Consider the following 57,671-nt stretch of genomic DNA (forward strand, 5'->3'; position numbering starts at 1 on the left):
CGCGCCGAAGTCAGATCCTCGACGGCGCGCGCCGCTGTTTCGCCGAATACGGTTACGAGGGCGCCACGGTGCGGCGACTCGAGGAGGCCACCTCGCTCTCGCGAGGAGCGATCTTCCACCACTTCAAGGACAAGGACGGGCTGTTCCTCGCGCTCGCCCGCGACGACGCGCGCCGCATGGCGGACGTCGCCGCCGAGCAGGGGCTCGTCCAGGTGATGCGGGACATGCTGGCCGCTCCCGACCAGTTCGACTGGCTCGGTACACGTCTGGAGATCGCCCGACGGCTCAAGACCGACGCCGAGTTCCGGGCCGGGTGGTCGGAGCGCTCGGTCGAGCTGCAGGACGCCGTCCTGTCACGTCTCGAGCGTCAGAAGTCTGCGGGCCGACTGCGGGACGACGTGCCCACCGCGGTACTGCTGGGATACCTCGACCTCGTCATGGACGGTCTCGTGACCCGCATCGCGTCGGGCCAGGGCACCGAGAACCTGTCGGCCGTCCTCGACCTGGTCGAGGAGTCGGTCCGTCGCGATCGGCCGTGAGCCGACTCAGGCGAGCGTGATCAGGTCGAGGTAGTCCTGCGACCAGTGGTCCTCGTTGCCGTCCGGCAGGAGGATCACTCGTTCGGGAGACAGTGCCTCGGCCGCACCCGGATCGTGCGTCACCAGCACGACGGCGCCCTTGTAGCTCCGCAGCGCCTCGAGGACCTGCTCACGCGAGATCGGGTCGAGGTTGTTGGTCGGCTCGTCGAGCAGCAGCACGTTGGCCGCCGACGAGACCAGGCCGGCGAGCGCGAGTCGCGTCTTCTCACCGCCGGAGAGAGTGCCGGCCGGCTGTTCGAGCTGCGGGCCGGTGAACATGAACGCACCGAGCAGCGACCGCAGCTCCTGCTCCGGGGTGTCCGGTGCCGCGTGCCGCACGTTCTCCCAGACCGACGCCATGTCGTCGAGGGTGTCGTGTTCCTGGGCGAAGTAGCCGATGCGTAGACCGTGACCGGGCTCGATCTGGCCCGAGTCGCTCTTCTCCGTGCCGGCGAGGATGCGGAGCAGCGTCGTCTTGCCGGCGCCGTTGAGGCCGAGCACCACGACGCGGGAACCGCGGTCGATGGCCAGATCCACACCCGCGAAGATCTCCAGGGACCCGTACATCTTGGTGAGGTTCGACGCCATGAGCGGCGTCTTGCCGCACGGTGCGGGCTCGGGGAAGCGGATGTGTGCCACCCGGTCGGACACGCGTTCCTCGTCGAGGTTCGCCATCAGCTTGTCGGCACGCTTGGCCATGTTCTGGGCGGCCACGGCCTTGGTGGCCTTCGCACCCATCTTGGCGGCCTGCGCGCGCAGAGCGCCGGCCTTCTTCTCCGCGTTGGCACGCTCGCGGCGACGACGCTGCTCGTCCGTCGAGCGCGCGTCGAGGTACTTCTTCCAGTTCATGTTGTAGACGTCCGGCTCGCCGCGGACGGCATCGAGGAACCACACGCGGTTCACGACGTCGTTCAGCAGCTCCACGTCGTGACTGATGACGATGAGCCCACCCTCGTGGCTCTGCAGGAAGCCGCGGAGCCAGGTGATGGAATCGGCGTCGAGGTGGTTGGTGGGCTCGTCGAGCAGCAGCGTGGTGGCCGAGCGACCACCACTGCCGTCGGACGCCGCGAACAGGATGCGTGCCAGCTCGACGCGGCGGCGCTGACCGCCGGAGAGGGTGCGTAGGGGCTGCGCCAGGACACGGTCGGGAAGTCCGAGGCTGTTGCAGATGCGCGCCGCTTCGCTCTCGGCCACGTAGCCGCCGAGCGAGGCGAAACGCTCCTCGAGCTCGCCGTATCGGCGGACGGCCTTGTCGAGGCGATCCTCGTCGGCCACCTCGGCCATGAGCGCCTGCTGCTTCTCCATGTCGTGGAGCAAGGTGTCGAGTCCGCGGGCGGACAGGACGCGGTCCTTGGCCAGCAGGTCGAGGTCGCCCTCCTTGGGGTCCTGCGGCAGGTAACCGATGTCCCCGGTGCGGGTGACCGAGCCGGCGTAGGGCTCGCCCTCTCCTGCCAGAATGCGGAGAGTGGTGGTCTTCCCGGCGCCGTTGCGGCCCACGAGGCCGATGCGGTCGCCGGCCTGCACGCGCAGGGCGGGCCCGGGAGCGGACAGAAGAGTACGCACGCCGGCACGAACCTCCAGGTCGGTGGCGGTGATCACGGTGCGAACTCCTCGATCGTCGTAGTTGTCCGGTGGCAGACCGGGCGCAGCGCGAAGTCGACTGCGCAGCAATCCCTCATTTTAACGCCTCCGCGGGCTCCCACGGTCCACGCAGACGTGACTCCGCTAACGTTCGACGCATGGAGAAGGAACAGGATCTGCAGGGGCGTGTCGCCGTGGTCACCGGCGCGAGCCGCGGAATCGGTCGGGCCATCGCGGCCGACCTCCTCGCTCGCGGCGCCGCCGTGACGGTGACCGCCCGCAAGAAGGAGCAGCTCGACGCCACCGCCGAGGAGTTGCGCGCCGCGGTACCGGGGGCCATCGTGCTCGCCATCGCCGGCAACGCCGGGGACGAGGAGTCCCGCCGCGAGACGGTCGACCGCACGGTCGCCGAGCTCGGCTCACTCGACATTCTGATCAACAACACCGGCATCAATCCGGTGTACGGATCGCTGATGGAGGCCGATCTGGCCGGCGTCCGCAAGATCTTCGAGGTCAACGTCGTCGCGACACTCGGCTTCATCCAGGAGGCGCACCGAGCGTGGATGGGCGAGCACGGCGGCTCGGTCGTGAACCTCGCCAGCGTGGCGGGAATCCGATCCACCGGAGTCATCGCCGCGTACGGCTCGTCCAAGGCGGCGCTCATCCGGCTGACCGAGGAGCTCGCGTGGCAGCTCGGACCCTCGATCCGTGTGAACGCGGTGGCCCCGGGCGTCGTCAAGACCAAGTTCGCCGAGGCACTCGTCGCCAATGGTGAGGAGGCGGCGGCCGCCGGCTACCCGATGAAGCGGCTGGGAACGCCCGAGGACGTGGCCTCGCTCGTCGGGTTCCTCGTGTCCGACGCCGCGTCGTGGATCACCGGTGAGACGGTGCGCGTCGACGGCGGACTGCTGGCGACGGGAACGTTCTGACCGACGTCCTCGTCGTCGGCGCCGGCCCGTCCGGCCGCGCGGCGGCACATCGCTGCGTGGCCGCGGGGGCATCGGTGACTCTCGTCGACCCCCGTCCGGATCGTCGATGGATCAACACGTACGGGATGTGGACCGACGAGATTCCGGACTGGGTGCCGGAGTCGACGCGCGCGTCCACGTCCCGCTCCCCCGTCGTGGTCGGCACACGCCGACACGTGGTGGACCGGGGGTACTCGGTGCTCGACACCGGACGACTGCAGGACGACCTCACGCTCGACGGAGTGTCGGTGGTCGCGGAGTCCGCGGCGGAGGTCACGCCCACGTCGGTGACCCTGCGGAACGGCACCTCCCTGTCCGGCGGCACGGTGATCGACGCCCGCGGCTCGGCGGTCGGACCCGGCGTCCCCGAGCAGACGGCCCACGGGGTCGTGGTCGACGAGGAGACTGCTGCACGTGCCTGCGGCGGCGAGTCCGCGGTGATCATGGACTGGCGGCGGGACAACGGTGCGGACGCGGACGCAGTGCCGTCCTTCCTGTACGTCGTGCCGCTGGGCGGCGGCGCGGTGTTGCTCGAGGAAACCTGCCTGGTCGGCCGGCCCGGCCTCACCTCACCCGAGCTCGCGCGTCGGCTGCTCGCACGACTGGCTGCGCGGGGTGTGACTCTGCGCGGCGACGAGCCCGTCGAGCGGGTGCGCTTCGCGATGCGTCCGCCGACCCGTCCGACGCGCGGGGTCGTCACCACCGGGACGCGGAGTCCGGCTCTGCACACCGCCACCGGGTACAGCGTCGCTGCCTCCCTGCGCCGAGCGGACGTCATCGCGTCGGCCGTGCTGGACGGCGGCGGCGTCGACTCGGCGGGATCGCGGGCGGTCACACGGCTGCGGTCGGTGGGCGCGGACGCTCTGCTGTCCTTCCCGCCCGATGCCCTCGCGCCGTTCTTCGACCGATTCTTCGAGATGCCGTCGACGCTGCAACGCGCCTATCTGTCGTCGGACGACGACGTCGCCGGCATGTCCCGGGCGATGCTGACGCTGTTCTCGCGGATCGGTTCGTCCGACCGCCGCGTGATCCTCGGAGCGGTCCGTCGGGCGATGTTCTCCGCAGCGGTGGGGACGCGTTCGTGACGGGTGGTGGAAATGTGACCGGGCGTGCCCCAAGATTGGACACATGCGATCGATCTGGAAAGGCTCCATCGCCTTCGGCCTGGTGAACGTCCCGGTCAAGGTGTACACGGCCACCGAGGACCACGACATCAAGTTCCATCAGGTCCACGGCAAGGACGGCGGTCGCATCAAGTACGACCGGAAGTGCTCCGTGTGCGGTGAGTCGGTGCAGTTCGCCGACATCGACAAGGCCTACGAGACCCCCGACGGCGACCGGGTGATCCTGACCGATCAGGACTTCTCGTCGCTGCCCGCCGCCGAGAAGCACGAGATCCCGGTTCTCGAGTTCGTGCCGACCGACCAGATCGATCCGATCCTGTTCGACAAGAGCTACTACCTGGAGCCGGACTCGACGTCCCCGAAGGCGTACGTGCTCCTCCGGGAGACCTTGTCCACGACCGATCGCACCGCACTGGTGCACTTCACGCTGCGACAGAAGACGCGCCTCGCGGCCCTCCGCGTGCACGACGACGTGCTGATGATCCAGACGCTGCTGTGGCCCGACGAGGTGCGGGCCGCCGAGTTCTCCTCGCTCGACGACGTCACCGCGCCCCGCCCCAACGAACTGAAGATGGCGGGGGCACTCGTCGAGAGCATGTCGGGCGACTTCGACCCGTCCGAGTACACCGACGACTACCAGATCGAACTCCGCAAGGTCCTCGACGAGATGATCGAGAACGGCGGCGAGAAGGTGGTGCACGCCGAACCGGAGGACACCGACTCGGGAGAGGACGCCGAGGTCGTCGACCTGGTCGCGGCACTCCAACGCAGCGTCGAGGCGGCGGGCCGGTCCGGCCGTGGTCGTCGCGGCGACACCGACTCGGCATCGACAAAGGACGAGTCGGGGAACGAAGAGTCCGCGACGAAGGCTCCGGCGAAGAAGGCAGCCGCGAAGAAGGCACCGGCCAAGAAGGCGGCGGCGAAGAAAGCGCCCGCCAAGAAGACGGCCGCGAAGAAGGCGGCGGCGAAGAAGGCCGGGAGCGGCACGTCGTCGGGCGACGAGGACCAGCAGCGCAAGGGGGCGTGAGGTCTCACGACCACGGCGTGCGCGTCCGCACGGGCCTCACAATCAAGTGCCCACGGAACCGTATGTCTCACAACGCCAAACGTGGTTGATCACCCCAAGGATGCTTTTACTCTCTCTGGAGAGACACAGCGAGTCGTCCCGGTCACACCGGCGACGGGCGCCGCATCCATCGGGGGAGATCACATGTTCGACGAGTACACGTTCAGCACTGTCGCCAACGACGGGCACCTGGTCAGTCCGGTCGTCGCTCTGACGGGCGACGCGCCGTCGCTGTTGTTCTCGCGAAAGTATGCGGACGTCGCGGCGCTGTCCGCCGGCGACCACGAGCTGCTGCGACCGATCGTCGATCCGAGCACCGCCGAGCAGGTGCGCTCCATGGCGCCGCCCGCCGACGAGATCGCGCTGGTGTTCGGTGCCAACGGCTTCGTCGGAGCGCATCTCGTCGCGGAACTGTCTCTGCGCCCCGGAATCACGACGGTCTACGCCGGTGTCCGATCCGCCGGCGACTCCTCCGCCGCCGAGCGTTTCGAGGAGACCGTCGCCCAGTACTCGATCACCGGGATCGATCTCGCGAAGATCGTCGTCATCGAGGCGGTTCCGACCCGGACGAACTTCGGTCTGGACGAGGACACCTACCTGCGGCTCCGCGGCACCGTCGACCAGGTGTTCAACTCGGCCAGTTCCACCGACTACGACTCCAGCTACCTCGAGTTGCGACAGGACTGGTTCGTCTCCCTGCTGCGCGTCGTCCAGTTCACCCTGGAGGACCGTCGCAAGCACCTCACCTACATGGGGTCGATCGGCGCCTTCATCTACACCAGCCCGGAGGACTTCCTGCGTCCCGATTCCTGGTGGTACTCGGGCTACTGTCAGATGAAGTGGATCAACGGTCAGCTCCTCGGATGGCTCGCACGGGACGGCGTCGCCTCCGTCACCCTGGTCGAGTCGCCGTACGTGCTCGGCAGCACCACCGTCGGCAAGGACCCGGGTCGCGTCTACAGCTTCTGGCGCGCGATCGAGCTGGCGAACAGTGTCGGTGCGATGTGGGACGGTCCGGGCATGAACTACGCGCCCGTCGACGTGCTCGCGCGCGTGCTGGCGGACAACGCTCTCGGCGACGGCACGCTCCCCCACCTCGTGCCGTCCAATCCGGTGCCCTACAGCAACGCCGTCCTGGCATCGGCTCTCGGCCTGGACCTCGTGCCGTGGGCGGAGTTCAAAGCGATCGTCGACAGCAAGATCCCGGCGGAGAAGACGGCGTCCCTGCTCGGGTCCGACGTCAACGACCTCATCCGCCGTTCCAACGCACCGTCGCTCATGCCGTCGTCCTTCGACGGATCCTCGTGGGATCACGATGCGCTCTTCGCGCTGTACCTGTCGGTCATCCAGTTCCGCGACGCGACGGCGTGCCGACCCCGACTGGTCACCGCGTGAGCAGAAGCGCACAGACCCGCGACGTCCTCGGTCGTGCACGATGAGTCGCGTCCCGCCGCAACCGATGTTCCTGGAAACCGGCGCGAGGTACCGGGTCCGGGTGTTCCTCGGCGATTTCGTGAACTTCACCCTCGGGCTCGTCTACTACGTCGCCTGCGCGACCCTCGGAGTGCTCGCCGTCGCGATCGACGCCGTGCTGCGCACCCATCTCTACGACGCGTTCATCGCACTGGTCGAGCGCATCGACCACGGTAAGGAGACGGCGGTGGAGCCGTCGTGACCAGAGCAGCCACCACCGCTGGAACCGTGGCTCTCGCTGCGCTCGTCGGCGGGTACTCGTACTGGCGCAGCGCCGCCTTCCTCCGTGATCCGGAGCGGTCGGTGCCCCCGGACCCGTCGTCCATCGTGTCGGCGGCCGACGGGTACATCACCTACGTCAAGCGTGTCGAGTCGGGCCAGATGCCGGTCGCCGTGAAGAAGCGGCGCACCATCCGGCTGTCCGAGTACGCCGGGATCGACTCCGACGCCAGCGGGTGGCTCGTCGGCACCTACATGACCGAGCACTCGGTCCACCGCAATCGCGCACCGATCGAGGGGGCGGTGGTGGTGCGTGAACACCGCGGCGCGGCGCCGTTCAACAGGTCGATGGCTCGCATGACGGCGAACCTGTTCCTGCACCGCACGCCCTACGACGAGGGGTGCGAGTACCTCCTGACCAACGAGCGGCTCACCATCGGTGTCCGGCACGCCGACGGTCCCACCGTCTTCGTCACGCAGATCGCCGATCTGTGGGTGGACCGGATCGTCGCCCACGTCGAGGTCGGTGAGAATCTCGCTCGCGGCGAGCAGTACGGCCTGATCCGCTTCGGGTCACAGTGCGACGTGTTCCTTCCCGACGCTCTGCTCGACGGCGACGTCCTGGTACGGCCGGGGCAGTACGTGTGGGCCGGTGAGTCGGTGCTCGCCCGGTCCGTCGTGCGGCCGGCACCGACGACCCGGAGCACGATGCAGGACGACCTCGAGGAGGCCCTCTCATGACCTCACGTACGGTCGGTCGGCCGGTCACGACCGCGGCCGTGACCATCACAGCGGTACGCACCCGTCGCGACTGGTCGGCCTTCGCGAAGGTCCCGTTCGCGGTCTATCGGAACGACCCGAACTGGATCCCCGGCGACATCGCGGACGTGGGCTCGATGCTGCGTCGGCCCTCTGAGGAGACGCAGAGCCGGATGACGAGTCAGGCGTTCCTCGCGTATCGCGGTCGGCGGCTCGTGGGGCGGATCGCGGCCATCGCCGACCTGGTCTTCATCTCGCACTACGAGGAGCAGACCGCGTACTTCGGCTACTTCGAGTGCCTCGACGACCGGGAGGCCGCGCACGCTCTGCTCGACGCCGTGGCCGCCTGGGCTCGGGGGCGGTCGCTGAGCACCGTGGTGGGTCCGATGAGCCCGTCATTGCTGTGGAGCGCGGGAGTGCTGGTGCACGGCAACGACATTCCGCCGCTGGTCGGGATGCCCCACAATCCCCCGTATTACGCCGATCTCCTCGAGTCGTGGGGTATGACCAGCATCAAGGAGTTCCACAGCTTCTATCACGACGACCCGCACACGCTCGTCCAGTCGCCGCCGTTCGCACGCAAGTACGCGATGGGCCAGAGGTGGAAGGCGCGGTCGTCCGTCGTCGTCCGGCCGATGAATCCGGCGACGTTCGACGAGGACGTGGCCAAGCTGCGCGTGCTCTACAACACCGCATTCGCGTCGTTCTGGGGATTCACGCCCGTGGAACCCGACGAACTCGATGCGCTCGTGGCGACCATTCGTCCGATCCTCGATCCCGAGATCGTGCTGTTCGCCGAACTCGACGGCGAGGTCGTCGGCTTCGTCATGGGGATCCCGGACGTGAACAAGGCGGCCCTCGGAGCGGTGCGCTCACGGTTCGGCATCGTGCGCGATCTCCACACGATCGCGCGGTGGCGGGGGCCCGGCGGACGCAGACACCGCACGCACGTGCGGCTCGACATGATGTTCGTGGACCCGAGCTGCCCCGACAAGGGCACCTCGGCACTGCTGATCTTCGAACTGTTCCAGCGCCTCCACGACGGCGGGTACGCCTCCGTGGAGGCAGCCCCCGTGCTGGCGGACGGGGGCTGGTTCCACTCGGTGCGTTCGTCCTACCCGGTGGACCCGAGCAGGACGTACCGCATCTTCTCGCGTGAGATCGGGTGAGCCGGCTCTAGACGGTGAAGCCGAGCGCGCGCAGCTGCTCGCGGCCGTCGTCGGTGATCTTGTCCGGTCCCCACGGCGGCATCCAGACCCAGTTGATCTTGAGGTCCTCGGCCAGACCACTGCGCACCAGGGCGGTGCGGCTCTGGTCCTCGATGACGTCGGTCAACGGGCACGCCGCGGACGTCAGCGTCATGTCGAGGGTGACCACGGCCTCGTCGTCGATGGTGATTCCGTAGACCAGTCCGAGGTCGACGACGTTGATGCCGAGCTCGGGGTCGACGACGTCACGCATGGCCTCCTCGAGGTCTTCGATGACGGAATCGGGCGCCACTGCGCCGTTGTCGGTATCGGTCATGATCGTCCTCCACTGTTCGCGTGCTCGTCCTGCGTCTCCACAGTACGAACAACGGCGTCCTTGAATGCCATCCATCCGAGCAGCGCGCACTTCACGCGTGCCGGGTACTTCGCCACACCCGCGAAGGCGATGCCGTCGCCGATGACGTCCTCGTCCCCCTCGACGGTGCCGCGGCTGCCGACCATCGCCGAGAAGGCGTCCACCGTGAGAAGCGCGTCCTCGACGGAGAGTCCGACGACCTGGTCGGTCAGGACCGAGGTGGCCGCCTGACTGATGGAGCACCCCTGCCCGTCGTAGGACACGTCGGCCACGACACCGTCGGCGACGTTCACGCGCAACGTGACCTCGTCACCGCACGTGGGGTTGACGTGGTGCACCTCGGCGCCGAACGGCTCGCGGAGCCCACGACCGTGCGGGTGCTTGTAGTGATCGAGGATCACTTCCTGGTACATCTGTTCCATTCTCACGCGGCACCGCCGACGCCGAAGAACGACTGTGCCGTGCGGATCGCGTCGCGCAGCGCGTGCACTTCCTCCACCGTGTTGTAGACGGCGAACGAGGCACGGGCCGTCGCGGCCACGCCGAAACGACGGTGCAGCGGCCACGCGCAGTGATGCCCGACGCGGATGGCGACGCCCTCGTCGTCGAGGATCTGCCCCAGATCGTGCGCATGGATGCCGTCGACGACGAACGACACGGCTCCCCCGCGGTCCTGCGTGTCCGTGGGTCCGATGATGCGGAGCCCGTCGATGGTGGCGAGCTCCGACAGTGCGGCAGCAGTGAGCGTCTGTTCGTGCGCGGCGACGGCGTCCATCCCCAGCGCGTTCAGGTACTCCACGGCGGCACCGAGACCGACGACCTGCGACGTCATGGGCACACCGGCCTCGAACCGCTGCGGGGGCGGTGCGTAGGTGGTCTGCTCCATCGTGACGGTCTCGATCATCGACCCGCCGGTGATGAAGGGAGGCATCTCGGCCAGGAGCGCCGACTTGCCGTACAGGACACCGACCCCGGACGGTCCGAGCATCTTGTGCCCGGAGAACGCCGCGAAGTCGACGTCGAGCGCGGAGACGTCCACCGGCATGTGCGGCACCGACTGGCAGGCGTCGAGGACGACCAGTGCGTCGACCGCCCGTGCACGACGGACGAGTTCCTCGGTGGGAGCCACCGCGCCCGTCACGTTGGACTGGTGGGTGAACGCGACCACGCGCGTGCGGTCGGTGAGCTCGAGCGAGTCGAGGTCGATCCGGCCGTCGTCGGTGACCCCGTACCACCGGAGCGTCGCACCGGTGCGACGTGAGAGCTCCTGCCACGGAACCAGATTCGCGTGGTGTTCGAGCTCGGTGATGACGATCTCGTCACCGGGACGCAGTGACCGCGCGAAGCGGTCGTCGCCGAGGACGTGCGTCACGAGGTTCAGCGACTCGGTGGCGTTCTTGGTGAACACGATCTCGTCCGCGCGGGCACCCACGAAGGCCGCGATGCCCGCGCGGGCACCCTCGTAGGCGTCCGTGGCCTCCTCGGCCAGCTGGTGGGCCCCGCGGTGCACGGCGGCGTTGCAGGTGGTGAGGAAGTGCCGCTCGGCATCGAGCACCTGCACCGGACGTTGAGACGTGGCGCCGGAGTCGAGGTACACGAGAGGCTTGTCGTCGCGCACGGTACGACCGAGGATCGGGAAGTCCTCCCGAAGCCTCGCGACGTCCAGGGTGCCGACCGACGCGACGGCCGTCATGCGCCCGCGGTGGTCTTCGTGAAGCGCTCGTATCCGTTGGCCTCGAGCTCGTCGGCCAGCTCGGGTCCACCGGACTCGACGATGCGGCCCGCGGAGAACACGTGCACGTGATCGGGCGTGATGTAGCGCAGGATGCGGGTGTAGTGCGTGATCAGGAGAATGCCGCCGTTCTCCCGCTCCTTGTAGCGGTTGACACCCTCCGACACGACCCGCAGGGCGTCGACGTCGAGGCCCGAGTCGGTCTCGTCGAGGATGGCGATCTTCGGCTTGAGCAGACCCAGCTGCAGGATCTCGTGGCGCTTCTTCTCGCCGCCGGAGAAGCCTTCGTTGACGCTGCGCTCGGCGAAGGCCGGATCGATGTCGAGCTCGGTCATCGCCTCCTTGGCCTCCTTCACCCAGTGCCGCAGCTTCGGGGCCTCGCCGCGCACGGCGGTGGCCGCGGTGCGGAGGAAGTTGGACATGGAGACACCGGGAACCTCGACGGGGTACTGCATCGCGAGGAACAGGCCGGCGCGAGCACGCTCGTCCACGGACATCTCCTGCACGTCCTCACCGTCGAGCAGGATGGTGCCCGAGGTGACGCGGTACTTGGGATGACCGGCGATCGCGTAGGAGAGCGTCGACTTGCCCGAGCCGTTGGGGCCCATGATGGCGTGCGTCTCGCCCGACGAGACCGTCAGATCGACGCCCTTCAGGATCTCGATCGGCTGCGCGGCGTCGTCGGTGTTCGCGACGTCGACGTGCAGATCGCGGATTTCGAGAGTGGACATGATGTTCCTTGCCTGTCTGTGAATCGGGAGAAGGTGGTCGCGCGAGGGGTCAGACGCCGGTGATGGCGAGTTCCGCCTCGACCGCGTCGGAGAGACGCTCACGGATGGACGCGACCGGGATCTTCGCGATGATGTCGTGGAAGAAACCGCGCACGACGAGCTTGCGTGCCTGGTCCTCCGGGATGCCGCGAGCACGGAGGTAGAACAGCTGCTCGTCGTCGAAGCGACCCGTGGCACTCGCGTGACCGGCCCCGACGATCTCGCCGGTCTCGATCTCGAGGTTCGGGACGGAGTCCGCGCGCGCGCCGTCGGTGAGAATCAGGTTGCGGTTGAGCTCGAACGTGTCCGTGCCCTCCGCCTTCGCACCGATGACGACGTCGCCGACCCATACGGTGTGGGTGTCGGGCCTCTTCGACGCCGGGTCGCCCTGCAGGGCGCCCTTGTAGACCACGTTGGACTTGCAGTGCGGCGCGGTGTGGTTGACCAGCAGGCGCTGCTCGAGATGCTGACCGTCGTCCGCGAAGTACAGGCCCAGGAGCTCGGCGTCGCCACCCGGACCGGTGAAGTTCACCGTCGGGGTCAGGCGCACCAGGTCGCCGCCGAGGCTGACCGACACGTAACGCAGGACGCTGTCGCGGCCCACCTTCGCGTGATGCGACGCGACGTGCACCGCGTCGTCGTCCCACTCCTGCAGCGCGACGACCGTGAGGTGTGCGCTGTCCGCGACGACGAACTCGACATTCTCGGCGTAGGTTCCGCTGCCGCGCTGCTCGAGCACGACGGTCGCCTTGGCGAACGCCTCGACGCGGATCTGGACGTGGCCGTAGGCGACGACGTCCGCTCCCGGACCGTCGACCGTCACGATCAGCGGATCCGCGAGCTCTGCCTCGGAGGCCACCGTGACGACGGTGGCCGAGTCGAAGGACGAGTACGCCTGGGCAGCGACCCGATCGGCCGGCGCACCCGCGGTGCCGAGCCGCGCGTCGTCACGACCGACGGTCTCGACGCGCACGGAGTCGGGTGCGTCGGTGACCGTCACGGTCGCGGAGCCCGTGGCCACGGCGGTGCCGTCGTGGAGACCGCGCAGGCGCCGCAGCGGTGTGAAGCGCCAGATCTCGTCGCGGCCGGACGGCACCTCGAACGCGGCGACGTCGTAGGACGAGAACTGCGCGCCCTTGTTCGCGACGATCGCGCGCTTGTTCTCGGTGGCGGGGTTCTCGCCGGTGACGGCAGTCTTCACCCCGGTGTCGGTGTGGGGCAGGGTCATCCGACCGATCCCTCCATCTGCAGCTCGATCAGGCGGTTGAGCTCGAGGGCGTACTCCATCGGGAGTTCCTTCGCGATGGGCTCGACGAAGCCGCGCACCACCATGGCCATGGCCTCGTCCTCGGTCATGCCGCGGCTCATCAGGTAGAACAACTGATCGTCGCTGACCTTCGAGACGGTGGCCTCGTGGCCCATCGTCACGTCGTCCTCGCGGATGTCGACGTACGGGTAGGTGTCGCTGCGGCTGATCTGATCGACCAGGAGTGCGTCGCACTTGACGGTCGACTTCGACCCGTGCGCGCCCTTGTTGATCTGGATCAGGCCGCGATACGACGCCCGGCCGCCGCCGCGAGCGACGGACTTGCTCACGATGTTGGACGACGTGTTCGGCGCGAGGTGGAGCATCTTCGAGCCGGTGTCCTGGTGCTGGCCCTCGCCGGCGAACGCCACGGACAGAACCTCGCCCTTGGCGTGCTCACCGGTCATCCACACGGCCGGGTACTTCATCGTGACCTTCGAGCCGATGTTGCCGTCGATCCACTCCATCGTCGCGCCGGCCTCGGCCTTCGCGCGCTTGGTGACGAGGTTGTAGACGTTGTTCGACCAGTTCTGGATGGTGGTGTAGCGGCATCGACCACCCTTCTTCACGATGATCTCGACGACCGCCGAGTGCAGCGAGTCGGACTTGTAGATCGGCGCGGTGCATCCCTCGACGTAGTGCACGTAGGCACCCTCGTCGACGATGATGAGCGTCCGCTCGAACTGACCCATGTTCTCGGTGTTGATGCGGAAGTACGCCTGCAGCGGGATGTCGACGTGGACGCCCGGCGGCACGTAGATGAAGGACCCACCGGACCACACCGCGGTGTTCAGCGCGGAAAACTTGTTGTCACCGGCCGGGATCACCGAGCCGAAGTACTCCTGGAACAGCTCCGGGTGCTCACGCAGACCCGAGTCGGTGTCCAGGAAGATGACGCCCTGCTCCTCGAGATCCTCGCGGATCGAGTGGTAGACGACCTCGGACTCGTACTGAGCGGCGACACCCGACACGAGGCGCTGCTTCTCCGCCTCCGGGATGCCGAGGCGGTCGTACGTGTTCTTGATGTCGGCGGGCAGATCGTCCCACGTGGCGGCCTGCTTCTCGCTGGACCGCACGAAGTACTTGATGTTGTCGAAGTCGATGCCGTCGAGGTTCGAGCCCCAGTTCGGCATGGGCTTGCGCTCGAACGTGCGCAACGCCTTGAGGCGTGCCTCGAGCATCCACTCGGGCTCGCTCTTCTTGTCGGAGATGTCGCGGACGACGGCGTCGCTGATGCCGCGCTTGGCGCTCGCACCGGCGACGTCGGAGTCGGACCAGCCGTATCCGTAGGTCCCGAGAGACGCGATGGTCTCGTCCTGCGTGAGTGTCGCGGGCACCGTGGGGGTCACCTGGTCTGGTGTGACGGTCATGCGGGCTCCTTCCGGAGACGATCGAGCGGGCTGTTCGGGCTGGAGCTGGTGGTACGGGCCGAATCGAGAGCTGTGCGGTCGTGGTGGACCGTGCCGCTGTCGGCAGCATCACTCGGTGCAACGCCGACATCGTCGTCGGTATTGCCTGATTCGGGAGTCGAGAGTGTGCGAAGGGGCACATGGGTGGTGCACGCGCAGTCGCCGTTGGCGATGGTGGCGAGGCGCTGCACGTGCGTTCCGAGCAGATCGGCGAACGCTTCGCGCTCGGCGGTGCACAGCTCGGGGAACTCGGCCGCGACGTGCGAGACCGGGCAGTGGTGCTGGCAGATCTGCACCCCGTTGCCGACCGGGCGGGTGGAGGCGGCGAAGCCGGACTCGGTCAGCGCCTCGGCGATGGCGTCGGCCGTCTCGGAGACGGACTGCTGCGAGGACGTGTCGGCAGGCTCGACGTCGCCCACGATGGACTGGATGCGTCGGCGGGCGAACGTGCGCACCGCGTCGTCGCCGCCGATCTCCCGTAGGTGCCGCATGGCCGCACCCGCGAGATCGTCGTACGAGTGGCCGAGTCGAGAGCGTCCGTGCGCGGTCAGGGAGAACAGCTTCGCGGGGCGACCGCGGGTACGTGCGCCGGGACGCGAGGTCATCGTGACGCGCGCGTCGCCCGCGTCGATGAGAGCATCGAGGTGGCGCCGCACGCCGGCGGCGCTGATGCCCAGACGGGACCCGACCTGGGTGGCGCTGATCGGACCCTCCTCGAGCAGGAGCGTCACGACGGACGACCGCGTGCGACCCTCCGACGTTGCCGAGCCCGACGTTGCCGAGCCCGACGTCGCTGAACCAGATCCCGAAGCCGGGGTGACGGTGACCGACGCGACGTCGGCGCGGGCGCTGACGCGCTCGCCGGAACGTTCGGTAGTCGTTTTCACAACACCAGTGTGACCGAATTACCGGAGAGGTTCCAGCAAGGGCACCCTGGGTAGCAGGGCCGATGCTGCGGCGACGTTCGTGATCGGCGCCGGTGTCGATACGCTCCGTTCTGTGCCCGCACCTGCCGACGACTCCGTGCCCTCCGCGACGGTGACACCGACCGACGCCTCGGCGTCCCTCGCGGGCGGCACCGACGACGTGGTCACGGCGGGTGCGACGGAGCCGAGCCGCTCCGGTACCGCCGCGCGGATGCGGGCGACGGCCCGTCGAGCGACGCGCCGGGTGCTGGGGATCGAAGGGTCTCCGCGCAGCGACCGCGTCGCGTTTCTGCACGACAACGAGCCCGAGCGCCCCGAACTGAATGCCGCAGAGGTGCGCGATCTCACACGGATCCGCCGCTTCGGTGCCATCGGCGCCGCGATGATGGCCCTCGGTGCACTGGGCGCCGGCGCACAACCGGTTCTCCAGAACCCGGTGCAGGGTGTCCGCGTGCTCGGGCTCTTCGCTCGCGCGCTCCCCGCCGCACTCACCATCACGATGATCGGCACCGCCGTCGTGGTGCTCGCATGGCTGCTCCTCGGCCGCCTCGCCGTGGGATCTTTCGGCGCGCACTCGTCGCCGCGCCGGATGTCTCGCTCCCAGCTGGACCGCACGCTCGCGCTGTGGATCGTGCCGCTGTGCGTCGCGCCACCGATGTTCAGCAAGGACGTCTACTCGTACCTGGCGCAGAGCGAGATCACGGCCCGCGGACTCGATCCGTACGCCATCGGTCCGCAGGCGGCACTCGGCGTCGACCATGTGCTCACCAGGACCGTGCCGACCATCTGGCGCGACACCCCGGCGCCCTACGGACCGTTCTTCCTGTGGATCGGTCGGGGCATCACCGCGCTCACCGGTGACGACATCGTCGCCGGGATCTTCCTGCATCGCATCGTCGCGCTGATCGGCGTCGCGCTCATCGTGTGGGCTCTCCCCCGCCTCGCCGCCCGGTGCGGAGTGTCCAGCGTGGCGGCGCTGTGGCTCGGTGCCGCCAATCCGCTCCTGCTCTTCCACCTCGTCGCCGGGATCCACAACGAGGCCGCAATGCTGGGCCTGATGCTCGCGGGGCTCGAACTCTCGTTCCGTGCGGTCGAGTCCGCGGCACCACTGCGGGGCCGTACCGGCGTGCTGCTGCTCGCCGGCGCGGCGGTCATCGCCCTGTCCGCGACGATCAAGATCCCGTCGGTGCTCGCGCTCGGATTCGTGGGCATGGCCCTGGCCCGTCGATGGGGTGGTCGGCCCCGCGACGTCGCCGCCGCCGCCGCCCTGCTCGGCGCGGTGACCGTCGCCGTGATCCTGGGCGTCAGCGCCGCGAGCGGGCTCGGATTCGGCTGGCTGGACACCCTGGGCACGGCCAACGCCGTGCGCAGCTGGATGTCGTTGCCCACACTGCTCGGCCTCGCCACGGGAGGCGCCGGCGTCCTCCTCGGCATCGGCGACCACACCACTGCCGTGCTGTCCCTCACCCGCCCGATCGCCTCCCTGGTGGCCGCGCTGATCATCGTGCGGATGCTGGTGTCGGTCCTGCTGGGTCGGCTCCACCCCATCGGAGCCCTCGGCGTGTCGCTCGGGGCACTCGTGCTGCTCTTCCCCGTGGTCCAGCCCTGGTACCTGCTGTGGGCCGTCACCCCGCTGGCCGCCTGGGCCACCCGACCGGCGTTCCGGGTGCCGGTGATCGTCTTCTCCGCGTTCGTCTCGCTGATCGTCATGCCGACCGGCGGTGAGGTCCAGCCCTTCGTCATCGTCCAGGCGGCGGTGGCGACAGTCCTGACGATCGCCGTGCTGTACGCCTCGACGAGGCGACTGCTGCCCTGGCGGGCACGCGACGGGGCGGCGGCGCCGGACCGTCCGTCGGGCGCCTACGCTGGATCATCGTGACCGCCCGACCTGTCCCTCCGCCCACGGCGTCCGATGCCGGGACGCCGACGGACTCTCCGGCGGTGTCGCTCCGCGGTGTGGTCAAGCACTTCGGTGACGTCGCGGCCGTCGACGGACTCGACATCGAGCTGCAGCGCGGCCGGGTGCTCGCACTCCTCGGTCCCAACGGGGCCGGCAAGACCACCACCGTCGAGATGTGCGAGGGCTTCCACACGCCCGACTCCGGTGAGGTCCGCGTCCTGGGGCTCGATCCCATCGTCGACTCCGACCGTCTCAAGCCGCGGATCGGGGTCATGCTGCAGGGCGGCGGCGCCTACCCCGGCTCGCGTGCGGGCGAGATGCTCGACCTCGTCGCCGCGTACTCGGCCGACCCGCTCGATCCCGCGTGGCTCCTCGGACAGTTGGGGCTCACCGATGCCGTCCGCACGCCGTACCGACGACTCTCCGGCGGTCAGCAACAACGCCTCTCGCTGGCCTGTGCTCTGGTCGGCCGCCCCGAGCTCGTGTTCCTCGACGAGCCGACCGCCGGGCTCGACGCACAGGCCCGGCTCCTCGTGTGGGACCTCGTCGAGGCGCTGCGGCGCGACGGCGTGAGCATCCTGCTGACCACCCACCTGATGGACGAGGCCGAGCACCTCGCGGACGACCTGGTGATCATCGACCACGGCCAGGTCGTCGCCTCGGGGACGCCCACCGAGCTCACCCGACGGGGCGCCGAGGGCCAGTTGCGCTTCTCCGCGCCCTCCGGCCTCGACCTGTCGTTGCTGCAGATGGTGCTGCCCGAGGGGTTCGATCCGGTCGAGAGTTCGCCGGGCTCGTATCTGCTCGAGGGGACCATCGACCCCCAGGTGCTCGCGACGGTGACCTCGTGGTGTGCTCGACTGAACGTGCTGGCCACCGATCTCCGTGTGGAGCAGCGCAGCCTCGAGGACGTCTTCCTCGACCTCACGGGGCGGGAACTGAGAGGGTGAGCGTGACATCACGGTCCGAACGTGCGTCCGACCGATTCGCACCGGGGACGTTCACACCGGATCCGCGGCCCGCACCGCGCCGCCGCATGCTGCTGGCGCAGAGCCGCCTCGAACTGCTTCTGCTGCTGCGCAACGGTGAGCAGCTGCTGCTGACGATGTTCATCCCGGTGACGTTGCTCATCGGCCTCACGCTGCTGCCGTTCGGCGACTTCGGCACCGAGCGCGTCGGCACCGTCGTACCCGCCGTGATGACCGTCGCGGTGATGTCGACCGCGTTCACCGGCCAGGCCATCGCCGTCGGCTTCGACCGGCGCTACGGCGCTCTCAAGAGACTCGGCGCCACCGCTCTGCCGAAGTGGGGCGCGATCGCCGGGAAGTCGATCGCCGTCCTCCTCGTGGTCGTGCTGCAGTCGGTACTGCTCGGCGCCATCGGCCTCGCCCTCGGGTGGCGTCCGACTCCCGGCGGACTCGTGCTGGGCGCGCTGGTGATCGCTCTGGGCACCGTCACCTTCGCCACGATGGGCCTCCTGCTCGGCGGGACGCTGCGGGCCGAGATCGTGCTCGCCCTCGCCAACATCGCGTGGTTCGTGATGCTAGGAATCGGCAGCGTGGTGTTCGCGAACGAGGCACTTCCCGGCGGCGTCCGCATGATCGCGCGACTGATCCCGTCGGGCGCGATGGCGGAGACGCTCGAGCAGGCCGTCGTGGGACGAGCCGATCTGTTCGGCATCCTGGTCCTCGTCGTGTGGGCGGCGATCTGCGGCTTCTGGGCGACCCGCAAGTTCTCGTTCACCTGACACCGAAGCCGCAGTCCGACCACCCGAAGCCGCAGGCCGACTACCCCAGGCCGCAGGCCAACTACGCAGCGTAGGAGATGCCGTCTACCATCGACGTGTGCTCTCCCGTGCGTACTTCTCCGTGGTCGACCGCCTCCCGGTCCCCTCCGTTCGCGTCCAGCGAATCATCGCGTTCGTCGTGATCCTGACGCAGGGCGGTATCTCGGTGACGGGCGCCGTGGTCCGGGTGACGGGCTCCGGGCTCGGGTGCCCCACGTGGCCGCAGTGTTTCCCCGGCAGCTTCACGCCCGTCGGCGTGTCCGAGGTGCCCGTCCTGCACCAGGCGGTCGAGTTCGGCAACCGCATGCTCACCTTCGCCGTGGTCCTCACCGCGGCTGCCATCGTCCTGGCGGTGACACGGGCACGGCGCCGCCGCGAGGTGGTCGTCTACGCGTGGCTCATGCCTGCGGGCACGGTGCTGCAGGCCGGCGTCGGCGGCATCACGGTGCTCACCGGGCTGCTGTGGTGGACCGTGGCGGTGCACCTCGTGATCTCGATGCTGATGGTCTGGCTCGCGACGTTGCTGTTCCACAAGATCGGTGAGAAGGACGAGGGCGTCTCGGTACCCGCCGTGCCCGCGCCGCTGCGGTGGTTGACCGTGCTGTCTGCGGTCCTTCTCGCCGGAGTTCTGGTGGCGGGCACCATGGTCACCGGCGCGGGACCGCACGCCGGTGACGCGGACGTGGCTCGGCTCGAGGTGGAGATCGTCACGCTGGTGCACCTGCACGCCGAACTTCTGGTGGGGTACCTGGCGCTGCTGGTGGGGCTCACGTTCGCCGTCTACGCCGTCAGTCCGTCCGGAGCCTCGGCCATCAAGAAGCGTCTGCAGGTGGTCATCGCGATCGTCGTCGCCCAGGCGTGCGTCGGCATCGTCCAGTACTTCACCGACGTCCCTGCGGCCCTCGTGGCCGTCCACGTCGCCGGTGCTGCCGCGGCCACGGCCGCCACGGCCGCTCTCTGGGTGTCTCTGCGGGAGCGGGAGACCGTGCCGGCAGCCGGGGACACCGACGTGACCTCGCCGCGGCTGGCCCGCGCGGACTGATCGGACGCGGTCAGAGACCGTTGCGCGCCTTCGGGAAACGCGACTGACGCGCCACCCATCCCGCCATCTGCGCGAAGTGACCCTTGCGCGGGGTGACGATGCTCGTCAGCTCGCGGTCCCAGTCACCGAGGGTCACGGAGTCGAGCGAGTCCACCACCGCGTGCGCGATGCGGAGATTGCCGGCGACCCGGTCCCCCAGGATCCCGTCGGCACCGACCAGGGTCATGCGGACACCGGCGCGGCCGAGCGGCTGCAACACCACCGTCGCGGACCCGCCGTGCGCTGCGACGAACGACTCGATCGAGGACACCAGGTTCGACGGCGGCGCCGCCGTCTCGGTGCTCTGCCCGGAGTCACCCTTGGGTGCGTTCTCGATGCTCTCGGTGCTCATGATCGTGAGAATACCCGGTCCGTCCCACGCGTCCCTACTGGCCGGTAACTCAGCGGTGGGTCCGTCCCGCCCCCGCTGTCGCGGGCGCGGTGGCAGACTTTTCCCATGCGCGCTGTACTCGTGACCAGAACCGGCGGACCCGACGTCCTCGACGTGACCGACGTCCCCGATCCGGTACCCGGCCCGGCCGATCTCCTGGTCCGGGTCCAGGCCTCCGGGATCAACTACATCGACACGTACTTCCGCAGCGGGTCCTACCCGCGGGAGCTGCCGTACGTCCCGGGCGACGAGGGCACCGGCGTCGTCGAGCAGGTGGGCTCGGAGGTGTCCGGGTTCTCGGTCGGCGACCGCGTCGCATGGGCCGCAGCGCCCGGGAGCTACGCCGAACTCGTGCGGGTCCCGGCCGCCTCTGCCATCGCGGTGCCGGCGGGTGTGGATCCCCCTCAGGCGGCATCCGTGCTGCTCCAGGGCATGACGGCGCACTATCTGATCGAGTCGACGTACCCCGTGCGGTCCGGCGACGTGGTGCTGGTGCATGCCGGCGCGGGCGGAGTCGGGCTGATTCTCACGCAGCTCGTCACGGCGAAGGGCGCGACGGTGATCACCACCGTGTCCACCGACGAGAAGGAGGCGTTGTCGCGCGAAGCAGGCGCGACTCACGTTCTCCGCTACGACGACGACATCCCGTCACGCGTGCGCGACATCACCGACGGTGTCGGCGTCGCGGCGGTGTACGACGGCGTCGGTGCCTCGACGTTCGACGCGAGCCTCGAGAGCGTGCGCATCCGCGGGACAGTGGCCCTCTTCGGTGCCGCGAGCGGGCCGGTACCGCCGGTGGACCCGCAACGCCTCAACAAGGCCGGCTCGGTGTTCCTGACCCGCCCCACCCTCGCGCATCACATCCGCGACCGGGCAGAGCTGGAATGGCGCGGCGGAGACGTGGTGCGCGCGCTGGCGGACGGAACCCTGACGGTCCGAGTCGAGCATCGCTATCCGCTCGAGCAGGCCCGGCAGGCGCACATCGACCTGGAGAGCCGGCGGACGGCGGGATCGATCGTGCTGGAACCCTGACGCGGAGCGGGTGTCAGGAGAAGAAGTCGGAGACCGTGGACATCCCGAGCACGGAGTCGACGGCGAGACCGATGAAGACGACCGCGAGGTAGTTGTTCGACTGCAGGAACAGGCGCAGCGGCTTCACGGCCTCGCCGCGTCGCACGCCCGAGTAGAGCTGGTGCGCCATGAGGAGGAACCAGGCACCCGCCGCCAGGGCGACCGCGGCGTAGACGACACCGGCCGCCGGGATCAACGCAGCCGTGGCCGCAACCGTGGCCCAGGTGTAGAGGACGATCTGCCGGGTGACGACCTGTTCGGTGGCGACGACGGGCAGCATGGGCACACCCGCCGCCTTGTAGTCGTCCTTGTAGCGCATGGCCAGGGCCCATGTGTGGGGCGGAGTCCAGAAGAAGATGACGAGGAACAGGACGATCGCCTGCCACCCGACGGTCCCGGTCACGGCGGACCATCCGACGAGTGCGGGCATGCATCCCGCGGCACCGCCCCAGACCACGTTCTGCGAGGTCCGGCGCTTGAGCACCATCGTGTAGACGAGGACGTAGAACAGAATCGTCGCGACGACCAGGATCCCACTGAGGAGGTTCGCCGCCCACCAGAGCCAGAGGAAGGATCCGACTCCGAGGAGCGCGCCGAAGACGAAGGCGTGCGACGTCGGCACGGCCTCGCGGGCCAGGGGCCGCCGCGCGGTGCGCTTCATGACCTTGTCGATGTCCGCGTCGACGACGCAGTTCAGCGTGTTGGCGCTGGCGGCACCCATCCACCCGCCGAACAGCGTGGCGAACAGCAGCGGGAGGTTCACCGTGCCGCGGTCCGCGAGGAGCATCGTGGGGATGGTCGCGACCAGGAGGAGCTCGATCACGCGCGGTTTCGTCAGCGCGATGTAGGCGGCGGGTTTGGCCGTCAGCCGGCCGAGTCTCGACGTGGGAGCGGTCGACACGTCCCGGGTCGGACTGTCGGTGAACCCGTGTCCGCTCGGGCTCTGCCGCATACCCACTCGAATCTCCCTCTCGCACCGTCCGCTCCACCACCCGGCCCAGTTACCGAGCGGAATGGTGCTACTACAAGCGATGGTAGACGCCGCCTGTGTCATCACCCCAATCGGCGGGTAGTCGGATGGTTCGGGCGTCGTGTGACGGATCGGCGGCGGACCACCCGTCGCGGAACCAGCGAGGCGTCCCGGACGGAACTAGGCTCGACCGTGAACCGGGTATCCCCGACCGACCCGCCGGGGAACTAGGCTCATCACGCGCGGAGCGGCGACGAGTGCGCCGCGTCCGTGCACTACTGGCCACCCCCACCCCGACAGTGTCAGGAGATCTCCACCCGTGTCGATCACAGACGACATCACCGTTCTCACCAGCGCTCACCATCCGAGCGACTGGACCGATCTGGACACACGGGCGGTGGACACTGTGCGTGTTCTCGCTGCCGACGCGGTGCAGAAGGTCGGCAACGGCCACCCCGGAACCGCCATGAGCCTCGCTCCCCTGGCGTACTCGCTCTTCCAGCGCACGATGCGCCACGATCCCACGGACACCACGTGGATCGGCCGCGATCGCTTCGTGCTCTCGTGCGGTCACTCGAGCCTCACGCTGTACATCCAGCTCTACCTGGGCGGCTTCGGCCTCGAGCTCGCCGATCTCGAGGCGCTGCGCACGTTCAAGTCGAAGACTCCCGGCCACCCGGAGTTCCGCCACACCAAGGGCGTCGAGATCACCACCGGCCCGCTCGGTCAGGGCCTGGCCTCGGCCGTCGGCATGGCCATGGCGTCGCGCCGTGAGCGTGGACTCTTCGATCCCGAGCCCGCATGGGGCGACAGCCCGTTCGATCACTACGTCTACGTCATCGCGTCCGACGGCGACATCGAGGAGGGCATCACCTCCGAGGCGTCCTCACTCGCCGGCACGCAGCAGCTCGGCAACCTGATCCTGTTCTACGACGACAACAAGATCTCCATCGAGCACTCCACCGATATCGCGCTGTCCGAGGACACCGCCAAGCGCTACGAGGCGTACGGCTGGCACGTGCAGGTCGTGGAGGGCGGCGAGAACGTCACCGCCATCGAGGAGGCGGTCGAGGCGGCCAAGGCCGTCACCGACAAGCCCTCGATCATCGTGCTGCGCACCATCATCGGCTTCCCGGCCCCCACGATGATGAACACCGGTGCCGTCCACGGTGCCGCTCTGGGTGACGACGAGGTCGCCGCCGTGAAGAAGGCGCTCGGCTTCGATCCCGAGAAGACGTTCGAGGTCACCGACGAGGTCATCGAGCACACCCGCGGCCTGCAGGCGCGTGGCCGCGCGGCGCACGAGGCGTGGAGCAAGGACTTCGACGCGTGGAGCGAGCGCGAGCCCGACCGTCGCCGCCTGCTGGACCGTCTGACCGAGGGCACGCTGCCCGACGGATGGACCGACGTCCTCCCCACCTGGGAGCCGGGCGGCAAGGCCATCGCGACGCGCGCCGCGTCCGGTGAGGTCCTCAGTGCCGTCGGCCCGGTCCTGCCGGAGCTGTGGGGCGGCTCCGCCGACCTCGCCGGCAGCAACAACACCACCATGAAGGGCGCCAAGTCCTTCGGCCCGACGTCGATCTCCACCGACGACTGGGACGCCGAGCCCTACGGCCGCACGCTGCACTTCGGTATCCGCGAGCACGCGATGGGCGCGATCCTGTCCGGCATCGTCATGCACGGACCGACGCGTGCGTACGGCGGCACCTTCATGCAGTTCAGTGACTACATGCGTCCCGCGGTGCGCCTCGCGTCCCTCATGGACATCGATCCCATCTACGTCTGGACCCACGACTCCGTCGGTCTCGGCGAGGACGGCCCGACGCACCAGCCGGTCGAACACCTCGCGGCGCTGCGCGCGATCCCGAACCTCTCGGTCGTGCGCCCCGGCGATGCGAACGAGACCGCCCACGCCTGGCGCGCGGTGCTCGCGCGCTCGTCGAGCAGCGGACCCGTCGGCCTCGCGCTCACCCGTCAGGGCATCCCGATTCTCGACGGCACCAGCTACGAGGGTGTCTCCAAGGGCGGGTACGTCCTGGTCGAGTCGTCCAAGGCCGCACCCGACGTGATCATCGTCGCGACCGGTTCCGAGGTGCAGTACGCCGTGGAGGCACAGAAGCTTCTCGAGGCTCAGGACATCGCGGCGCGCGTCGTCTCGATGCCGTGTGTCGAGTGGTTCGAGAGCCAGGACCAGAACTACCGCGACCAGGTCCTTCCGCCCACCGTGAAGGCCCGTGTCTCCATCGAGGCCGGCATCGCGATGCCCTGGTACAAGATCGTCGGCGGCTTCGGCGAGATCATCTCGCTCGAGCACTTCGGCGAGTCCGCGGACGCGGCGACGCTCTTCCGCGAGTACGGCTTCACGGCCGAGGCCGTCGTGGCCGCAGCTCAGCGCTCCATCACCAACGTGAAGGGATGACAGCATGACTCAGAACCAGAATCTCGCAGACCTGTCCGCCGCCGGAGTCTCGGTCTGGCTGGACGACCTCTCCCGTGACCGGATCTCCTCAGGCAACCTGAAGGACCTGATCGACTCCAAGTCGGTCGTCGGCGTCACCACGAACCCGTCGATCTTCCAGGCCGCCCTGTCGAAGGGCACCTCGTACGACGAGCAGGTGAACGAGCTCGCCGCTCGCGGTGCCGACGTCGATTCCGTCATCCGCACGGTCACCACCGACGACGTCCGCAATGCGTGCGACGTACTCGCACCGGTGTACGAGGCGACCAACGGAGTCGACGGACGGGTGTCCATCGAGGTCGATCCCCGCCTGGCCCACGACACCGACAAGACGGTCGCGCAGGCGATCGAGCTGTGGAAGATCGTCGACCGGCCCAACGTCCTGATCAAGATCCCCGCCACCGAGGCCGGCATCCCCGCCATCGCCAAGGTCATCGGCGAGGGCATCAGCGTCAACGTCACGCTCATCTTCTCGGTCGAGCGCTACGAGGCCGTCATGAACGCCTACCTCGAGGGACTCGAGTCGGCGAAGGCCGCGGGCCACGACCTGTCGTCGATCCACTCGGTCGCGTCGTTCTTCGTCTCGCGCGTCGACACCGAGATCGACAAGCGTCTCGACGCCATCGGAACACCGGAGGCGACCGACCTGAAGGGCAAGGCCGCACTGGCCAACGCACGCCTCGCGTACGTCGCCTACCAGCAGGTGTTCGAGATCGGGTCGCGTTTCCAGGGCATGCTGACCGACAACGCCCGGCCGCAGCGCCCGCTCTGGGCCTCCACCGGAGTGAAGGACCCGACCCTGCCCGACACGCTGTACGTGTCCGAGCTGGTCGCCCCGAACACCGTCAACACCATGCCCGAGAAGACGATGGACGCCTTCGCCGACCACGGCGAGGTCACCGGCGACACCATCACGGGCAAGGGTCAGGAGTCGCAGGCCGTCTTCGACGCCATCAGTGCACTGGGTATCGACCTGACCGACGTCTTCCTCGTGCTCGAGAACGAGGGCGTCCAGAAGTTCGAGGCGTCGTGGGGCGAACTGCTCGACGCCACCTCCGAGCAACTCTCCGCCGCGTCGAAGAGCTGAACCGTGGCGACGGAGTCAGCCACACCCTGGGTGAATCCGCTCCGTGACAGCAGAGACAAGCGTCTCCCGAGGATCGCCGGGCCCTGCAGCCTGGTGATCTTCGGTGTCACCGGCGACCTGGCGCGCAAGAAGTTGATGCCGGCGGTGTACGACCTCGCGAACCGTGGGCTCCTGCCGCCCGGATTCGCGCTGGTCGGGTTCGCCCGGCGTGAATGGTCGGACCAGGACTTCGGCACCATCGTCCACGACGCGGTCCGGGAGCACTCCCGGACGCCGTTCCGTGAGGACGTGTGGGAACGGTTGTCGGAAGGCATCCGCTTCGTACAGGGGTCGTTCGACGACGCCGCGGCGTTCGATCAGCTCACGAGAACGCTTGCGGAACTCGATGTCGAGCGCGGAACCGGTGGGAACCACGCGTTCTACCTGTCCATCCCGCCGGGCGCGTTCCCCACGGTGCTCGAGCAGTTGTCGGCGTCCGGTCTCGCCACCGGGCCGGAGACCGAGGACGAGGCGCCGCGGCACTGGCGTCGAGTGGTGATCGAGAAGCCGTTCGGCCACGATCTCGCGAGCGCGAAGGAGCTCAACGCGATCGTCAACCGGGTGTTCCCGGAGGATCGCGTCTTCCGCATCGACCACTACCTCGGCAAGGAGACGGTCCAGAACATCCTGGCGCTGCGCTTCGCCAACCAGCTGTTCGACCCGATCTGGAACGCCCATTACGTGGACCACGTGCAGATCACGATGGCCGAGGACATCGGCCTGGGGGGTCGAGCCGGGTACTACGACGGCATCGGCGCTGCGCGCGACGTGATCCAGAACCACCTGCTGCAGTTGCTCGCCATCACCGCGATGGAGGAGCCGGTCAGCTTCAGCCCCAGTGAGCTGCAGAGCGAGAAGATCAAGGTCCTCTCGTCGACGCGTCTGGCGGAGCCGTTCGCGCAGACCGCTGCCCGGGGGCAGTACACCTCGGGGTGGCAGGGCAGTCAGAAGGTGAAGGGGCTCAAGGAGGAGGAGGGGTTCGACGCGGAGTCGAACACCGAGACCTACGCGGCCATCACCCTCGAGGTGGACACTCGGCGGTGGGGCGGCGTGCCGTTCTACCTCCGCACGGGAAAGTCGCTCGGGCGGCGCGTGACCGAGATCGCGATGATCTTCAAACGCGCACCGCACCTGCCGTTCGACGCCACGATGACCGAGGAACTGGGCCAGAACGCACTCGTCATCCGCGTGCAGCCCGACGAGGGCGTCACGCTGCGCTTCGGATCGAAGGTGCCGGGGTCCAGCATGCAGGTGCGGGACGTCAGCATGGACTTCAGTTACGGCCAGGCCTTCACCGAGTCGTCGCCCGAGGCGTACGAGCGGCTCATCCTCGACGTGCTGCTCGGTGAGCCGTCGCTCTTCCCGGTCAATGCCGAGGTCGAGCTGTCGTGGAAGATCCTCGACCCCATCCTCGAGTACTGGGCGTCCGGAGGTGCGGCCGATCCGTACGAGGCCGGCACGTGGGGCCCCGATTCGGCCAACGAGATGATGCAGCGCACCGGACGCGAATGGAGAAGGCCGTGATCGTCGATCTGCCCGCCACCACCACCGGTGCCGTCTCGAAGAAGCTGGTGGAGCTCCGCGAATCGGGCGGCGCCGTCACGCTCGGTCGGGTGCTCACCCTGGTGGTCGTCATCCGTGATCCCGCGAAGTTCGAAGCCGCGATCGAGGCGGCCAACGAGGCCAGCCGGGAGCACCCGTGTCGTGTGATCGTGTTGGCCCGCGGTGATCGCGACGACGACGACGTGCTGGACGCGCAGATCCGCGTCGGCGGCGACGCGGGCGCGTCCGAGGTGGTCTTCCTGCGACTACGGGGCGAGCTGTCGGAACACGAGCAGAGCGTCGTCCTCCCCTTCCTGCTGCCCGACACCCCCGTGGTGGCCTGGTGGCCGAGCGGAGCACCGGCGGTCCCGAAGGAGGACCCGGTGGGCCGACTCGCCATCCGCCGGATCACCGACGCGACCAACTCACCCGACCCGCGCGCCGCCATCTCGTCGCGACTCGAGTCGTACGCCGAGGGCGATTCCGACCTCGCCTGGTCGCGCATCACCTATTGGCGTGCGCTGCTCACCACGGCACTCGACCAGCAGGCCGAGCCGGTGCGATCGGTGACCGTGTCGGGTCTGCGCGAGGAGCCCGCACTGGACATCCTCGCCGGGTGGTTCGCCGCCCGCCTCGACGTCCCCGTGGTGCGCAAGGTCGGCGAACTGCGCGTGGAGATGGAGCTGGCCGACAGCACCGTGTCCATCAGCAGGCCGCAGACCGGCACCACGGCCACCCTCATCCGCACCGGACAACCGGACACGCTGGTCTCACTCGCCCGGCGAGAGACCCGCGACTGCCTCGCGGAGGAGCTGCGTCGACTCGACCGTGACGAGATCTACGAAGAGGCCCTCGCCGGCCTGACGAAGGTGACCTATGAGTGAGACACGACCGGAGATCCACCGTTCCGACGACACGGCGGCGCTCGCCCGCGCCGCGGCCGAGCGATTCGTCTCGGTGGTCGTCGATGCCCAGCGAGCACGCGGTACCGCCTCCGTGGTGCTGACCGGTGGCGGCACCGGCGTCGCGACCCTGGCCGCTGTCCGCGACCTCGGCGGCGACATCGACTGGTCCGCCGTCGACGTCTTCTTCGGTGACGAACGCTTCCTCCCCGAGGGCGACCCGGAACGCAACTACGTGCAGGCCAGGGACGCCCTGCTCGATCACGTCGGCGTCGATCCCGACCGCGTGCACGTCATGGCCCCGTCCGACTCGCCGCTGGGCGACGACGTCGAGGCCGCGGCGGTGACCTACCTGCAGTCGGTGGCAGCCTTCGCACCGGAGGACGGACCCGCCTTCGACATCCACCTGCTCGGCATGGGCCCGGATTCTCACGTCAACTCCCTCTTCGCCCACGGTGACGCGGTGCAGGAGAAGTCACGCTGGGTCGTGGCCGTGACCGACTCCCCCAAGCCGCCTCCCGTGCGCATCACGCTGACGCTCCCGGCGGTGAACAGGTCTCGGCACGTGTGGTTCCTCGTCTCGGGCGAGGGCAAGGCCGATGCCGTCGCCGCCTGTGTCGGGGGCGCGGACCCGGTCGAGCATCCGGCCGCCGGCGCACACGGCCTCGAGTCGACCGTGTGGTTCCTGGACGCGGGGTCGGCGTCCCGCCTCTGAGCGACGCGGGGTCGGCGTCCCGCCTCTGAGCGACGCGGGGTCGGCGTCCCGCCTCTGAGCGACGGTCAGGCCGGCGGCCGTCCGGGCTGATCGTCCTTCGGTCGGACGGGTGTCGAGGCCTCTGGTCGACGCCGGGGCACTCCCCTGCGCCACGCGGATGCGGTTGCGGTGCAACGGTGTTCGTTCTGCGGAGTCATGACGGAGATCCTCCCGGCGTCGAATGGGTCTGTTCTGTTCGACGCCGGGAGGGTCCGCGCGGTTCCCTCTATCCGCTGTTGCGCAACGCGGTCGCGAGCCCGTTCATGGTCAGCAGGATGCCGCGCTTGACCTGCTCGCGATCGTCTCCCGCCCGCAGCTGTGCGAGTAGTTCCACCTGCAGGTGGTTCAGCGGCTCGAGGTACGGGAAGCGGTTGAACACCGACCGCGCCAGCGCCGGGTTGTCGTCGAGCAGCCCGTCGTGCCCGGTGATCTTCAGGTACATCGACACGGTCTTGGCATGCTCGGTCGAGATCATGTCGAACACGGTCTTGCGGAGCTGCTCGTCCGGCACCAGTTCGGAGTACCGGGCGGCGAGCCCCAGATCCGACTTGGCCATGACCTGCGCCATGTTGGACAGCACCGTCCGGAAGAACGGCCACCGCCGGTACAGATCGGTCAACGTGGCCAGCTTGTCCGCGTCGCCGCCGACCCAGTCCTCGAACGCGGTACCCACCCCGTACCAGCCGGGCAACATCACCCGCGACTGACTCCACGACATCACCCACGGGATCGCCCGCAGGTCGTACACCGAGTTGGTGGGCTTCCGCGACGCCGGCCGGCTGCCGATGTTGAGCTCCCCGATCTCGGCGACCGGTGTGGACATCCGGAAGTACTCGACGAAGCCCGGCGTCTCGTGGACCAGTGCCCCGTACGCGGCCTGGGCGCGTGCCGCCAGATCGTCGAGCAGCGCGTAGGCCGGCTCGGCGTCGTCCCCGAGCCCCTCGACGTCGAGCAACGTGCTCTCGATGGTCGCCGCCAACAGCGTCTCGAGGTTGCGGCGCGCCAGGCGGGGTTCCGCGTACTTCGCCGCGATCACCTCGCCCTGCTCGGTGATCCGCAGCGAGCCGGTGACCGCACCGGTGGGCTGAGCGAGGATGGCGTCGTAGCTCGGGCCACCGCCGCGGCCCACGGTGCCACCGCGGCCGTGGAACAGTCGTAGCCGGATCCCGGCGGCACGTGCAGCCTCGACGAGGTCGAGTTCGGCACGGTAGAGCGCCCAGTTCGCGGCCAGGTACCCGCCGTCCTTGTTGGAGTCGGAGTACCCCAGCATCACTTCCTGGTTGTCCCCGCGGGACGTCACCAGCGCGCGGTAGACGGGGATGGACAACGTCGCGGTGAGGGTCGCCGCGCCCTGCTGAAGATCGTCGATCGTCTCGAACAGCGGCACCACACCGACGGGCGAGGACGGACCCGTCTCGGCGTCTCCGGGATCGAGGATGCCCGCCTCCTTGAGCAGCACCGCGGCCTCGAGCATGTCGCTGACCGAGGTGCACATGCTGATGATGTAGTTCGGCACCGCGCCGCCGCCGAAGGTGCGCACGGCGTCCGCGGCGGACTCGACGATCGCCAGCTCCTTGGCCGTCTGCTCGCTGAACTCCGCGCGGGGCCCGATGAGGGGTCGCCGCGTCTCGAGCTCGGCGGAGAGGATCGCGACGCGCTCGTCCTCGGACAGTGACGCGTAGTCCGCGTGGACGCCCGCCCAGGCCAGCAACTCTGCCACGACCTGTTCGTGGATCTCGGAGTTCTGCCGCATGTCGAGCCCGGACAGGTGGAACCCGAAGGTCTCGAGCGCCTGCCGGAGCGTCGCGAGTCGGTCGTCGGCGATGACGCCGTTGGCCGTGCGCCGCAACGAGCGGTCCAGCAGGTCCAGATCGTCGAGCATCTCCTGCGGGGCGCCGTACGGCTCGAGTTCCGGCGAGTCGAGGGTGTTGTCCGGAACCACGTCCAGCATGCGGCGTGCCGTCGCCGACAGTCGCCCGCGGATACCGCGCACAGCTCGGCGGAAGGGCTCGTCCGCACGGAACGCCGACTCGTCCTTCGACGCATCGGCCAGGGCCTGCAGGTCCGCATCCACGTCGATCAACCGAGCCGACATGGACAGCTCGTGCTCGAGACCGACGAGATCCGCGAGATACCGGGTGAACGCCACCTGCGCGGCACGGTTGGTCGCGCGGTGCACGATCTCCCCGGTGACGAAGGGGTTGCCGTCCCGGTCGCCGCCGATCCACGATCCGGGTCGCAGCATCGGCTGCGTCAGCAGGTCGGCATCCGGCCAGCGGCTGCGCAGCGCTGCCCGCAGCTCGGTGTTGATGCGCGGGATCACGTCGAAGAGCGACATGTCGTAGTAGCGCAGACCCACCTCGATCTCGTCCTGGATCCGCAAGCGGGACAGCCGGATCAGCGCCGTCTGCCACAGTGCGAGGATCTGCCGCTCGATCTTCGCGTCGGTCTCCGCGATCTCCGTGTCGTCCAGTTCCGTGCGCTCACGGAAGCGCATCAGATCGGTGATGCGGCTCTGGATCTCCGACACGGTGCGGCGACGCGTCTCGGTGGGATGCGCGGTGATGACGGGCGACACCAGGGCGTCGCGGAGCAGGTCCTCCACCGTGGCGGCGTCGAGGCGCGCCGCATCGAGCTTGCTGTAGGTGGAGGCGAGACTGCTGTCCTGGGGCGGCTCCCCGGCACGCACGTGCACGGCGCGGCGGCGCTCGCGGTGAATGTCCTCCGCCAGGTTGGCGAGAAGCGAGAAGTGACTGAACGCCCGGATCACCGGGATGGCACGCGTGATGTCGATTCCGTCGAAGAGCCGGGCGAGTTCGCCGCGATCGATCTCCGACCGCCGCACCCGGAACGACTCCACTCGGGCCTGCTCGACGAGGTCGAAGATCTCCTCGCCCTCGTGGTCCCGGACGACGGAACCGAGTATTCCACCGAGGAGCCGAATGTCCTCTCGCAGAGGTTCGGTGGCGGGCAGACCTGGATCCACGACTGTCATGAGGACAGTATCGTCGGCGGACCCCCGGACCGCAGCGCGGGGCTCACGGCAGGGGTCACGTCACCCGATCAGGCGAACTTGATCTCCAGGCCGATACCCAGGATGCAGATGAGCCACACGACACCGGTGAAGACGGTGACACGGTCGAGGTTCTTCTCGACGACGCTGGACCCGGACAGAGACGACTGCACGCCACCACCGAACAGGCTCGACAGGCCGCCGCCCTTGCCGCGGTGCAGCAGGACGAAGACGAGCAGGCCGATGCTGGTGACCACCAGCAGGATGTCCAGGAACGTGCGCATGATGGCCAATGTTACAGGCCGCGCGCCGCCGAACGACGAAGGGCACGTCGCGTGTGCGACGTGCCCTTCGATCGGTGATGCACGGTGGGTCAGGGAAGCGGTCCCCCGGCGGCGATGGCACACAGGGTGGCGAACTCGTCCGCCTTCAGCGACGCTCCGCCCACCAGTGCACCGTCGACGTCGGTCTGCCCGACGATCTCGCCCACGTTCTTCGAGCTGACCGATCCGCCGTACAGCACACGGACCGCCGCCGCGGTGTCGACGTCGGCGAGCGACGCCAGCTCCTGACGGATGGCTCCGCAGACTTCCTGCGCGTCCGCGGCACTGGCCACGCGGCCGGTACCGATGGCCCACACCGGCTCGTAGGCAACGACGATCTTCCCGACCTCCTCGGCACTCAGACCCGCGAGGGACCCGCGGAGCTGCTCGACGTTGAACGCCACGTGCTCGCCGGCCTCCCGCACCTCGAGACCCTCACCGATGCAGACGATCGGCACGAGTCCGTGCTTCAGCGCGGCCTTGGTCTTGGCGAGCACCGCCTCGTCGGTCTCGCCGTGTCCGGCGCGACGCTCCGAGTGCCCGACCACGACGTACGTGCAGCCCAGCTTGGCCAGGAAGGCACCGCTGATGTCGCCGGTGTACGCGCCGGAGTCGTGAGGCGAGAGATCCTGCGCGCCGAACGTGAGCAGGAGCTTGTCGCCCTCGATCAACGTCTGGACACTGCGGATGTCGGTGAACGGCGGGATCACCGCGACGTCGACCTTCTCGAAGTACTTCGCGGGCAACGAGAAGGCGATCTTCTGCACCAGGGCGATGGCCTCGAGGTGGTTCAGATTCATCTTCCAGTTACCGGCGATGAACGGGGTCCTGGCCTTACGGTCGAGCGAAGCTCGTGGAGATGTCATGGTTCAGCCCTCCAGTACCGACAGGCCGGGGAGCTGCTTGCCCTCGAGGTACTCGAGGGAGGCACCGCCACCGGTGGAGATGTGCGAGAAACCGGCGTCCGGGAGACCCAGCGTGCGCACGGCCGCAGCGGAGTCGCCACCGCCCACGACACTGAACGCGCCCTTCGTGGTCGCCGCGATGATCGCCCGAGCGATACCTTCGGTGCCCTTCGAGAACTTCTCGAACTCGAAGACTCCGGCGGGACCGTTCCAGAAGATGGTCTTGGCGTTGCTCAGCACCGCCTCGAAGCGATCCACCGAGTCGGGTCCCACGTCCAGACCCATCCAGCCGTCGGGGATCTCCGACGCCTTCACCGTCTTCGACTCCGCGTCGGCGGAGAAGCTGTCGGCGACGACGAAGTCCGTCGGAAGGTGGATGACGTCACCGAAACGCTCGAGCAGGTCCTTGCACGTCTCGATGCGATCTTCCTGCAGCAGCGACGTGCCCACCGAATACCCTTGCGCCGCAAGGAAGGTGAAGGCCATGCCGCCGCCGATGACCAGCGTGTCGACCTTCGGCGCCAGCGCCTCGATGACACCGATCTTGTCGGACACCTTGGAGCCGCCGAGCACCACGGCGTAGGGACGCTCGGGGGTCTCGGTCAGCTTCGTCAGGACGTCGACCTCGGTCGCGACCAGCGTGCCCGCGTAGTGCGGGAGCAGCGTCGCGACGTCGTAGACCGACGCCTGCTTGCGGTGCACGACACCGAAGCCGTCGGACACGAACGCGGCGTCGTCGCCGGCCAGCGTGGCCAGTTCCTTCGCCAGCGCCAGCCGCTCGGCGTCGTCCTTGCTGGTCTCGCGCGGATCGAAGCGGATGTTCTCGAGCAGGAGAACGTCTCCGTCGGTCAGACCCTCGGCGCGAGCCTCGGCGTCCTGACCGACGACGTCACCGGCGAGCTGGACGTGGCGTCCCAGCAGTTCGCCGAGCTTCGCCGCGACCGGAGCCAATGAGAACGCGGCGTCCGGCTTGCCCTCCGGCCGGCCGAGGTGCGCGGTCACGATGAGCTTGGCACCCGCCTCGAGCAGCGTCTTCAGCGTCGGAAGCGACGCCTCGATACGGCCGGCGTCCGTGATCTGCCCGTCATCGAGCGGAACGTTGAAATCGGCACGGACGAGGACGCCGCGTCCGTCGACGCCCTCGTCGATGAGATCCTGCAGTGTCTTGACGGCCATCGGGTCAGAGCGACTTTCCGACGAGTCCGATGAGGTCGACGAGACGGTTGGAGTAGCCCCACTCGTTGTCGTACCAGGAGACGATCTTGACCTGGTCCTCGATGACCTTGGTCAGGCCCGAGTCGAAGATCGACGACGCCGGGTCGGTGACGATGTCGGAGGAGACGATCGGTGCGTCGGTGTACTTCAGGATGCCCTTCAGCGGGCCCTCGGCCGCAGCCTTCATGGCCGCGTTGATCTCCTCGACCGAGGCGGTCTTGCGCACCTGGGCGGTGAGGTCGGTGACCGAACCCGTGGGGATCGGGACGCGCAGCGCGTAGCCGTCGAGCTTGCCGAGCAGCTGCGGGAGCACCAGGCCGATGGCCTTCGCGGCGCCGGTGCCCGTGGGCACGACGTTGAGCGCGGCGGCGCGGGCGCGACGCAGGTCCGAGTGCGGACCGTCCTGCAGGTTCTGATCCTGCGTGTAGGCGTGGATCGTGGTCATGAGGCCCTTGACGATGCCGAACTCGTCGTCGAGCACCTTGGCGATGGGGCCGAGGCAGTTGGTGGTGCACGAGGCGTTCGAGATGATGTTCTGGCTGCCGTCGTACTTGTCGTCGTTGACGCCCATGACGATGGTGATGTCCTCGCCCTTGGCCGGCGCGGAGATGATGACCTTCTTGGCACCGGCGTCGATGTGGCCCTGAGCCTTCGACGCGTCGGTGAAGATGCCGGTGGACTCGACGACGACGTCGACGCCCAGGTCTCCCCACGGCAGGGCGGAGGGACCCTCGCGCAGCGAGAGAGCCTTGATCTTGCGGTCGCCGACGACGATGGTGTCGTCGCCCTCGAGCGAGACGTCGTGCGGGAGGCGGCCGAGGATGGAGTCGTACTTGAGCAGATGAGCGAGCGTTGCGTTGTCGGTGAGGTCGTTCACCGCAACGATCTCGATGTCGGTGGTGCCGAGCGCCTTCTGCGCATCGACCGCCCGGAAGAAGTTACGTCCGATACGACCGAAGCCGTTCACGCCAACCCGAACCGTCACTGTTCGCTCCTTTGTGTTGAAACTCGTGTTCCTCGTCGATGCACGGGTCGTGCATCGGTTTCCTCCACCGCACGTGATGGTGCGGACGTGTCCGTCACGGGCGACCGAGCCGCTCCGTGACCTGTGATCACCCTAATGGTTCGGGGTGGTGCAGTTCTCGGTCAGGCACCCGCGCTCATGCCTCGTCGAGCAGGTCGGCCGTGACGGCCGACTCCGTGTCCGGGATGCCCGAGTCCTTCGCCTTGCGGTCGGCCATGGACAGCAGTCGGCGGATCCGGCCCGCCACCGCGTCCTTCGTCATGGGCGGATCGGCGAGCTGCCCGAGCTCCTCGAGCGACGCCTGCCGGTGCTGCACGCGCAGGTGACCCGCCGCGGCGAGATGGTCCGGGACGTCCTCGCCGAGAATCGCGAGCGCCCTCTCGACCCGCGCCGCGGCCGCGACGGCCGCCCGCGCGGAGCGTCGCAGGTTGGCGTCGTCGAAGTTCGCGAGACGGTTCGCCGTGGCCCGCACCTCGCGGCGCATCCGGCGCTCCTCCCACGTCAGTCGAGTGTCCTGGGCGCCCATCCTCGTGAGGAGGACACCGATGGCCTCGCCGTCGCGTACGACCACGCGATCGGCGCCGCGCACCTCTCGCGCCTTGGCCGCCACACCGAGCCGGCGGGCGGCGCCGACCAGCGCGAGTGCTGCCTCGGGTCCGGGGCAGCTGACCTCGAGCGCGGACGACCTACCGGGTTCGGTGAGCGAGCCGTGCGCGAGGAACGCACCGCGCCACGCCGCCTCGGAATCGGCGACGGTGCCGCCCACCACCTGGGCGGGGAGTCCGCGCACCGGCCGACCACGCATGTCGAGGAGCCCGGTCTGGCGCGCCAGGGCCTCGCCGTCCTTGGCCACCCGGACGATGTAGCGGGTCGACTTGCGCAACCCGCCCGCGCCGATGGAGTGCACGTCCGCGTTGTAGCCGAACAGATCGAACACCTCGCGCTTGAGCCGCCGGGCGATGGACAGCTGGTCCACCTCCGCCTCGACGACGACGCGACCGGCCACGATGTGCAGCCCCCCGGCGAAGCGCAGCAACGCAGCGACCTCCGCCTTGCGGCAGCTGACCGCCGTGATGGTGAGGCGGCTCAGTTCGTCCTTGACATCGGCTGTCATGGCCACGACGTCGATCCCTTCCTGCTGTCGGTGCTGCTGTCGAGGTCGGCCCGGTCGGCGCCCTCGAGAACAGCGGCGAACACGGCCGCGAGCTTGCTCGGGTCGTGTGCGTGTGGTGTCGCCCCCGCGACGTCGGCGTGGATCACGTCGGCGCCGAACACCGCGGCGGCCCGCGCGAGGTGATCACGCTCGGACCCCGGCGGCACCGACGTCGAGTCGACCACCACGTGATGCACCCGAAAACCCGGCGCGTGTTGGGACAGTACGTGGAGATGACGCTCCGCCGAGAATCCCGTGGTCTCCCCCGGCTCCGGCCCGAGATTGAGCACCAGCACCTTGCGGGCCTCGGTGGCGCGCAGCGCCGAGGCGAGCTCGGGCACGAGGACGTGCGGCAACACGCTGGAGAACCAGGACCCGGGTCCGAGGACGACCAGATCGGCGGCGCCCACAGCGGTGACGGCCTGCTCGGTGGCCGGCGGATCCGACGGGCGCAGTCGGACGCGCCGCACCTTGCCGGGAGTGGTGGCGACGGCGACCTGCCCACGGATGACGCGGCTCACGCGCGGGTCGGACTCGAGTCCCGACACGTCCGCCTCGATGTCCAGGGCGATGGGCGACATCGGCAGCACCCGGCCGTCGACACCGAGCAACCGCGCGGCCTCGTCGAGTGCGGCCACCGGGTCACCGAGCACCTCGGACAGTCCGGCGAGCAGAAGATTGCCCACCGAGTGCCCGGCGAGCGCGCCGCTGCCGCCGAAGCGGTGCTGCAGGATGTCGGCCCAGAGCCTGCCCTGCGGAGAGTCTGCGGCCAACGCTGCGAGCGCCATGCGCAGATCGCCGGGCGGAATCATGCCGAGCTCGGCACGTAATCGGCCGGACGACCCGCCGTCGTCGGCCACGGTGACCACCGCCGTCACCCGCGTGGAGAGCGACCGTACGGCGGACAGGGTCGCGTAGAGGCCGTGTCCGCCGCCGAGCGCGACGATGTGCGGAGCGTCGTCGTCGCCGCGTCCGCCGTCCGCGCTCACTCTCGACCCAGGTCGCGGTGCACGACGCGGACACTGGTGTCGGCATCGGCACGCAGCCGTTCGGCGAGCGCCTCGGTCATGGCGACGCTGCGATGCTTGCCGCCGGTGCAGCCGACGGCGACGGTCATGTACCGCTTGCCCTCGCGCCGGTAGCCGGCGAGCGTCATCGTCAGCAGGCGGTGATACAGCTCGAGGTACTCCTCCGCGTCCGGCTGCCCCAGCACGTAGTCCCGCACGCCGGCGTCCTTGCCGGTGAGCGGGCGCAGCTCGGGGATCCAGTGCGGGTTCGGGAGGAAACGCATGTCACACAGCACGTCCGCGTCGAGCGGTACCCCGTACTTGAAGCCGAAGGACTCGACGGTGACGGCCACGGTGCCCACCACGTCGTCGCCGAACGCCGCGGCGACACGATCGCGCAGACCGTGCACGGAGAGCGAGCTCGTGTCGATGACGATGTCCGCGGCCTCCTTGACGGTGGCCAACCGGGCCCGCTCGTCCGAGATGCCTTCCGTGAGCGTGCCGTCCACACCGTAGTTCTGCAGCGGGTGGCTGCGGCGCACCGATTCGAATCGCCGGATCAGCACGTCGTCGGACGCGTCCAGGAACAGCACGCGCGGGCGCACCCCGTCCGCTGACAGGTCGGCGAGCAGGGTGCCGACGTCGCCGTTGAACAATCGGCTGCGCACGTCGACCACCAGGGCGAGCCGCTCGATGCCGGGGTCCGAGGTGCGACCGATCTCGATCATGCGAGTGATCAGCTCGGGCGGCATGTTGTCGGCGACGTACCAGCCCAGGTCCTCGAGGACCTTCGCCGCCGTGCCGAGCCCGGCACCGGACAGCCCTGTGACCAGAGCGACGTCGATGTCGGAGTGCGGTCGAACGGGGTCACCCACCTGCTCTCGCTGCACGTTCACTCGTCCCGGTGTCCTGTTCCTCGATGCGCGGCCACCGACAGCGGCTCACCGGACGGTGCCGGCAGCTCGTCACGGTCGCTGCCGTCGGTGCGTTCATCATGTCGTACCGGGGCGCTGTCCGCTTCGTTGTCGGGGACCGCGGTCGGTTCCGACGCGGCCGCGGCAGCCGACGCGTCCTGGTCCTGTGGAACTCCCAGTGCCTCGAGGACGGCGCGTGCCGTCGTCTCGCCGATACCCGGCACCTTCACGATCTCGGACACCTCGGCCTGCTTGAGCTTGGCCACCGAGCCGAAGTGCGTCACCAACGCCGTGCGACGCGCCTCACCGAGCCCGCGCACCGAGTCCAGCGCGGACGCCGTCATGCGCTTGGACCGCTTGCTGCGGTGGAACGTGATGGCGAAGCGGTGCGCCTCGTCGCGAACCCGCTGGAGGAGGTACAGCGACTCGCTGGTGCGCGGCAGGATCACGGGGTCGCTCTCACCCGGCACCCACACCTCCTCGAGCCGTTTCGCGAGACCCACCACCGCGACGTCGATGACACCCAGCTCGTCGAGCACCTCGGCCGCCGCGGCCACCTGCGGTGCGCCGCCGTCGACGACGAAGAGGTTCGGCGGATAGGCGAAGCGGCGGGGCCGACCCGTCTGCGGGTCGAGGGAGGCCTCGGGAGCCAGATCGCCGCCGGAGTCCTTGCCGTGACGCAGGAACCGTCGCCGTGTGACCTCGGCGATGCTCGCGACGTCGTCCGAGTGACCGTCTCCCGCAGCCTCCTTGATGGAGTAGTGGCGGTAGTCGCTCTTGCGCGGCAACCCGTCCTCGAACACCACCAGCGACGCGACCACGTCGGTGCCCTGGACGTGCGAGATGTCGATGCACTCGATGCGCAACGGTGCACTGTCGAGGTCGAGCGCTTCCTGGATGCCCTGCAACGCTGCGGAGCGCGACGTGAAGTCGCCCGCACGCTTCATCTTGTGCTGCTGGAGCGCTTCGACGGCGTTGCGATACACCGTCTTGGCGAGCTCCTTCTTGTCGCCGCGACGAGGCACCCGCAGCTGCACCGCGGACCCGCGCAGCGAACTGAGCCACGCCTGCACCTCGTCGGCGTTCGGCGGCAGCATCGGAACGAGCACCTCGCGGGGTACGGCGTTGGCAGCGGCGTCCTCGGTGGACGACGACAGCGAGGCCTGCTCGCCGTAGAACTGGGTGAGGAACTGCTCGACGAGAGCCGGCAGATCGGACGCCGCCTCCGCGTCCACCGGAGCGTCCTGCGCCTCGGTACGGTCGTCGGCCCCGGCGGACGTCGCCTCGGCCGCGACCGCGGCGTCGATCACCTCGCCTGCCTTCTCCACGACCCACCCGCGCTGGCCGCGCACGCGACCGCCGCGGACGTGGAACACCTGGACCGCCGCTTCGAGGTCGTCGCTCGCGAAGGCGACGAGGTCCGCGTCGGTGCCGTCGCCGAGCACCACGGCCTGCTTCTCGAGCGCGCGCCGCAGAGCCCCCACATCGTCGCGCAGCCGGGCCGCCGTCTCGAAGTCCAGGTCCTCCGACGCCTTCTGCATCCGGTTCTCGAGCTCGCGGACGAGCTTGTCGGTCTTGCCGGACAGGAAGTCGCAGAAGTTCTCGACGGTCGCACGGTGTTCGGCCGCCGACACGCGTCCGACGCACGGCGCCGAGCACTTGTCGATGTACCCGAGCAGACAGGGCCGACCGATCTGGTTGTGCCGCTTGAACACTCCAGCGGAGCACGTCCGCGCCGGGAACACCCGCAACAGCAGGTCCAACGTCTCGCGAATCGCCCACGCGTGCGCGTACGGGCCGAAGTAGCGCACACCCTTGCGCCGAGGCCCGCGGTAGACGAACAACCGCGGGTACTCCTCGTTGAGCGTGACCGCGAGCATCGGGTAGCTCTTGTCGTCCCGGTACCGGACGTTGAATCGAGGATCGAACTCCTTGATCCAGTTGTACTCGAGCTGGAGCGCCTCCACCTCGGTGGTGACGACGGTCCATTCGACGCTGGCAGCCGTGGTGACCATCTGACGAGTGCGCGGATGCAGGCCGGCGATGTCGGCGAAGTAGGAATTGAGACGGCTGCGCAGGCTCTTCGCCTTGCCGACGTAGATGACGCGGCCGTGCGGATCACGAAATTTGTAGACCCCTGGCTCGACCGGAATGGTTCCGGTGGCCGGGCGGTACGTAGCGGGGTCGGACACACCTCCACGGTAGTCGTCGTGACCGACAGTCGAAATCCGCCGTTCGGGCTGCGAACCACGCGAGGACGCGGTGTCATGGATCGGTGACTTCCCGCCGATCACTGACTCGACCTCTCGCCCTCGCGGCCGTCGTCGCCCTCACCGCCGTGTCCTGCTCCTCGGGCAGCGGTGACGACGCTTCCGGCTCGGCCCCCTCGTGCGTCGCGGGCGGAGGCGGCACCCCCGTCACTGCGGACGCGGGCACGGGACCGGACGGTGCGCCGGAGGTCGCCACCGGCTACCGCACCGGAATGACCGCGGTGCGCACCGCCACGTACGCGGTGTCGACCGCCAACCCGGTGTCGACGGAGGCGGCGTGCGAGGTGCTGCGCGACGGCGGGACCGCGGCCGACGCGCTGGTCGCGGCGCAGACGGTGCTCGGACTGGTCGAGCCGCAGAGCTCCGGTATCGGCGGCGGCGCCTTCCTCCTCTACTACGACGCCGAGTCGAGGACTCTGCGTGCCTACGACGGCCGTGAGACAGCCCCCGCCTCTGCCACTGCGAATTACCTGCGCTTCGTGGACGACACGGCTGCCCCCGGTGCGCCCGCCGATCTGTCCGTGCCGAAGCCCGATGCCCGATCGAGCGGCCGCGCGATCGGCGTTCCCGGCGTCGTGCGCATGCTGGACGACGTCCACCGCGATCACGGGAGCAAGGAGTGGCGGTCACTGTTCGATCCGGCCATCGCGCTGTCCGACGACGGCTTCGAGATCAGTCCGCGGATGGCGTCGTCCATCGAGGACTCGGCGCCGAAACTCGCTTTGGACCCCGCCTCGCGTGACTACTTCCTCGAGCCGGACGGCAGCCCGAAGGCGGCGGGGACGACGCTGACGAACCCCGCGATGGCCAAGACGCTCGGCGCGCTCGCCACCGAGGGGGCCGACGCGTTCTACACCGGTGCGCTGGCGCAGTCCATCGTCGACGCGACGGCGGACACGACGGGCGGGCGCACCCCCGGCCGGCTGACACTCGACGACCTCGCCGGATACGAGGCGAAGGAGCGGGACGCGGTGTGCGTGCCGTACCGCGACACGGACGTGTGCGGCATGCCGGGCCCGTCGTCGGGCGGTATCGCGGTCGCGTCCACGATGGGCATCCTGTCCCACTTCGACATGGGGCAGTACGCACCCGCCTCCCCCGATGCCGACGGTGGAGTCCCCGACGCGGAGGGCGTCCATCTCATCGCCGAGGCGGAGCGCCTCGCGTACGCCGACCGCGACAAGTACGTCGCCGATCCCGACTACATCCCCCTGCCCGGTGGCAGCCCCGCCGAGTTGCTCGATCCGGACTACCTCGAGCAGCGCGCCCGCATGATCGATCCCGCCCGCAGCATGGGCACGGCTCAGCCGGGCGACTTCGGTCCGATACCCCTGAGCAGCTACGCCGGACCGGAGGCAGGGACCAGTCACCTCAGCATCGTGGACAGCGCGGGGAACGTCGCGTCGATGACCACCACGGTGGAGTCGGCGTTCGGCTCCTTCCACATGACGAACGGCTTCCTCCTCAACAACCAGCTGACCGACTTCTCGGCCGCACCCGAGGGGCCCGACGGGGTACCCGTGGCCAACCGCGTGGAGCCCGGCAAGCGTCCCCGCAGTTCCATGGCGCCGACGATCGTGTTCGACCGCGGGGACGACGGTGCGCGGGGTGACGTGCGGCTGGTGACCGGATCACCCGGCGGTTCGGTCATCATCCAGTTCGTCGTGAAGAACCTCGTCGGCATGCTCGACTGGGGTCTCGATCCGCAGCAGGCCGTGTCCGCCGTCAACGTGGGTGCGGCCAACGCGCCGACGACGAACGTGGGCGGCGAGCATCCGAACATCGACGCGCAGAACGACGGTGCCGCGGATCCGCTGGTGTCGGCTCTGCGGGCGATGGGCCACCAGGTGTCGGTGGCCGATCAGTCCAGCGGCTCGAGCGCCCTGGTCCGGACGGCCGACGGCTGGATCGGCGGTGCCGATCCCCGGCGCGAGGGTGTCGTCATGGGAGACGAGATCGAGTGACCTCGGTCAGCTCGCTGCGGCGTACTTCTGCTCGAGAGAGCGGAACGTACGCGCGGCGTGCACCGCGTACTCGCGATCGTTGGACTGGATCGCCATGACCGGCACGTACTCGTCGTCCGGCAGTTCCACGCGAGCCCAGCTCGATCCGGGCGAGAAGGACAAGCCGCGCACGAGGTCCCAGGGAATCAGTTTCTCGGTGACGAGGTTGCGCACCAGCACGCCCTGCGCACCGACCTTGATCCGCGGACGGGTCAGCAACAGCACGCCCGCCGCCATGCCACACCCGATGGCGATCATGGCGAACTGGTCCACGCGCTGGAAGAACACGCCGGTGTTGCCGGTCCGCAGCAGAATCCCCAAGGTGGTGTGCACGATGACGAGGAGAGCGGCGACACCGACGGCGTACTTCGCGCTCTTGCGCGGCCGCGCCTCGAGTTCCCACTGCTGAGTCGGTGCGTCGGTCACGACGGACTCCCGTGACGCAGGCCCTTCAGCGTCAGCGCCGTGTCGACGGCCGCCGCGACGGCCTGCGCACCCTTGTCCTCCTTGGACCCGGGAAGACCTGCGCGATCGAGAGCCTGCTGCTCGTCGTTCACGGTGAGTACTCCGTTGGTGACCGGGGTGGACTCGTCCAGCGACACTCGGGTGAGCCCGGCGGTCACGGCGTCGCACACGTACTCGAAGTGCGGCGTCCCGCCCCGGATCACGACGCCCAGAGCGACCACCGCGTCGTGGGTGCGGGCGAGCTGCTGTGCGACCACGGGGATCTCGATGGCTCCGGCGACACGCACGAGAGTCACGTTCCGCAGTCCCACCTCGTCGGCCTTGCGGAGTGCGCCGTCCACGAGTGCCGTGCTGACCTTCTCGTGCCACTGGCCCGCGACGATCGCGACCTCGAGGTCCTCGGCGCCCGAGAGCTGCAGGACCGGTTCGCCCTCGCCGCTCATCAGAGGCCGCCCGCATCGGGGGTGACCACCGGCGTCTCGAAATCGTCCAGTCCGACGAGGTCGTGGCCCATCCGGTCACGCTTGGTACGCAGGTAGGTGAGGTTCTCGGCGTTGGCACGCAGCGGCATCGGCACCCGCTCGGTGATGTGCAGGCCGTAGCCGTCGAGGCCGACCCGCTTCGCCGGGTTGTTGGTCAGCAGACGCATCGACGAGATGCCCAGGTCGACGAGGATCTGCGCTCCGATGCCGTAGTCCCGCGCGTCGGCGGGCAGGCCGAGCGCGAGGTTGGCGTCGACGGTGTCGGTGCCGGCGTCCTGCAGCTGGTAAGCCTGCAACTTGTGCAGTAGGCCGATGCCACGGCCCTCGTGACCGCGCATGTAGAGCACGACTCCGCGACCCTCCTGCGCCACCATGTCGAGCGCCGCGTCCAGCTGCGGACCGCAGTCGCAGCGCAGCGAGCCGAACACGTCCCCGGTCAGACACTCGGAGTGGACGCGGACCAGTACGTCGCTGCCGTCGCCGTCGGGCCCGGCGATGTCGCCGCGCACCAGCGCCACGTGTTCGACGTCCTCGTAGACGCTCTGGTAGCCCACCGCACGGAACTCGCCGTGCGCCGTCGGGATGCGCGCCTCGGCGATGCGCACCACGTGCTTCTCGTGCTTGCGTCGCCACGCGATCAGGTCGGCGATGGAGATGAGCGCGAGGTCGTGGTCGTCGGCGAAGACACGGAGCTCGTCCGTGCGGGCCATCTCGCCCTCGTCCTTCTGCGACACGATCTCGCAGATGACGCCGGCCGGGCGCAGATCCGCCATCCGGGCGAGGTCGACCGCGGCCTCGGTGTGGCCGGGGCGGCGCAGCACGCCGCCTTCCTTCGCCCGCAACGGGACGACGTGACCGGGACGGGTGAAGTCGTTCGCACCGGTGTCGGGGTCCGCGAGCAGACGCATGGTTGCCGCGCGGTCCGATGCCGAGATGCCCGTACCGATACCGACGCGAGCGTCGACGGTCACGGTGTACGCGGTGCCGTGCTTGTCCTGGTTCGTGGAGTACATGGGAGGCAGTCCGAGGCGATCGCAGTCCTCGCCCGACAGCGGAACGCAGAGGTATCCCGAGGTGTACCGCACCATGAAGGCCACCAGCTCGGGTGTGGCCTTCTCTGCGGCGAAGATGAGATCGCCCTCGTTCTCGCGGTCCTCGTCGTCGACGACGACGACGGCCTTGCCGGCGGCGATGTCGGCGACAGCGCGCTCGATGGTGTCGAACCTGGTCACGCCGTGCGCTCCCCACGTCTGCTGCCCGCAGTGTCGGGCAGATCCTGTGTTCTCAAGACTACGACCCCCGCTGCGGGGGCCGATGTTCAGTCGACCTTCTGCAACCGCTCGACGTACTTGGCGATCACGTCGACCTCGAGGTTGACCTGCGTTCCCGCCTCCGCCTCGCCCAGTGTGGTGAGCGACAGGGTGGTAGGAATCAGAGAGATCTCGAAGTACTGATCGTCCTTCTCGCCGCCCAGTGCGGACACCGTCAGCGACACCCCGTCGACCGTGATGGACCCCTTGTGCACGACGTATCGCGCGATGTCACGGGGCAGCGAGATGCGTACCACGGTCCAGTTGTCCGACGGGGTGCGCGAGAGCACCACCCCGGTCCCGTCGACGTGGCCCTGGACGAGATGCCCACCGAGCCGCGACGCGAGCGAGGCGGCACGCTCGAGGTTGACCGGTGACCCCACGGCCAGGGACTGCAGTGACGAACGGTTCAGTGTCTCCTGCATCACGTCGGCCGTGAACGCGCCGTCCGCGACCTCGACGACGGTGAGGCACACACCGTTCACGGCGATCGAGTCCCCGTGCGACGCATCGGAAGTGACCAGCGGGCCACGCACGGTGAAGCGAGCCGCGTCCGCCAGATCCTCCTTGGCGGTGACACTGCCCAGTTCCTCGACGATTCCGGTGAACATGCTCGTCATCCTCTCGGCACCAGCTGGTGCAGTGATCTCTGTTCGGCTCAGTGGTCGGACGACCGTAGCGGAGCGAGTCGGACGAGCAGATCGTCGCCCAGCGTCTCCACCGACTCTCGTCGAAACCTCATCGCATCGGCAATTGTTCCGACACCCGTCCCCCGCACGGCGGTCGGACCCTCGCCAAGCGCGACAGGGGCGAGGTACGCCGTGACGCGGTCGACCAGGCCCGCCGACAGGAACGCTCCGGTGAGGGTCGATCCGCCCTCCAGCACCACGTCGGTCAGATCAGCGAGGGCCTCCATCACCGCGAACGGGTCGCGGGTGCGCACGACGCGGGTGGGGGCGGAGTCGTCGAGGATCCGAGACCCGGCAGGGATGTCGCGCAGCCCGACGACCACGCGCACCGGCTGGTGCGCAGCGAGCGACCCGTCGGGCAGTCGCGCCGTCAGCACCGGATCGTCGGCGAGCACGGTCCCGGTACCGACCACCACCGCATCGATCCGCGCGCGCTCGGCGTGGACGTGTGCGCGAGCGGTCTCCCCCGTGATCCAGCGGCTGGTGCCGTCCGGCGCCGCGGTGCGGCCGTCGAGCGTGGCGGCGTACTTCCACGTGAGCATCGGGCGCCCGGTGCGCTGCCGATGCAGCCAGGCACGCATCGGCCCGGCCTCGGCGAGATCGGCGAGAACGCCGGACCGTACCTCGACGCCGGCACCGCGCAGAGTCTCCGCGCCGCCTGCCGCCAGCGGGTTCGGATCGCCGAGCGCGTGCACGACGCGGACGACACCCGCGCGCAGCAGCGCCTGCGAGCACGGACCCGTGCGTCCCGTGTGGTCGCACGGCTCCAGCGTCACCACGGCGGTGCCGCCGCGCGCTCGCTCGCCCGCCTGCGCTAGCGCGGCGATCTCCGCGTGGGGGCCGCCCGGTGCCGCGGTGGCGCCGACTCCGACCACCAGCCCGTCCCGGTCCAGGACGACGGCGCCGACGGGAGGATTGGGAGTGCTGACACCGCGCGCCGCGACCGATGCCTCGATCGCCCGCCGCATCGCGGCATCGATCGGGTCGAGGCTCCCGGTCACCGGCCGGACAGGTGGGGCGACGCGCTCGCGGCGGACTCACGCAGCGAACGCACGGCACCCGCGGGGTCACTGGTCGAGTACACCGCCGAGCCCGCGACGAAGCAGTCGATGCCCGCGGCAGCGGCCTGCTCCACGGTGTCGGCGTTGATGCCGCCGTCGATCTCGATCACCAGCGTCAGTTCACCCGAATCGACCAGCCGGCGGACGGCGCGAGCCTTGTCCAGCACCTCCGGCATGAAGCTCTGGCCGCCGAATCCCGGTTCGACGCTCATGATCAACAGCGTGTCGAAGTCCTTCAGGACCTCCAGGTACGGCTCGATCGGGGTACCGGGCTTGACCGACAGCCCGGCCTTAGCGCCCGCCGCCCGGATGTCGCGGGCGACGGCGCGCGGATCGTCGGTGGCCTCGGCGTGGAACGTCACGTTGTACGCGCCGGCCTCGGCGTAGGGCGGCGCCCACCGGGCCGGGTCCTCGATCATGAGGTGGCAGTCGAGCGGGATGTCGGTCGCCTTCAGCAGGCTCTCCACCACGGGCAGACCCAGGGTGAGATTCGGGACGAAGTGCGCGTCCATCACGTCGACGTGCAGCCAGTCGCTGCCCGCGACGGCCGCGGCCTCGTCGGCGAGCCGCGCGAAATCGGCGGACAGGATGGACGGTGCGATCATCGGGTGCTGCGGAGTCGGGGCCACGGGCGATCAGCCTAGTAGGTCCGGATCCACCTGCATCAGAGCGTCGTCTATGTGGCCGGCGAGGAGGTACTGACCCTCGTCGGTCGGGTGATCACCGTCGTCCTGGATGATCAGCGGGTCGGCCAGCCACTCCTGCGGCAGCGCGTCGACGTAGTCCAGCCCGGCCGACACCGCGGCGGCGGAGACCGCGGCGTCCACGTCCCACATCTCCTCGCTCACCGGCTCCCCGCTCCAGATCGGTCCGATGACGACGATGCGGGCCTCGGGTGAGCGCTCGCGCAGCGACGCGTACAGGTCGGTGGCGTCGGCGAGCACGTCCGCCGGATCAGCGTCGACGTCGTTCTCGCTGCCGACCACGAGGATGACCGTCGGGTTCTCCTCGGTGGCATAGGCGACCTGGTCCGCGAAGGTGCCGAGATAGTCGTCGCCCGCCTCGTAGCCGGCGCCGCCCAGGCTCGCGTTGGTCACCTCGAATCCGTGTTCCTCCGCCAGGACGTCCGGCCAGACCACGTCGTTCATGGAGCCGGCGGAGAACGAGTCGCCGATCACCGACACACGGACCGCGCTCCACTCCGACTCTGCCGCGACCACCCGCTCCGCGTCGGCGGTCCGCGCCGAGGCCGTCCCTGCCGTCACCGACGGGGACAGCGAGCAGCCACCCAGCACCGCGACCGAGGCGAGGGCGGCCACCGCTGCCCCGGCCGTGCGGTGTCGAAGGAGTCGCGGAGTCACGTTCCTGTTGTACCCGCGAGTCGTTGCCGACCGGTAACGAGCGCGGTCAGGAGGCATCCTTGCGCAGCGCGGCGAAGAACATCGCGTCCGTTCCGTGCCGGTGCGGCCACAGCTGCACCGACGTTCCCGAGGCCGCCCGCGGCACGCCGGGCGCGAGCGTCGCGGTGTCGAGCGCGGTCAGACCGTGACGTCGGACCGCATCGGCCACGACGCCGACCGTCTCGGACAGATGCGGCGAACACGTCGAGTAGACGACGACTCCGCCCGGCCGCACCAGCTCCACTGCTGCCGCGAGCAACTCGCGTTGCAACGTCACCAGACCCGCCACGTCGCTCGCCTGACGACGCCACCGCGCCTCGGGTCGACGACGGAGTGCACCCAGACCGGTGCAGGGTGCGTCGACGAGGACGCGGTCGTATCCCGCGTCCAGTCCGCTCGCGCGACCGTCCACCGCGTGCACGGTGACCGGGAGATCCCGCACCGTCTTGCGCACCAGCTCGGCTCGATGCTCGGACGGTTCCACGGCATCGACCGTCGCACCGTCGATCGCCGCGATGGCGCCGAGCAGCGCAGCCTTGCCGCCGGGGCCAGCGCACAGATCCAGCCACCGACCTCCGTCCGGCCCGTCGAGCTCCGCGAGCGTCAGAGCCCGAGCGACCAGCTGACTGCCCTCGTCCTGGACGCCGGCCAGCCCCTCACGCACGGCGTCGAGACGACCCGGATCGCCGCCACTGTCCAGATGCACCGCATAGGGCGACCACGGTCCGGGCTCACCGCCGGTGATCGACGCGAGCTCGTCCGCCGAGATCTCGCCGGGCCGCGCCACCAGGTGCACCAGCGGGCGGGCGTCGTCGGCGGCGAGCGCCTCGTCCAGCTCCGCAGCATCCGCTCCCAACGCGTCGTTGAACGCCTGTGCGATCCAGGCGGGATGTGCGTGCCGGAACGCCGAGTGACCCACCGGATCTCGCTCCGCGTCGGGAGCCAGCAACTCGATCCACTCTGCTTCCGTGCGCTCGGAGACCCGGCGCAACACGGCGTTGACGAACCCTGCCTGCCCCTGCCCGGCCTCGCTGCGCACCAGGTCGACCGACGTCGCCACCGCCGCGTGCGGAGCCACCCGCGTGCGCAGCAACTGGTACGCACCGAGCCGGATGACGTCCAGCAGTCGACCGTCGATGTCCGACACCGGACGCGAGGCCGCGTGCTCGACGACCGCGTCCAGCACCCCCTGCGCGCGGGCCGCGCCGTAGGCCAACTCCGTCGCGAGGGCGGCATCACGCTCGTTCAACCGGCGATCCCGGAGCAGACCCGGAAGCACCAGGTTCGCGTACGCGTCACGTTCCCGCACCGCGCGCAGGACGTCCCGTGCCGCGATCCGTGCGGGGTCCAACCCCGCCTCGGCGGGATCGGGGCGACCCGGCTGCTTCGGACGCGAATTCCCGGACCGACCACCGGCCTTGCTCGAACCCCCGGCCACCGCCGGCCGGCCTCCGGCCTTCCCGCCATCCGGCCGGCCGCCGGCCTTCCCGCCGGCCTTCCCGCCACGCTTACGAGGACCGCCGGACCCCGGTGTCTGCTCACCGCTCATCGTGCAGTCGCTCCGTTCACATCGCGGGCGCCGCGCGCCCAGTCGGTCGCTGCCATCTGCTTCTTGCCGTGCGGCTGCACGAGCCCGAGCGACACGGCCGTCGTCGCGGTACCCACCAGGACCGCCTTCTTCCGTACCTCGACGAGCCCGGGTTCGAGCTCCTCGTCGGTGATCGTCACCGGACCGATCTTGACGCGGACGTCGCCGATCTCCGTCCACGCTCCGGGTGCCGGTGTCACACTGCGGACGTGCCGGTCGATCAGGTGCGCCGGGCGACCGAAGTCGATGCGGGCCGATTCCACGGTCACCTTGGGCGCGTGTGACACGCCGTCGCTCGATTGCGGAACCGCCTGCAGTGCACCGTCGTCGATCCCGTCGAGGGTGGACGCGAGCAACTGGCTCCCGCTGTCAGCGAGCCGGGTCAACAGATCTCCGGCGGTGTCCGTGGGGCGCACCCTCTCGGTCACGACGCCGTACACCGGACCGGTGTCCAGCCCCTGCTCGAGGAGGAACGTCGACGCGCCGGTGACCTCGTCACCCGCGGCGATCGCGGCCTGCACCGGCGCTGCCCCGCGCCAGGCCGGCAGCAGGGAGAAGTGCAGATTGATCCAGCCGTGTCGCGGAATGTCGAGCACGGGCTGCGGCAGCAGCGCGCCGTAGGCGACGACGGGACAGCAGTCCGGTTCCAGATCGCGGAGCGCGGCCATCGCCTCGGGGTCGGACGGCTTCGCGGGCTGCAGCACCGGGATGCCGTGCTCGTCGGCCAGCATCGCAACGGGCGATCGCACGACCTTGCGCCCTCGACCGGCCACCGTGTCGGGTCTGGTGAGCACACCGACCACCTCGTGACGGGAGGAGTCGAGCAGTCGCCGCAGCGACGGGAGAGCGGGGTCGGGAGTACCGGCAAAGACGAGGCGCACGCCGTTCACCCTATGCGGAGCGGGTCGACCTGGATTCGCAGCGCCGACGCGGTCTTCTTCGCCCCCACCACGGCCCGTGCCTCACCGAGTGCGCGGGAGAGGGCGGCACCGGACGATCGCGGGACGCGGACCAGCATCCGCTCGACGGGCGCGGACGAGTCGGCGTCGATCTCGCTGCCGAACGGCAGCCGCTCGCCGGGTGGCAGGTCCACGGGTCCCAGCGTGACGGCGTCGTCCGGGAGCCGCGCCGAATCCAGCAGGGCGCGCAGCGATTCGGTGGTGCCGTCCACGGCGGCGATGTGCACCGCGGGTGGAAACCCGACCTCGGTGCGTTCGGAGAGTTCGGTGCGCGCGTGTCCGACGGGGTCCCACCGCACCAATGCCTGCACGGTGGGAAGTCCCGAATCGGCGACCACGACCACCTCACCGCCCTCGGCCGACGGGCGCACGAGGGTGGCGGCGGCCATCCAGCGGCGAAGGGTCTGCTCTGCGGCGCGCAGATCAGCTCGACCCAGCAGCGCCCACCCGTCCAGCAGCAGCGCGGCACCGTAGCCGCCGTCCGCGACGGGTTCGGCGCCCACGGTGGACACGACGATGGCCGGGCCGGCCGGCACCGTGTCGAGCACCGAGGTGCCGCCGGACTGTCGCACTGTGACGCCGCTGAACGCCCGGCCCAGCTCCTCGGCGGTCCGTCCTGCGCCGACCACGACGGCGCGCAGTGCTCGTGAACCGCACGTGGGGCACGAGTACGACGGGTCGGCGGTGCCGCACCACTTGCACGTGGGGCTGCCCGCGCCGTCGGCACCGGGCGCGGACGGCAGCGCCAGGGGTCCGTGGCACCGTCGGCACCGGGCGGGCGTCCTGCACTTGGAGCAGGCGAGGGAGGGCACGTACCCGCGCCGCGGGACCTGGACCAGCACGGGGTGCCCGGCGGTGAGCGACGCTCGGGCCGCCGCGAAGGCGATCGCCGGGAGTCGCGCAGCGCGCGCTCCGGGGTCGCGGGCGAGCGCGTGGTCGCTGTCCGCGAGAGCGGTGACTCGTGGAACGCGCCCGCGGACGGTGTCACGGGTGGCCACGAGATCGTGCGCCCACCCCGTCTCGACCAGAGCCTGTGCCTCCGCCGTCCGGGAGAAACCGCCCACCACCGCGGCGCACCCGGCTCGGTGTGCACGCAGCAACGCGACCTCGCGGGCGTGGGGGTACGGCGCACGCGGTTCCGACAACGAGTCGTCGCCGTCGTCCCAGACCACCATCAGTCCCGGGTCGTGCACCGGGGCGAAGACGGCGCTGCGCGTTCCGATCACGACGCGAGCGCGGCCACGAGCGGCGGCGAGCCACCGTCGGTAGCGTTCGGCGGGACCGAGCCCCGCGGCGAGCGCGACCACCGCGTCGACGTCGAGGACGGCTCGGCAGGCCGTGTCCACGCGATCGAGATCGCGCTGGTCCGGGACGACGAGAACGGCTCCCCGTCCCGACGACACGGCCACGGCTGCCAGGTCGGCGAGCCGGGCCGCCCAGTCCTCCCCCGGCAACGCCTGCCAGACCGCCCGCGGCGCCCGACCGCCGCCGAGCGCGTCGAGGAACTCGGCGCCGTGCCGGTACGCGGACCACTCGTCGCGGCGAAGGACGGGGATCGACTGCGCACCGGAGGCGAGAGATTCGTTCTCCACCCGCGCGTGTCGGGGTGGAACCGCGAGACGAAGAACGTCCGGACGGGTGCCGGCGTAGCGCGTGGCGACGGCGTCGACGAGACCGAGCAGTTCGGGGCCGAGCACCGGCTCGGCGGAGACCACCTTGTCGAGGAAGCCGAGCTTCCCCGGATGGTCGCTGGTGTCGAGGCGGGCGAGCAGGAACCCGTCGACCAGACGCCCGGCGAAGCGGACGCGCACACGCACACCGGGTTGCGCCACGGCATCGAGTTCGGCGGGGACGACGTAGTCGAAATCGCGATCGAGGTGGGACAACGCGAGCATGGGAAGCACGCGGGCAATGGGCCGGGTGGGGGCCGGTGAGCGCACACCGGATGCGGTGGCACTCACCGACCGACCCCTTTCAGACGATGATCACGAAGTGGAGCGAGACGTCACAGACCTGCGGCGGACCGCAATTTCTCGGCACGGTCGGTGTTCTCCCACGGCAGATCGATGTCCGTGCGGCCGAAGTGGCCGTACGCCGCGGTGGGCGCGTAGATCGGACGCAGCAGGTCCAGATCACGGATGATCGCGCCGGGACGCAGGTCGAACACGTCGGTGATGGCGGACTGGATCTTGAGCGGATCCACGTTCTCGGATCCGAATGTCTCGACGAAGAGACCGACGGGAGCGGCCTTGCCGATGGCGTAGGCGACCTGCACCTCGACTCGTTCTGCGAGGTCTGCGGCCACGACGTTCTTGGCCACCCACCGCATCGCGTACGCAGCGCTGCGGTCGACCTTCGACGGATCCTTGCCCGAGAACGCGCCGCCGCCGTGGCGGGCCCAGCCGCCGTAGGTGTCGACGATGATCTTGCGACCGGTCAGGCCGGCGTCGCCCATCGGCCCGCCGAGGACGAACTTGCCGGTGGGGTTGACGAGCAGGCGTACCGACGAGGTGTCGAGCGAGTCGTGCCCGAGCTCGGCCAGTACGGCCTCGAGGACATGGGTCCGGATGTCCGGGGTCAGCATGTTGTCGAGATCGATGTCGGCCGCGTGCTGGGTGGAGATGACCACGGTGTCGAGGCGAACGGCCTTGTTGCCCTCGTACTCGATGGTGACCTGGGTCTTGCCGTCGGGACGCAGGTACGGCAGCACCTCGGTCTTGCGCACCTCGGTGAGGCGACGCGACAGCCGGTGCGCCAGTGCGATCGGCAGCGGCATGAGCTCGGGCGTGTCCTTGATGGCGTAGCCGAACATCAGGCCCTGGTCGCCCGCACCCTGACGGTCGATCTCGTCGTCGGTCAGACCCTCGACGCGGGACTCGTGCGAGTTGTCGACGCCCTGGGCGATCTCGGGCGACTGCGCGCCGATGGCGACGTTGACCCCACAGGAGTTGCCGTCGAAACCCTTGGCCGACGAGTCGTAGCCGATCTCGAGCACCTTCTCGCGCACGATGTGTGGGATGTCGGCGTACGCGGTGGTGTTGACCTCACCGGCGACGTGAACCTGCCCGGTGGTCACCAGGGTCTCGACGGCGACGCGTGCGCGCGGATCGTCGGTCAGGAGCGCATCCAGGATGGAGTCGCTGATGGCGTCACAGATCTTGTCGGGATGACCCTCGGTGACGGACTCGCTGGTGAAGAGCCGACTGGCGGACGTGCTCACAGATGTTTCCTCTCGTACACGCATGAATGTGTCGACATGATCGAACCGCTCCCCGAGACGCCAGTCGACGATAGACGGAGCCACCGACGTCTCGAGTACTGCGGGTCACCGCGAGTCGTCGGCGCTCGTACACTCCTGCGACGTCGGTGACGGTTGACGCACGCGCAACAGGGGCACCAACGCATCGATCACACGAGACGACATGAGCGCCTTCGATCCGTGTTCGAGCGCCAGCTCGGTCCCGTCCGCGGACAGGATCCAGCCGTCGTTGTCGTCCATCTCGAATGCTTTACCCTCACCGACCGCATTCACAACCAGGAGATCGCACTTCTTGCGTGCCAGCTTGGCGCGGGCGTGCGTCAGCACGTCGCCGTGCTGGTCGCCGGTCTCGGCCGCGAAGCCGACGATCGCGGCGTCGGCGGCCAGGTCACCGGCATCGCGTGCCGCGACGAGGCCGGCCAGGATGTCGGCGTTGCGCGTGAGCGGGATGGTGTCCGGCTCGTCGGCACCCTTCTTGATCTTGCTGGTGGCGAGCGTCGTCGGCCGGAAATCGGCGACGGCGGCGGCCATGATCACGGCGTCGGCACCGACGGCGGCGGCCGTGACCGCGGTGCGCATGTCCTCGGCGGTGCGGACCGTCTCGACGCGGACACCGGCAGGAGCGGACAGGTCGCTGGTGTAGCCGGAGATCAGCAGCACGTCGGCACCGCGCTGGGCGGCGACCCGCGCGAGCGCATAACCCTGCTTGCCCGAGCTGCGGTTGCCGAGGAACCGTACCGGGTCCAACGGCTCGCGCGTGCCGCCGGCGGAGACCACGACGCGCCGCCCCTCGAGGTCACGAGGCAGCGCATCGGGTCGCTCGAGCAGCAGCTCGGCGATGCCGGCGATCTCGTCCGGCTCGGGCAGACGGCCCGCTCCGGTGTCCTTGCCGGTGAGCCGACCCGAGGCCGGCTCGATCACCGTGACACCGCGCCGGCGCAACGTCGCGACGTTCTCGACGGTCGCGGGGTGGTCCCACATCTCGGTGTGCATGGCCGGCGCGAACACGATCGGGCACCGCGCGGTGAGCAACGTCGCCGTCAACAGGTCGTCGGCGCGTCCGGCAGCGGCCCGCGACAGCAGGTCGGCCGTGGCCGGGGCGACGACGACGAGATCGGCGTTCTGGCCGAGGCGGACGTGCGGTACCTCCGGCACGTCGGCGAACACTCCGGTGTGCACCGGGTTGCCCGACAACGCCTCGAAGGTCGCCCGGCCGACGAACTGCAGCGCCGACTCGGTGGGGACGACGCGGACGTCGTCACCCGCCTCGGTGAAGTGGCGGATCAGCCCGCACGCCTTGTACGCGGCGATCCCTCCCCCGACACCGACCACGACGTGACGCCGTGTCGTCGTGTCCGAGGGAGACAGGGAACTCACTCGCCTTCGACGTGCTCGAGAAGGTCGGCGTGGATCTCGCGCATGGCGATGGACAGCGGCTTCTCCTGCAGACCCGGTTCGACGAGGGGGCCGACGTACTCGAGGATGCCGTCACCGAGCTGGTTGTAGTAGTCGTTGATCTGACGCGCGCGCTTGGCGGCGTAGATGACCAGCGCGTACTTCGACGACGTCCGGTCCAGCAGCTCGTCGATGGGCGGGTTGGTGATGCCCAGCGGGGTGTCGTACGTCGCCACGTCGATACGGGAGAAGGAATCGGACACGTTCGCCAAGGGACTACTCACAAATGCTCCTGAAGATTCACCGGGGCGGATGCCTCGGAAGAGAAAACTGGTGTTACCTGTGCGGTCACGCGGTCCCGAACTCACCGTTCGGGACGCCACCGACCAACAAGGATACCAACTCCGCGCACGCTCGGTCGACATCGTCGTTCACGATGACCGTGTCGAACTCGTCGGAGGCCGCCAGTTCCTCGCGCGCGGTCTCGAGCCGACGCTCGATGACGTCTTGCGGTTCGGTGCCGCGGCCGGTGAGCCGACCCACCAGCACGTCCCAGGAGGGCGGCGCGAGAAACACGAGCAGAGCCTCCGGGGCGGCGGCACGGACCGCGCGCGCACCCTGCAGATCCACCTCGAGGAGAACCGGCTCACCGGCGGCGAGCGCGCGACGCACGGGCTCGGCGGGCGTACCGCTGCGGTGCAGGCCGCGGTGGATCTCCGCCCATTCGAGGAGATCACCGGCCTCGATCATGCGATCGAACTCCGCGGCGTCCACGAACCGGTAGTCCTGTCCGTGCACCTCGCCGGGGCGGGGATCGCGCGTCGTCGCCGACACGCTGAAGTACAGATCGGGAAGCTGCTGACGCACCTTCGCGACCACACTGGACTTACCGACGGCGGAAGGGCCGGCCAGTACCACCAGCCGGCCCTTCCTGAGCGAGGAGTCCTCGCTCGACACTGCCGTCGACTCGTTGTCGGTCGACACGTCGCTGTCAGGCCTCGAAGTCGAACCTGGCGAGAAGCGCCTTGCGCTGACGATCGCCCAGTCCGCGCAGGCGGCGGGTGGGTGCGATCTCCAGCTCGGTCATGATCTCCTGAGCCTTGACCTTGCCGACCTTGGGCAGAGCCTCGAGCAGTGCGGACACCTTCATCTTGCCGAGGATCTCGTCCTCTTCGGCGTCCTTGAGGACCTGCTTGAGGTCGGTTCCGCCGCGCTTGAGGCGTTCCTTGAGCTCAGCCCGGACACGACGAGCTTGTGCCGCCTTCTCCAAGGCAGCAGCGCGCTGCTCATCGGTCAACTGGGGAAGGGCCACGGTTCCTCCGTCTCATCGGTGAATCTCTGTCGAGAAGTGCATTCCGTACTCGCGTCACGCGATGTGCGCGAGCCGGCCGTTCTGGTACATCCAGTCACTGCCACCGGATTGACCAGCGGCGATAGCGACCGTACCCGGGCAGGGCGCCGATTGCGAACTTGCCCCCCGCCGCCGTGTCGCCGCGATGGTGGTCTATGCGAGGGCGTGCTCGACGGTGTCGCGAGCGACGATCGCCGCCTCCCGTAGAGCGGCCACGTCCGGACCGTGTCGCAGGACGTCGCGGGAAGAGTTGGGCAGCAACAACTCTGACGAACCCTGGAACAGGGAGGGCAGGTCCTGCGCGGTGGCACCCTGGGCGCCGAGTCCGGGCGCGAGGATCGGCCCCGAGAACGTCCGCAGATCGAGCCCGTGTCCGCGTGTCGCACCCACCACGAGACCCATGACGTCGTCGTTCGCCCGCGTGTTGACC

Annotated in this window: 54 protein-coding genes (1 of these 54 only partly in view); 19 read left to right on the plus strand and 35 right to left on the minus strand. The window is 69.3% G+C overall.

Going from position 1 to position 57,671, the window contains the following annotated elements; all coding sequences use genetic code 11:
* On the plus strand, positions 1–539 hold a 539-nt coding region (locus ASG69_RS10710; RefSeq protein WP_082546985.1), incomplete at its 5' end, for a TetR/AcrR family transcriptional regulator.
* A gap of 6 nt (positions 540–545) precedes the next feature.
* Here ASG69_RS10710 and ASG69_RS10715 read toward each other — a convergent pair.
* Positions 546–2,177: an ABC-F family ATP-binding cassette domain-containing protein gene (locus tag ASG69_RS10715; RefSeq protein ID WP_027505305.1), complete on the minus strand. Its 1,632-nt coding sequence runs from the start codon at positions 2,175–2,177 to the stop codon at positions 546–548.
* A gap of 140 nt (positions 2,178–2,317) precedes the next feature.
* Here ASG69_RS10715 and ASG69_RS10720 point away from each other — a divergent pair, with 140 nt between their 5' ends.
* The 7 genes from ASG69_RS10720 to ASG69_RS10750 all read left to right on the plus strand — a co-directional run bounded on the left by ASG69_RS10720 (position 2,318) and on the right by ASG69_RS10750 (position 8,937).
* A complete protein-coding gene (locus ASG69_RS10720) occupies positions 2,318–3,088 on the plus strand; it encodes an SDR family oxidoreductase (protein WP_056444653.1) in 771 nt (256 codons plus the stop codon).
* Positions 3,085–4,212 carry a lycopene cyclase family protein gene (locus ASG69_RS10725; RefSeq protein ID WP_082544468.1) on the plus strand — a complete coding sequence of 376 codons (1,128 nt, stop codon included), beginning with the start codon at positions 3,085–3,087 and terminating at the stop codon, positions 4,210–4,212. The genes ASG69_RS10720 and ASG69_RS10725 overlap by 4 nt, the downstream gene beginning before the upstream one ends.
* A gap of 43 nt (positions 4,213–4,255) precedes the next feature.
* The gene (gene ku, locus ASG69_RS10730) at positions 4,256–5,278 is read left to right on the plus strand and encodes a non-homologous end joining protein Ku (protein WP_027505303.1); all 1,023 of its coding nucleotides are present in this window, start codon (positions 4,256–4,258) and stop codon (positions 5,276–5,278) included.
* Between the two features lie 183 nt (positions 5,279–5,461).
* Positions 5,462–6,712 carry an SDR family oxidoreductase gene (locus ASG69_RS10735; RefSeq protein ID WP_082544469.1) on the plus strand — a complete coding sequence of 417 codons (1,251 nt, stop codon included), beginning with the start codon at positions 5,462–5,464 and terminating at the stop codon, positions 6,710–6,712.
* Positions 6,713–6,752: 40 nt separating this feature from the next.
* Positions 6,753–6,992 (plus strand): hypothetical protein, encoded by a 240-nt coding sequence (locus tag ASG69_RS10740; RefSeq protein WP_156380493.1) that lies wholly within the window; start codon positions 6,753–6,755, stop codon positions 6,990–6,992.
* Positions 6,989–7,750, plus strand: coding sequence for a phosphatidylserine decarboxylase (locus ASG69_RS10745; RefSeq protein WP_081821190.1), 762 nt, complete (start codon positions 6,989–6,991; stop codon positions 7,748–7,750). Before ASG69_RS10740 ends, ASG69_RS10745 begins: the two co-directional genes overlap by 4 nt.
* On the plus strand, positions 7,747–8,937 hold the full coding sequence (locus tag ASG69_RS10750) for a GNAT family N-acetyltransferase (protein WP_056444662.1): 1,191 nt from the start codon (positions 7,747–7,749) through the stop codon (positions 8,935–8,937). Before ASG69_RS10745 ends, ASG69_RS10750 begins: the two co-directional genes overlap by 4 nt.
* Positions 8,938–8,944: 7 nt before the next feature.
* Here ASG69_RS10750 and ASG69_RS10755 read toward each other — a convergent pair whose 3' ends face one another.
* From ASG69_RS10755 to ASG69_RS10785, 7 genes are read right to left on the minus strand one after another with little or no spacing between them, the layout of a single operon-like run.
* Positions 8,945–9,292, minus strand: a complete 348-nt coding sequence (locus ASG69_RS10755) for a metal-sulfur cluster assembly factor (RefSeq protein ID WP_027505300.1) — start codon at positions 9,290–9,292, stop codon at positions 8,945–8,947.
* Positions 9,289–9,759 (minus strand): Fe-S cluster assembly sulfur transfer protein SufU, encoded by a 471-nt coding sequence (gene sufU / locus ASG69_RS10760; RefSeq protein ID WP_027505299.1) that lies wholly within the window; start codon positions 9,757–9,759, stop codon positions 9,289–9,291. The genes ASG69_RS10755 and sufU overlap by 4 nt, the downstream gene beginning before the upstream one ends.
* Positions 9,756–11,024, minus strand: a complete 1,269-nt coding sequence (locus ASG69_RS10765) for a cysteine desulfurase (protein ID WP_056444665.1) — start codon at positions 11,022–11,024, stop codon at positions 9,756–9,758. Before ASG69_RS10765 ends, sufU begins: the two co-directional genes overlap by 4 nt.
* Entirely contained in the window at positions 11,021–11,794 is a 774-nt protein-coding gene (sufC, locus tag ASG69_RS10770) for a Fe-S cluster assembly ATPase SufC (RefSeq protein WP_027505297.1), read from the minus strand. The genes ASG69_RS10765 and sufC overlap by 4 nt, the downstream gene beginning before the upstream one ends.
* Before the next feature lie 49 nt (positions 11,795–11,843).
* On the minus strand, positions 11,844–13,061 hold the full coding sequence (gene sufD, locus ASG69_RS10775) for a Fe-S cluster assembly protein SufD (RefSeq protein WP_056444670.1): 1,218 nt from the start codon (positions 13,059–13,061) through the stop codon (positions 11,844–11,846).
* Positions 13,058–14,509 carry a Fe-S cluster assembly protein SufB gene (gene sufB, locus ASG69_RS10780; protein WP_027505295.1) on the minus strand — a complete coding sequence of 484 codons (1,452 nt, stop codon included), beginning with the start codon at positions 14,507–14,509 and terminating at the stop codon, positions 13,058–13,060. Before sufB ends, sufD begins: the two co-directional genes overlap by 4 nt.
* Positions 14,506–15,435, minus strand: a complete 930-nt coding sequence (locus tag ASG69_RS10785) for a helix-turn-helix transcriptional regulator (RefSeq protein WP_156380494.1) — start codon at positions 15,433–15,435, stop codon at positions 14,506–14,508. The genes sufB and ASG69_RS10785 overlap by 4 nt, the downstream gene beginning before the upstream one ends.
* Positions 15,436–15,685: 250 nt before the next feature.
* On the opposite strand from ASG69_RS10785, the gene mptB reads away from it, so the two are divergent.
* The 4 genes from mptB to ASG69_RS10805 all read left to right on the plus strand — a co-directional run bounded on the left by mptB (position 15,686) and on the right by ASG69_RS10805 (position 20,202).
* Positions 15,686–17,353: a polyprenol phosphomannose-dependent alpha 1,6 mannosyltransferase MptB gene (mptB, locus tag ASG69_RS10790; RefSeq protein WP_056445202.1), complete on the plus strand. Its 1,668-nt coding sequence runs from the start codon at positions 15,686–15,688 to the stop codon at positions 17,351–17,353.
* Positions 17,350–18,324 (plus strand): ABC transporter ATP-binding protein, encoded by a 975-nt coding sequence (locus ASG69_RS10795; RefSeq protein WP_056444673.1) that lies wholly within the window; start codon positions 17,350–17,352, stop codon positions 18,322–18,324. Before mptB ends, ASG69_RS10795 begins: the two co-directional genes overlap by 4 nt.
* A complete protein-coding gene (locus tag ASG69_RS10800; protein ID WP_027505292.1) occupies positions 18,321–19,121 on the plus strand; it encodes an ABC transporter permease in 801 nt (266 codons plus the stop codon). Before ASG69_RS10795 ends, ASG69_RS10800 begins: the two co-directional genes overlap by 4 nt.
* A gap of 97 nt (positions 19,122–19,218) precedes the next feature.
* The gene (locus ASG69_RS10805; protein ID WP_056444676.1) at positions 19,219–20,202 is read left to right on the plus strand and encodes a COX15/CtaA family protein; all 984 of its coding nucleotides are present in this window, start codon (positions 19,219–19,221) and stop codon (positions 20,200–20,202) included.
* Between the two features lie 10 nt (positions 20,203–20,212).
* Here ASG69_RS10805 and ASG69_RS10810 read toward each other — a convergent pair whose 3' ends face one another.
* Positions 20,213–20,593, minus strand: coding sequence for a hypothetical protein (locus ASG69_RS10810; RefSeq protein ID WP_027505290.1), 381 nt, complete (start codon positions 20,591–20,593; stop codon positions 20,213–20,215).
* Positions 20,594–20,698: 105 nt separating this feature from the next.
* On the opposite strand from ASG69_RS10810, the gene ASG69_RS10815 reads away from it, so the two are divergent.
* Positions 20,699–21,664 carry a quinone oxidoreductase family protein gene (locus ASG69_RS10815; RefSeq protein ID WP_027505289.1) on the plus strand — a complete coding sequence of 322 codons (966 nt, stop codon included), beginning with the start codon at positions 20,699–20,701 and terminating at the stop codon, positions 21,662–21,664.
* Between the two features lie 13 nt (positions 21,665–21,677).
* Here ASG69_RS10815 and ASG69_RS10820 read toward each other — a convergent pair whose 3' ends face one another.
* A complete protein-coding gene (locus tag ASG69_RS10820; protein ID WP_056444679.1) occupies positions 21,678–22,655 on the minus strand; it encodes a heme o synthase in 978 nt (325 codons plus the stop codon).
* A 337-nt stretch (positions 22,656–22,992) separates the two neighbouring features.
* On the opposite strand from ASG69_RS10820, the gene tkt reads away from it, so the two are divergent.
* Genes tkt through pgl form a run of 5 tightly spaced genes read left to right on the plus strand, consistent with a single transcriptional unit; the run spans position 22,993 to position 29,416 of the window.
* Positions 22,993–25,092, plus strand: coding sequence for a transketolase (tkt, locus tag ASG69_RS10825; protein WP_027505287.1), 2,100 nt, complete (start codon positions 22,993–22,995; stop codon positions 25,090–25,092).
* Between the two features lie 4 nt (positions 25,093–25,096).
* Positions 25,097–26,218 (plus strand): transaldolase, encoded by a 1,122-nt coding sequence (tal, locus tag ASG69_RS10830; RefSeq protein WP_027505286.1) that lies wholly within the window; start codon positions 25,097–25,099, stop codon positions 26,216–26,218.
* Positions 26,219–26,221: 3 nt separating this feature from the next.
* On the plus strand, positions 26,222–27,781 hold the full coding sequence (gene zwf, locus ASG69_RS10835; RefSeq protein ID WP_056444682.1) for a glucose-6-phosphate dehydrogenase: 1,560 nt from the start codon (positions 26,222–26,224) through the stop codon (positions 27,779–27,781).
* Entirely contained in the window at positions 27,778–28,683 is a 906-nt protein-coding gene (gene opcA, locus ASG69_RS10840; RefSeq protein WP_200933809.1) for a glucose-6-phosphate dehydrogenase assembly protein OpcA, read from the plus strand. Before zwf ends, opcA begins: the two co-directional genes overlap by 4 nt.
* Positions 28,676–29,416 carry a 6-phosphogluconolactonase gene (pgl, locus tag ASG69_RS10845; RefSeq protein ID WP_027505283.1) on the plus strand — a complete coding sequence of 247 codons (741 nt, stop codon included), beginning with the start codon at positions 28,676–28,678 and terminating at the stop codon, positions 29,414–29,416. The genes opcA and pgl overlap by 8 nt, the downstream gene beginning before the upstream one ends.
* 265 nt (positions 29,417–29,681) lie before the next feature.
* On the opposite strand, the gene ppc is transcribed toward pgl, so the two are convergent.
* From ppc to uvrC, 9 genes are all read right to left on the minus strand, one after another.
* Positions 29,682–32,450 (minus strand): phosphoenolpyruvate carboxylase, encoded by a 2,769-nt coding sequence (gene ppc / locus ASG69_RS10850; protein ID WP_056444689.1) that lies wholly within the window; start codon positions 32,448–32,450, stop codon positions 29,682–29,684.
* 68 nt (positions 32,451–32,518) lie between these two features.
* Complete coding sequence (secG, locus tag ASG69_RS10855; protein ID WP_027505281.1) at positions 32,519–32,752, minus strand: preprotein translocase subunit SecG; 234 nt, start codon at positions 32,750–32,752, stop codon at positions 32,519–32,521.
* Between the two features lie 89 nt (positions 32,753–32,841).
* Positions 32,842–33,657, minus strand: coding sequence for a triose-phosphate isomerase (gene tpiA, locus ASG69_RS23050; RefSeq protein ID WP_056444691.1), 816 nt, complete (start codon positions 33,655–33,657; stop codon positions 32,842–32,844).
* 3 nt (positions 33,658–33,660) lie between these two features.
* Entirely contained in the window at positions 33,661–34,872 is a 1,212-nt protein-coding gene (locus tag ASG69_RS23055) for a phosphoglycerate kinase (protein WP_056444694.1), read from the minus strand.
* 4 nt (positions 34,873–34,876) lie between these two features.
* Positions 34,877–35,896: a type I glyceraldehyde-3-phosphate dehydrogenase gene (gene gap, locus ASG69_RS10870; RefSeq protein WP_027505278.1), complete on the minus strand. Its 1,020-nt coding sequence runs from the start codon at positions 35,894–35,896 to the stop codon at positions 34,877–34,879.
* A gap of 175 nt (positions 35,897–36,071) precedes the next feature.
* The gene (whiA, locus tag ASG69_RS10875) at positions 36,072–37,049 is read right to left on the minus strand and encodes a DNA-binding protein WhiA (RefSeq protein ID WP_197027771.1); all 978 of its coding nucleotides are present in this window, start codon (positions 37,047–37,049) and stop codon (positions 36,072–36,074) included.
* Positions 37,046–38,077 carry a gluconeogenesis factor YvcK family protein gene (locus ASG69_RS10880; RefSeq protein WP_051613223.1) on the minus strand — a complete coding sequence of 344 codons (1,032 nt, stop codon included), beginning with the start codon at positions 38,075–38,077 and terminating at the stop codon, positions 37,046–37,048. The genes whiA and ASG69_RS10880 overlap by 4 nt, the downstream gene beginning before the upstream one ends.
* Positions 38,074–38,991, minus strand: coding sequence for an RNase adapter RapZ (rapZ, locus tag ASG69_RS10885; RefSeq protein WP_056444697.1), 918 nt, complete (start codon positions 38,989–38,991; stop codon positions 38,074–38,076). Before rapZ ends, ASG69_RS10880 begins: the two co-directional genes overlap by 4 nt.
* Positions 38,988–41,201 carry an excinuclease ABC subunit UvrC gene (gene uvrC, locus ASG69_RS10890; protein WP_056444699.1) on the minus strand — a complete coding sequence of 738 codons (2,214 nt, stop codon included), beginning with the start codon at positions 41,199–41,201 and terminating at the stop codon, positions 38,988–38,990. The genes rapZ and uvrC overlap by 4 nt, the downstream gene beginning before the upstream one ends.
* Positions 41,202–41,284: 83 nt before the next feature.
* On the opposite strand from uvrC, the gene ASG69_RS10895 reads away from it, so the two are divergent.
* Entirely contained in the window at positions 41,285–43,243 is a 1,959-nt protein-coding gene (locus ASG69_RS10895) for a gamma-glutamyltransferase family protein (RefSeq protein ID WP_056444702.1), read from the plus strand.
* A 6-nt stretch (positions 43,244–43,249) separates the two neighbouring features.
* Here ASG69_RS10895 and ASG69_RS10900 read toward each other — a convergent pair whose 3' ends face one another.
* The 16 genes from ASG69_RS10900 to pyrF form a co-directional block, all read right to left on the minus strand.
* Complete coding sequence (locus ASG69_RS10900) at positions 43,250–43,708, minus strand: PH domain-containing protein (RefSeq protein WP_056444705.1); 459 nt, start codon at positions 43,706–43,708, stop codon at positions 43,250–43,252.
* A complete protein-coding gene (gene ribH / locus ASG69_RS10905) occupies positions 43,705–44,190 on the minus strand; it encodes a 6,7-dimethyl-8-ribityllumazine synthase (RefSeq protein ID WP_027505272.1) in 486 nt (161 codons plus the stop codon). Before ribH ends, ASG69_RS10900 begins: the two co-directional genes overlap by 4 nt.
* Complete coding sequence (locus tag ASG69_RS10910; RefSeq protein WP_051613220.1) at positions 44,190–45,461, minus strand: bifunctional 3,4-dihydroxy-2-butanone-4-phosphate synthase/GTP cyclohydrolase II; 1,272 nt, start codon at positions 45,459–45,461, stop codon at positions 44,190–44,192. Before ASG69_RS10910 ends, ribH begins: the two co-directional genes overlap by 1 nt.
* 86 nt (positions 45,462–45,547) lie before the next feature.
* A complete protein-coding gene (locus ASG69_RS10915; protein ID WP_027505271.1) occupies positions 45,548–46,150 on the minus strand; it encodes a riboflavin synthase in 603 nt (200 codons plus the stop codon).
* A 47-nt stretch (positions 46,151–46,197) separates the two neighbouring features.
* Positions 46,198–47,196, minus strand: coding sequence for a bifunctional diaminohydroxyphosphoribosylaminopyrimidine deaminase/5-amino-6-(5-phosphoribosylamino)uracil reductase RibD (ribD, locus tag ASG69_RS10920; RefSeq protein WP_056445205.1), 999 nt, complete (start codon positions 47,194–47,196; stop codon positions 46,198–46,200).
* Between the two features lie 29 nt (positions 47,197–47,225).
* Positions 47,226–47,894 (minus strand): ribulose-phosphate 3-epimerase, encoded by a 669-nt coding sequence (gene rpe, locus ASG69_RS10925; protein ID WP_056444707.1) that lies wholly within the window; start codon positions 47,892–47,894, stop codon positions 47,226–47,228.
* 30 nt (positions 47,895–47,924) lie between these two features.
* The gene (locus ASG69_RS10930) at positions 47,925–48,650 is read right to left on the minus strand and encodes an SGNH/GDSL hydrolase family protein (protein WP_162246764.1); all 726 of its coding nucleotides are present in this window, start codon (positions 48,648–48,650) and stop codon (positions 47,925–47,927) included.
* A gap of 46 nt (positions 48,651–48,696) precedes the next feature.
* Positions 48,697–50,238 (minus strand): RsmB/NOP family class I SAM-dependent RNA methyltransferase, encoded by a 1,542-nt coding sequence (locus tag ASG69_RS10935; protein ID WP_082544472.1) that lies wholly within the window; start codon positions 50,236–50,238, stop codon positions 48,697–48,699.
* Positions 50,235–51,158, minus strand: a complete 924-nt coding sequence (fmt, locus tag ASG69_RS10940; RefSeq protein WP_056445208.1) for a methionyl-tRNA formyltransferase — start codon at positions 51,156–51,158, stop codon at positions 50,235–50,237. Before fmt ends, ASG69_RS10935 begins: the two co-directional genes overlap by 4 nt.
* A gap of 5 nt (positions 51,159–51,163) precedes the next feature.
* Positions 51,164–53,131: a primosomal protein N' gene (locus tag ASG69_RS10945; protein WP_200933811.1), complete on the minus strand. Its 1,968-nt coding sequence runs from the start codon at positions 53,129–53,131 to the stop codon at positions 51,164–51,166.
* Between the two features lie 110 nt (positions 53,132–53,241).
* Positions 53,242–54,456, minus strand: a complete 1,215-nt coding sequence (gene metK / locus ASG69_RS10950) for a methionine adenosyltransferase (protein WP_027505264.1) — start codon at positions 54,454–54,456, stop codon at positions 53,242–53,244.
* A gap of 105 nt (positions 54,457–54,561) precedes the next feature.
* On the minus strand, positions 54,562–55,872 hold the full coding sequence (gene coaBC, locus ASG69_RS10955; RefSeq protein ID WP_056444715.1) for a bifunctional phosphopantothenoylcysteine decarboxylase/phosphopantothenate--cysteine ligase CoaBC: 1,311 nt from the start codon (positions 55,870–55,872) through the stop codon (positions 54,562–54,564).
* Entirely contained in the window at positions 55,869–56,174 is a 306-nt protein-coding gene (gene rpoZ, locus ASG69_RS10960; protein ID WP_027505263.1) for a DNA-directed RNA polymerase subunit omega, read from the minus strand. Before rpoZ ends, coaBC begins: the two co-directional genes overlap by 4 nt.
* A 64-nt stretch (positions 56,175–56,238) precedes the next feature.
* Positions 56,239–56,808 carry a guanylate kinase gene (gmk, locus tag ASG69_RS10965; RefSeq protein WP_056445214.1) on the minus strand — a complete coding sequence of 190 codons (570 nt, stop codon included), beginning with the start codon at positions 56,806–56,808 and terminating at the stop codon, positions 56,239–56,241.
* A gap of 73 nt (positions 56,809–56,881) precedes the next feature.
* A complete protein-coding gene (gene mihF / locus ASG69_RS10970; protein WP_027505261.1) occupies positions 56,882–57,202 on the minus strand; it encodes an integration host factor, actinobacterial type in 321 nt (106 codons plus the stop codon).
* Between the two features lie 192 nt (positions 57,203–57,394).
* On the minus strand, positions 57,395–57,671 hold the end of the coding sequence (pyrF, locus tag ASG69_RS10975; protein WP_235578923.1) for an orotidine-5'-phosphate decarboxylase. It continues 566 nt past the right edge of the window; 277 of the gene's 843 nt are visible here — the last part of the coding sequence; the start codon falls outside the window, past its right edge; the stop codon is at positions 57,395–57,397.

It is taken from the genome of Rhodococcus sp. Leaf225 (assembly GCF_001426145.1).
Classification (GTDB): domain Bacteria; phylum Actinomycetota; class Actinomycetes; order Mycobacteriales; family Mycobacteriaceae; genus Rhodococcoides.

Bases quoted from the DNA above. Each gene is read 5' to 3' on its own strand.
- ASG69_RS10720 (WP_056444653.1), top strand. From the start codon at position 2,318: ATGGAGAAGGAACAGGATCTGCAGGGGCGTGTCGCCGTGGTCACCGGC.
- ku (WP_027505303.1), top strand. From the start codon at position 4,256: ATGCGATCGATCTGGAAAGGCTCCATCGCCTTCGGCCTGGTGAACGTC.
- ASG69_RS10735 (WP_082544469.1), top strand. From the start codon at position 5,462: ATGTTCGACGAGTACACGTTCAGCACTGTCGCCAACGACGGGCACCTG.
- ASG69_RS10740 (WP_156380493.1), top strand. From the start codon at position 6,753: ATGAGTCGCGTCCCGCCGCAACCGATGTTCCTGGAAACCGGCGCGAGG.
- ASG69_RS10750 (WP_056444662.1), top strand. From the start codon at position 7,747: ATGACCTCACGTACGGTCGGTCGGCCGGTCACGACCGCGGCCGTGACC.
- ASG69_RS10755 (WP_027505300.1), bottom strand. From the start codon at position 9,292: ATGACCGATACCGACAACGGCGCAGTGGCGCCCGATTCCGTCATCGAA.
- ASG69_RS10765 (WP_056444665.1), bottom strand. From the start codon at position 11,024: ATGACGGCCGTCGCGTCGGTCGGCACCCTGGACGTCGCGAGGCTTCGG.
- sufC (WP_027505297.1), bottom strand. From the start codon at position 11,794: ATGTCCACTCTCGAAATCCGCGATCTGCACGTCGACGTCGCGAACACC.
- sufD (WP_056444670.1), bottom strand. From the start codon at position 13,061: ATGACCCTGCCCCACACCGACACCGGGGTGAAGACTGCCGTCACCGGC.
- sufB (WP_027505295.1), bottom strand. From the start codon at position 14,509: ATGACCGTCACACCAGACCAGGTGACCCCCACGGTGCCCGCGACACTC.
- mptB (WP_056445202.1), top strand. From the start codon at position 15,686: ATGCGGGCGACGGCCCGTCGAGCGACGCGCCGGGTGCTGGGGATCGAA.
- ASG69_RS10810 (WP_027505290.1), bottom strand. From the start codon at position 20,593: ATGAGCACCGAGAGCATCGAGAACGCACCCAAGGGTGACTCCGGGCAG.
- ASG69_RS10815 (WP_027505289.1), top strand. From the start codon at position 20,699: ATGCGCGCTGTACTCGTGACCAGAACCGGCGGACCCGACGTCCTCGAC.
- ASG69_RS10820 (WP_056444679.1), bottom strand. From the start codon at position 22,655: ATGCGGCAGAGCCCGAGCGGACACGGGTTCACCGACAGTCCGACCCGG.
- tal (WP_027505286.1), top strand. From the start codon at position 25,097: ATGACTCAGAACCAGAATCTCGCAGACCTGTCCGCCGCCGGAGTCTCG.
- pgl (WP_027505283.1), top strand. From the start codon at position 28,676: ATGAGTGAGACACGACCGGAGATCCACCGTTCCGACGACACGGCGGCG.
- ppc (WP_056444689.1), bottom strand. From the start codon at position 32,450: ATGACAGTCGTGGATCCAGGTCTGCCCGCCACCGAACCTCTGCGAGAG.
- secG (WP_027505281.1), bottom strand. From the start codon at position 32,752: ATGCGCACGTTCCTGGACATCCTGCTGGTGGTCACCAGCATCGGCCTG.
- tpiA (WP_056444691.1), bottom strand. From the start codon at position 33,657: ATGACATCTCCACGAGCTTCGCTCGACCGTAAGGCCAGGACCCCGTTC.
- ASG69_RS23055 (WP_056444694.1), bottom strand. From the start codon at position 34,872: ATGGCCGTCAAGACACTGCAGGATCTCATCGACGAGGGCGTCGACGGA.
- whiA (WP_197027771.1), bottom strand. From the start codon at position 37,049: ATGACAGCCGATGTCAAGGACGAACTGAGCCGCCTCACCATCACGGCG.
- ribH (WP_027505272.1), bottom strand. From the start codon at position 44,190: ATGAGCGGCGAGGGCGAACCGGTCCTGCAGCTCTCGGGCGCCGAGGAC.
- ASG69_RS10915 (WP_027505271.1), bottom strand. From the start codon at position 46,150: ATGTTCACCGGAATCGTCGAGGAACTGGGCAGTGTCACCGCCAAGGAG.
- ribD (WP_056445205.1), bottom strand. From the start codon at position 47,196: ATGCGGCGGGCGATCGAGGCATCGGTCGCGGCGCGCGGTGTCAGCACT.
- rpe (WP_056444707.1), bottom strand. From the start codon at position 47,894: ATGATCGCACCGTCCATCCTGTCCGCCGATTTCGCGCGGCTCGCCGAC.
- ASG69_RS10935 (WP_082544472.1), bottom strand. From the start codon at position 50,238: ATGAGCGGTGAGCAGACACCGGGGTCCGGCGGTCCTCGTAAGCGTGGC.
- ASG69_RS10945 (WP_200933811.1), bottom strand. From the start codon at position 53,131: ATGCTCGCGTTGTCCCACCTCGATCGCGATTTCGACTACGTCGTCCCC.